We start from the raw sequence: 57671 nt of genomic DNA on the forward strand, positions 1-57671 counted from the left end.
GGAAACAGTCAAGGGCTTCTTTCGTTTAACTACCTCAGTGGCCATAGATGCGGCTGGTCCATCTGCGATGTTCCGCAACCGGCACTGTCCTCAGTCGCACAGTGCATCTTCATAGAAGTCTGCCGATCAATCTTAGTCCAAACTTGCAATTGTATCGATAGTGGCTATAGCATAACTGAGGCAAAGGTGTGTCTTGAGGAAACAACAACCTTTTTTGGCCGTAATAATAGGTTGACTTATATTAAAAGATCTAGCTGCAAGGTTAGAAAAGTGATTAGCATCACTTTTGACTTCACGATTAATTATAGGAACGCCGGTTCACCATTTTTATTTTTGATAACTTACTTACATTCAGTTGCAAATTGTAGAAACGAAGCGAAAGCCGAGATTAAGCTAAAAGTGATGCACATCACTTTTGTACGCATTGTACATCATTAGATTGTCATAAAATGCTGCTTACTTTTGAAGCAGAATCAACAATTTAAGTAATGCAGTTAGAGCAATTTAATTACGACAATAAGATTGTCAGAAATTTCGGAATCGCTACCATTATTTGGGGGATAGTTGGTATGACCATAGGATTGCTTGTGGCGACTCAACTTGTTTGGCCTCAGATGAACTTTGGATTGCAATTTACAACATTTGGCCGTGTACGCCCTGTACATACCAATGCGGTTATTTTTGCTTTCGTAGGTAATGGTATTTTTATGGGAGTATACTACTCCTTGCAGCGGGTGCTTAAAGCAAGAATGTTCAGTGATGCTTTGAGTAAGCTCCATTTTTGGGGTTGGCAATTAATTATTGTTGCCTCGGCTATTACACTTCCACTGGGTCTTACTTCAAGCCATGAGTATGCCGAAATGGAATGGCCAATTGATATCGCCATTACCCTTATTTGGGTTGTATTTGGTATCAATATGTTCGGCACTATTATCAAACGACGCGAACGCCATATGTATGTCGCAGTTTGGTTCTATATTGCCACGTTTGTTACAGTCGCTGTTTTGCACATTGTTAACTCCATTCAATTGCCCGTAGCGGGCTGGAAAAGTTACTATGTGTATAAAGGTGTACAGGATGCCCTTGTACAATGGTGGTATGGACACAATGCAGTAGCCTTTTTCTTGACGACTCCTTATCTGGGAATGATGTATTATTTTCTTCCTAAAATGGCCAACCGTCCGGTTTACTCGTATAAATTAAGTATTCTTCACTTTTGGTCTTTAATCTTTATTTATATCTGGGCAGGTCCTCACCATTTATTATATACGGCACTACCGGGTTGGGTACAGTCTTTAGGAGTCGTATTTTCAATTATGTTGATTGCTCCGAGTTGGGGTGGTATGATCAATGGTCTGCTCACCTTACGGGGTGCATGGGATAAGGTGCGGACAGAACCGATGTTAAAATTCATGGTGGTGGCACTTACCTGTTATGGGATGGCAACTTTCGAGGGGCCTATGTTATCCTTGAAACAAGTTAATGCAATTGCTCACTTTACCGATTGGATTGTAGCACACGTACACGTGGGGGCATTGGGATGGAACGGATTTATGACATTCGGAATTTTGTACTGGTTGATACCTCGTATTTATAAAACAGACCTCTACTCTAAAAAACTGGCATCAACTCACTTCTGGATTGGTACACTGGGTATTTTGTTCTATGCAATCCCAATGTACTGGGCAGCTGTAGTACAAGGTTTGATGTGGAAAGAATTTACACCAGAGGGTGTTTTGAAATATCCGAATTTCCTTGCGACGACATTAGAAATTTTGCCGATGCACATGATGCGTGCATTAGGTGGGGCTCTTTATCTGTCTGGTGTGTTCTTGATGACTTTCAACTTGATCAAAACGATGAAAAGCGGAAAGCTTCTGGCCAATGAACCAGCGGAAGCACCTGCATTATTGCCAGTTCAGGTAAACGAACAGTCGCAACACCGTCGCCTCGAACGTAAACCAATTTTATTTATGGTGCTAGCGCTAATTGCCATCCTTATCGGAGGTATGGTCGAGATGGTACCGACGTTTACGATTTCTAAGAACGTTCCCACAATTGCTAGTGTGAAACCTTACACAGCATTGGAATTGCAAGGACGGGATTTGTATGTTAGGGAAGGCTGTGTTAATTGTCATACACAGACGATCCGTCCGTTTAGGTCAGAAACAGCGCGATATGGTGAATATAGTAAAGCTGGTGAGTTTGTTTACGATACACCGTTTTTATGGGGCTCGAAGCGGACTGGACCGGATCTGCACCGGATCGGAGGGAAATATCCGAACAAATGGCACTTTGACCACTTGATGGATCCAACAATTACCTCTCCTGGAAGTATCATGCCAACTTATCCATGGCTGATCGATCAGAAATTGGACAATTCTATTCTGCAGGATAAAATGAAAGCATTGCGCAAATTGGGTATTCCATATACCGATGCTGAAATTGAACATGCTGAAAAGGATCTTACTAAGCAAGCGCAAAAAATTGCTGATGATCTGAAACAAAATCAAGTGAATGTGTTAGCTGATCGTGAGATTGTAGCCGTAATTGCATACTTGCAGCGACTTGGAACAGATATAAAAGCAGCGCCGAAGGTAGCTGATAATACTATTAACGCAAATCAATAAAGCGATGTTTAAGCAAATAACAAATCTAAACGGTAGTGAGCTTTATTTAATCGCATCACTTTGGATCTTCTTGATTTTCTTCATTTCAGTAGCAATAATGTTGTTCCGGATGAAAAAAGACTATGTTACTTATATGAAGGAATTGCCTTTGGAAGAAGACGAAACAGAAAAGGAACTGAATCATTCACCTGAAAGTCTATAATATATGAGTTTATTATTGGATACTGCACCAGCTACCGCAGAAGTTGTTCAATCTACGATAGGATTTGGTACAGATAATTTATACACAGATATCTTAATTATCGTATTGATCGTTGTGATGTTGGCTCTCCTCGCTTCGGCACTGATGGTCAATCGTGCGATGAAATCCATTATTAAGATTACCATGCCTGAATTGGCCAACGAGGAAAAACTCAAAAAGGCAGCAAACAAAGGCTGGATGAAAAGGTCATGGAACAAGATCATGGGGATCAGACCGATTTCAGAAGAGAAGGATATTGTTATAGACCATGAATATGACGGTATTCGCGAATTGGATAATCCGATTCCAATCTGGTTTAATTTCCTCTTTTACGGAACAATCTTTTTTGGTCTTGTTTACTTATTCGTTTATCAGGTCTCTGGTATAGGAATGAACCAAGATCAGGAATATGAACATGAGATGGTCATTGCTGAGAAAGAACGCCAGGCTTATCTCACTGCTTCAGCGAGTAACGTAGATGAAAGTAGCGTGGAGTTTCAACCGGAGTTGGCCGCCGACGGGAAAGCTATCTTTACCGCAAACTGCGTCGCCTGTCACGGCGGTAGTGGTGAAGGTGGTATCGGACCGAACTTGACCGATAAGTTTTGGTTACATGGTGGCGAAATTAAGGACATCTTCAAAACCATTAAATATGGTGTTCCTGATAAAGGAATGGTGCCTTGGGAACAAACTTTAAGTCCTGCTCAAATTGCACAGGTGGCCAGTTATATTGTCACATTAAGGGATACTAACCCTGCTAATCCAAAAGCGCCGCAAGGTGAAGAGGTAAGCTATGGTGGTGGGCAGGCAGCAAGTGGAGAGAAATCAGCGGAGGAAGGTAAAACAGATCAAGCTGAAACAGAAAAAAAAGCAGAGTAATAAATCGAAATAACAATGAGTACAGTAGTATTGAATAATGCCAATAATGGTGGATCTAAGTCAAAAAAGAGACAATGGATTTATGCCAAGAAACCGCAGGGAGAACTTTACAAAAAGAGACAGTGGGTTGGATATTCACTGCTACTGTTCTTATTTGTCGCTCCTTTTATCAAAATAAATGGTGAACCGTTTTTAATGTTTAACATTATTGACCGGAAATTCTCCATCTTAGGAAATCTTTTCTATCCGCAAGACCTATACATATTCGTATTTGGCATGTTGATCGTGATGGTATGTGTGGTTTTGTTTACTGTTGTCTTTGGACGGGTATGGTGTGGGTGGACTTGCCCCCAGACCATTTTTATGGAATTGATATTTAGAAGGATCGAGTATTGGATTGAAGGTGATTGGCAACAACAAAAAAAATTGGATGCAGGTCCGAATACGGATCAAAAGCAGTTTAAGAAATTTTTGAAACATAGCATTTTTCTGATCATATCCTTTTTCATCTCCAATATCTTTTTATCTTACATTATCGGTGTCGATGCCTTGTTGAAGATTATTACTGATCCGCTGGATCAACATATCGGTGGTCTCATCTCGATTACTATATTTACATTGGTTTTCTATGGCGTATTTGCCTATGTTAGAGAAATTGTATGTATAGCAATCTGCCCATACGGTCGATTGCAAGGGGTACTCTTGGACGATCAGAGTATTACCGTAGCTTATGATCATAGACGTGGAGAACCTAGAGGAAAACATCAAAAGGATGTCATGGCACCTCAGGGCGATTGTGTGGACTGCAAGCTCTGCGTCCATGTATGTCCTACAGGAATTGATATTCGAAAAGGCTTGCAATTGGAATGCGTAAGTTGTACGGCATGTATTGACGCCTGTGATGCTGTCATGGACAAAATAGGAAAGCCTAAAAAGTTAATTGGCTTTTATCCAATGGGGGAGATCGAGGGTACGCTCAAGAAAAAAAACAATACGAGAACAATAGCTTATTCTATCGTGCTGGTCGCCCTAATGACTGTCTTTTGTTTTCTATTGTTCAACCGTTCTCAGGTGGATGGAAGGTTACTCCGCGCAAAGGGCAGTACCTACCAGCTTCGTGACGATAAGACAATAAGCAACTTGTATTCTTTGGAATTGATCAATAAGTCTGGCAAAGAAATGCCTTTCAAACTCGTCTGCGATGATCCGCGTTTAAAGATTCAGCTGGTTAACCCTATCCAAAAATTGGATAAAGATGGGCATGCGACAATGAGTTTTTTTCTCATTATCGCGAATAAAGATGTGGAGACTTATAAAAGTAATGTAAAATTAGCGATCTATTCGGGTGATAAGAAAGTGGAAAGTTTAAAAACTACTTTTATAGCGCCTCCGGGTATGAATTAAAATGAAGAAAAATGAATTGGGGTACAAAAATTTTTTTAACCTTGGCGGTATTTATGTTGTGCATAGTCGGAGCGGGTGTCTATATGGTAAGCCATGACTCGGATAGTCTGGAGGAAGATGATTACTACGAACAGGGGCTGAATTATGACCAAGCGTACGATAAAAAGCAGAATGTATTGACTATGAAGGAATCTCCGACTGTCGAAATCAGGAAAGACACCTTGTACATTCATTTTGTCTCTAAAGAAAATAAAGGGAAATTGGTTTTTCGAAAGCCTTCTGATAATCGATTGGATAAAGAATTACCGTTTCAGACGACAGGTAATCTATATACCCTTCCGATCTCCACGTTCGATAAAGGAATGTGGAACCTTTATATTGATTGGAAAAGTGTGGGTAAAGATTTTCTATTTGAAGAGCATATTTTATTTTAGTATAAGGAAATGAGCTATACTTATTTTGCTTTTTTCATGGGATTGTTTGGCAGTATACATTGTGCGGTAATGTGTGGCCCATTGATTTTCGCCATAGAAGGGAGGCAGGGTTTGGGGTGGAAAGTTTTCCTAAATAAGATATTATATCAATCTGGTAGGGTACTGACCTATGGTTGTTTGGGGCTTTTACTCGGTACGATAGGGACATTTGCACAAATTCAAGGCTGGCAGCGTACCTTGAGCTGGGTTACAGGAATTATACTGATAGGAATTGCTTTATTTCAGCTAGTCGGTAAGCACAACAAAACGATCGCGAGCTGGCAGACCAAAGCTGTGCAGCCTATTGTACGGTTGTTGTCGAAGTGGTTGTATAAGCCAGGGGGAAGCTTTATAGCCGGTGTGTTGAATGGATTATTACCCTGTGGCATGGTCTATATGGCACTCATGTCTTCCATTAACGCGGATAGTCCACTCCAAAGTTTTTTCTTTATGGTATGTTTTGGTTTGGGAACTATACCGTTGTTGTTTCTCTTTTCTTTTCTTGGCAATTTTTCCCGATCCTTCAAAATTGGATTTTCAAAATGGGTACCTTTTCTATATTTCTTGTTGGGAATATGGTTTGTACTTCGTGGTGCCAATTTAGATATTCCCTATTTAAGTCCATTTATTCATGTTGAGGGCGCAATAAACTGTGTTTGACGACAACGATATGTCGGTACTAAATATTATATTTGGTCAAACCCTTAGCATACAAAATGGAGGTACTTCATCATATCTTACAAATAGTATTACAATATTACTGGATCCCTTTACTGATTCTTTACATTGGTGTAATCGGGACCATCTTGATCGAAAACCGTAATCCATCCAAAACGATTGCCTGGATTATGGTCATTGTGTTCTTGCCCGGCATTGGTTTACTCAGTTACTATTTCTTTGGACAAAAATTTAAAAAGGTCAAAAGAATGAAACGGGTATACCGTGAGCAGTCCAAAAAACTATTGGACGCTTGGCGTAAGGAGTCTGAAATTATGGAGGAACATATCGATACGTTAAATGAACGCATTGGAAGTTTGGCTATGGTGTATCGATATCTCAAAAACCAAAAAATATCTACCTTTTCCCTGAATAACGAGGTGACGCTATTTATCAATGGCGAAGAAAAATTTCCTGTACTTATCGACCGGCTTAAAGCAGCCGAGCATTCTATCCATATGGAATATTACATTTGGGAAATGGACAAAATAGGCCGTGAAATTTTACATATTTTAGAAGAGAAAGCAAAAGCTGGTGTCACTGTGCGTCTGATATTAGACAGCTTTGGTGCGCCGGATGTAATAAAATATTTGCGACGAAATAAACCTGATTTTGAATTTCAAGCCTTTCTTCCCGTTACTTTTAGTTCTTTGGCAAACAGTAACTACAGAAACCACCGTAAGATTGTGGTTATTGATGGTAAAATCGGCTTTGTCGGTGGGATCAATATTTCGGACCGATATATCAATAACGGAAAGAATGGGGTTTACTGGCGGGATACGGCGATGATGGTGATCGGCGCAGCAGTAAATACATTACAGATCCAGTTTTGGAATAGCTGGAATCAGACGGAAGCGGAGTCTTTTGAACTCGGGCGGGGTTATTTAAATCGATTTCCATTAAATCATGAAGATGCCAGTGGAGTAGGGTTTACGGCGAGTGATCCTGGATCGCCAGCACCATTCAATATGGAAGCTATTATCGCAGGTATAAATGAAGCTAAAGAGTATGTACAGTTGTGTACTCCTTATTTTATTCCAAGCGATCAATTGACCACTGCTTTAATGTTGGCGGTTTCGTCGGGTGTTCGTGTGGATTTGATGTTGCCGGCTCAGTCTGATTCGTATTTCGTACAACATGCTTCTTTTTCATTTATCAAACCGCTACTGGAAAGGGGAGTGAATGTTTACCTTTATAAAAAAGGGTTTCTCCATGCTAAAACGATCTGTATTGATGGGAAGCTGGCCTATATTGGTACGACAAACCTGGATATCAGGAGTTTTTATATCAATTTTGAGATTTCAGGAATTATCTCGGATAAAGCACTCTGTGATCGTCTGAATGCACAGTTTTTGGCTGATATTGAATTTTCAGATCTGATTACAATTCGAAGTTGGATGCAACGAAGCCGTTGGAAAAGAGGTGTCGATTCTATCTGCAGACTATTGGCTCCTTTGCTTTAATGACGTTTGAAAGGGGCTCATGGTTCCAATACCAGATATAATAAATGTTAAAAATGACCTATTGGGGTTGGTCTTTGCCTAAAATTGAATATATTTAGCTATTCATTTTTTATTCTAAGACTTTCCATGAAGCACATAAAACTATTGACTTTATCGATAGGACTATTAGGAATAGGGACGACGTATGCGCAGACCGCACCTACACTACCTATTAATACGATCGTAGAACGAGTTCAAAAATATTTTCAAGTGTACCCCGTTGAAAAGGTACATTTACATTTCGATAAGCCATATTATGCTGTAGGGGATACCCTTTGGTTTTCCACCTATTTATCTCGCAATTTGCCTGAATATGAGCCGAGTAAAATAGCCTACGTGGAGGTGCTGAATAGCCGTGATTCCCTTATCCAGACTCTTCGGATTCCATTGGATAAAGGGGTAGGAAATGGGCAGATTGTGCTTGATCCTCAATTTATGGTTCAGGACAATTATCGGTTTAGAGGCTATACGAAATGGATGGCTAATTTTGATAATGCTTACTTCTTTAATAAAGTAATTCCCATTGGTGACGTAATTAATAAGAAATTGATTACGAATATTGAATTTCAAAATAACATTGGTGGGAATAAGACGCAGGCAGTCATCCAGTTTCGCGATCGAACGGGAAAACCGATGATCAATTCAAAAATTAATTGGGAGTTTGTATCGGGCTGGGAAACGTATGACAAGGGTAAAGGTGAGACTGACGGATTGGGGAAAGTAACTATAAATCTGTCTGCTAAGGAAAAGTCGAATTTGGAAAAGGGACAATTGAAAATTAGTATTCAGGAAAATAAAAATGAAAAGCCGCTGTCTAGTTCTTTCTTACTCAAAAATGCCTTATGGGATGCCGACGTACAGTTCTTTCCTGAAGGCGGAGATCTGATCGCAGGCCTGGCTAAAAAGGTCGCATTTAAAGCAGTTGGATCGGATGGCAAAGGGCTAAAGGTTAAAGGCAATATTCTGGATTCAAAGGGCAAGTCCGTTGCTGAGATTGAGGACTTTGGAACCGGAATGGGTTATTTCTCGCTGTTACCTCTTGCTGGAGAAAAGTATCAGGCAGTGATAAAGTTTGACAATGGACAAGAACGCACATATAAATTGCCCGCCGTCGTTACTGATAAAGCAAATGTCGTTTTTGTGAAGCAGGATGCCACGAATGCTGAGTTCGCCGTGGTGACCAGTGAAGAAAATTTCTCAAAAAACCAAAGTCAATCTTATTATGTTTTGGTTCAGTCCAATGGACACCTTTGTTTTGGTGCGCAAGTGAATTTAAAATCTTCCTCAGCGTTAGTTAATATTCCGAAAGAACGTTTACCAAATGGTATTGTCCAGGTAACTTTATTGAGCCCAGAGGGAAAGCCTATCAGCGAGCGTCTGGCATTTGTTCAAAGCGAAAAGCTTTTAAATATCCAAGTCACAAGCGATAAGCAAAGTTATAAAGCCAAAGACTTCGTAAATCTTAAACTTGCGGTGGACAACAATGGACAGAAATTTCCAGGAAGCTACTCGGTATCTGTAATTGATGAGTCTAAAGTTCCCTATAATGATCAGGCGGATCTTTCTATCGTGAGTAACTTTTTACTAACTTCAGACCTGAAAGGGAATGTGGAGAATCCAAACGCCTATTTCGATGAAAAAAATCCCAATCGTGACAAAGCGCTGGATGCGTTATTAATGACACAGGGTTATCGCCGATTTGATTATCCAACGCTTATTTCGGAGAAATTACCGCAGATTAGTTTTCTCCCTGAGCAAGGTATAGAGTTGTCTGGCACCCTTCGGATGAACACAGGGCGTCCTTATCCAAATGGAGGCTTGCTTTTATCGGTGCCTTCCCGTAACATTAAAAAGGATGTGTATACGGATCAAAATGGACGATTCACATTTAAGGATCTGGTCTTTCCAGATTCATCCAAAGTAACGGTAAATGCCCGATCCAATGACAATTACAGGAGTTTGGTTATCAATATGGATCAGAGCTTTTATCCTGAGATTGATAAGAACAATGTGTATAAGAGCTATTTTATACCCAATATAGATCAGGCTTTTGCGCCTTATTTGGCCAATAGCCGAAAAGAATATCGAAAATCCATCTTACTGGATGAAGTCGAAGTGACAGCCGTAGTGAAAAAAGTAATCACAAATAAAGATTTTCCTTCTATTTCGGGATTATCGATGCCCGAGCATCGTATTGAACCCGATCGTTTGACAGGGTGCAATGTGTTGACGATGTGTCTCCAAACGGTGTTGACGGGTATTACTTATGATCCGCAGACATTGAAATATTATGTTTCCCGCGATTACAATGCGGGTGGGCGTACACCTGTACAATTCTTTCTGAATGGTATGGCTATTGATGAACCGGGGCTGAATAGTATCAATGTCGCTGATATCGAAGGTATAGAAATTTTCTTGCGCGATGAATTGGGGACAGTTTCCAGAATGTATCAGAACAATGGTGTTGTTTCCATCTATACGAAGAAAGTAGAAGCTAAGAAACCACGGATGTCGTTGAGTGAGATTGAAAGTATGTTACCTAAATCAAACGTTATCGATATGTATCCGCTGGGCTACATCAAAGAAAGAAAATTCTACGTTCCTAAATATGATACTCCAGAGAGAAAAGCTGTGAATGATTTGAGAACCACTATTTACTGGAATCCGAAAGTCTCCATAACAGAAACAGGGGAAGCTGCGATTCAATTTTATAATGCCGACGGAAATGGAAATTATAAAGTGATTGTTGAAGGAATGGACCAAACTGGGAATATTGGACGGAAGGTAATAAACTATAGCGTTCAGCCCTAACTATTTCTGTAGGCGATAAAAAAGAGCAGCTCCTTGATGGGCAAGGAGCTGCTAACTAACCAATTATAAACCTAAATTATGAAAAGTATTTTGTCGCTATTTAAAGCGTTAATCTTCTATTTGTAAAGTATATTTCAAATTTTATGCCAAACTGTATTTGTATATTTTTTGGCAGATTTTTATTGAATGCTTCTCAAAATCACTTAGTCAAATTAAAATAACAATGTCTGCACCGAGGTTCGTAGGCTTCTTTTTCACCTAAAAGTACTGTTGCTGTCTCATTGGTCAGGCGATAAGAATAATTTGCCGGAGCCCCGCATTGCATGCACACCGCGTGCACTTTTGTCACATGTTCGGCTACCGACATAAGATGGGGAATTGGCCCAAATGGTTTTCCTTGATAATCCATATCGAGTCCCGCGACAATTACTCTCATACCACTATTTGCCAATTTGACACATACCTCTGTCAAACCGTCATCAAAAAACTGTGCCTCATCGATTCCGACCACTTTAGTTGATGAACTTAAGAGTAAGATAGCGGAAGAATGATCAACTGGCGTAGAGGGTATGCTGTTACTATCGTGTGAAACGACTAATTTATCGTCGTATCGCTTGTCAACGGATGGTTTAAATATTTCAACATTCAGACGTGCATATTGCGCTCGTTTTAGTCTGCGAATCAATTCTTCTGTTTTGCCTGAAAACATGGAACCGCAGATAATTTCAATGCTACCATATTGAGAGGGGCGCAAAGCCAAATTATGTTCGAAAAAAAGCATTTGATTAATTTAATTTTGTCGTATGGTCTTCAAATAAGGCGATATTTGTATAATAACCTACTACTATATTCTGTTTTTGACGCTGCTAATATCAGAATTAAATATTAAATTTGGGTAGCAAAAAAGTGTATGTAAATCCAAATATTTATAAATCAAAGGTTTGAGTTTTCCACTTTTAAGTTAGTTGAGGGTATAGGTATGATAAACGATTAATTGGTGATTTCAAATATAATTATGGGTACTCAAGAGGAAATTTTTAATAAGATAGGTGATTTATTACAGGATTTAAATGGAAAGTATCTGACCTTGTCAGAACAAGACGGCTTGTCCGAAATGAATGAATTAGTCCTATTGGAGGCTAAGGCACAGGCTGTGGCAGCCTATATAACTCTACTCAAGACAACGACTGTCCTTCGCGAAAATCAATCGCCGCATACGTTAAATTCAGCCGCATTGGAAAGTAAGAAGATTGCATTCAACGATTATTTTACACCGCCTTCTACCATTAGAACAGCGGCGCAGCAATTTGTCGCTGAGCAGCCTGCAAAAGTAGTTCAGGAAACCGAGCAGGTTGAAGATCTCAAATCCATCAAGGACGAAAATATGGTAGAGGAGAGCGAGAGACCAGTAACTTACGAAAGAGAACCATTGAAATCGGAGGAATCTAACCCTGTTGCCGATGGATCTGTAGATTCTCGCATAACAGGATCTCGGGTAGTTGAGCCGCCTTATCAGGTCGAAAAGGGAGCAACCTCACAGATAGAAGAAGCGAATGTCTTTGTTAAAGAAGTGGTTGAAGAGCCGAAAGAAATCATTATTGAACAGCCCAAGGAAGTTTTTATTCAGGAAGAAATCAATACTGTTGTTGAGGAAGTTCCTGCTAGACCATTAACTTTAAATGAAATTATTTCTCAGCAGAAACAAGCAGGAGTGCAAAACCGAGTCTATCAGGTAAATCAATCTGGAAGTAATGATAAACTCACGGATATTAAAACAGGTATAAGCTTAAATGATAAACTTTTGTTTATTAAGGATTTGTTTAATGGCTATAGCTTGGCATATAGCGAAGCAATTGAATTATTAAATAGATTTACGAGCTATGCGGAGGCGGATGCGTTTTTACAAACAAATTATGCGATTAAAAATAAGTGGGCGGATAAACCAAATACTGTTGAAAAATTATACGATGTCCTGCGCAGAAGATATAACTAAAATATTGCAGAAGATATAATTAGAATATTAAAATAATAAAAAAACAGCTCTGAAAGTATAGGAGCTGTTTTTTTTTGGCCTATATTTCAGATTTATCAGTTTAGTTGAAATTGTAACCAATCATTTCCTTCATGACCGTATACAAAATATTTGGGCTGAAGAATTTCCGCTAATGCTTCGAGTTCCTTTAAATAATTGTATCCTGGAATCTGTGCAAACTGTTTATCGGTCATAATAAATACCTGATCGAGCTCGATAGCTTTGGACGAAGTGATAGCTGGCGTATTCAACAATTTAGGTAGCTGGATAAACGTTTGTTCACCATGACCAATGACAATGATTTTGTCGGCTTCACTTTCAGTCGTCACTGGAATACCACCTGCAATCTTTATGGCTTCATGTAGATAAGCTGAACGGTTAATTTCAAGCGGTTCGATTTGATCTACCACCAAGACTTTAGGCCTGTCAATCGCTGAGATAAACTTAAGTTTATGGATGAGGATATTCGTTTCATCTTCAATTTTTTCGATGAATTCAGCGCTTTTATCACTAGCATCAAGATCATTGCCTATGCCTTTGACATAGCTGATCATATCATCGATGTCCACGATTTGAGGCTGACCTGAAAGTAATTTGTTGTAATTTTCTACTGAAATAGCTGCTGAATTTAGGTTCAGCTGGTCCAAAATATGGGCGACAAGTTTTTCTTGATTGCTTTGCATACTACAAAAATACAAAACCTTCACGACTTCGTAGACACCAAGAGCAATGAAAGCGAACTGAAGGTTCTTTCTAACCAATAAGAACAGCCAATTTCTGAAAAAAGCCAATTTCAAAAAAAAAGGGAGAGTATTAGAGAAAGTAAATTAGCCATAGTAGGTATACACATATTTTTGTAAATTGGCATAAAATAAATGCTATAAAATATGTTTGACAAATTATTTGAGGCCCAACAAAAGGCAGAGGAGATCAAGAAAAGACTGGATTCAATTTCCGTTTCCGGTGAGGCGGAAGGTGGATTAATCCGTGTGGTGGCGACAGCAAATAAAGAGATAAAAGAGGTGATCATCGATCCTGTATTTTTATCAAACGCGGATAAGGAAGAACTGGAAGAATTACTTGTGGTTGCTTTGAATAAGGCTATTGTTCAAGCTGAGAATATCAGTCAGGCTGAAATGCAGGCAGCGAGTAAGGATATGTTGGGGGGACTGGGCGGATTATTTAATCAATAAGGTGATCATCATGAAAGCGACATATTACGGACAGTCTTGCGTGGAGTTTGATTTTGATGGGATAAAGGTACTTATGGATCCATTTGTCACCTTCAATCCACTGGCAAAAGAAATCGACGTCAATGCGATTAAACCAGATTATATCTTTTTAAGCCACGGACACCAGGATCATGTAGCCGATATGGCTACGGTTCAAAAAAATAGTAATGCTACTGTTCTAGCGATTGTTGAAACTGCAGACTGGGTCCGCAGACAGGGAGTCCCCGATGATAAAGTCATCGAGTTTAACTTGGGTGGAACTGTTCAGCTGCCATTTGGTTCGGTAAAGATGGTCTATGCTGCGCATACCAATAGTACACCTGACGGTCAATACGGAGGGTTTCCAGTAGGTTTTGTTTTCAATGTAAAAGGCAAACGAATTTATTTTGCAGGGGATACGGCTTTAACCATGGAAATGAAATTATTGGCTGAAATGAATCTCGATTGGGCCTTTTTACCGATAGGAGGCCATTACACTATGGACGTGGACGATGCAGTCAAAGCGGCTGAATTTGTGAACTGCGCCCGGGTAATCGGAATCCATTACGATTCGTTTCCGCCAATCACTATCGATAAACAACAAGCTTTGGATAAATTCCAAAATGCGGATATATCATTGTCATTACCTGAAATCGGTACGACAGTTGAGCTTTAAAGTCAAAAAAGCCGAGCTAACTCGGCTTTTTGTTTTAATTATGCAAACTTTTCAGATTTAAGGTCTTTGTATCTATGAGGATATGACAATTTTTTTAAGATCTTCCAAACTGAATAGGGGAATGTCAATGATTTTGTTTTTAAGGATTTGTTCTTTGTTTTCTTCAAAATAGAACAATTTCCATTCACCATTTTTATATTCTAAACTACTGAGGTTTTCAATCCAATCACCGGAATTCATATACGTACAGGTTCCTTTTCGCGTAATGACTTCTTTGATTTGAGGTTGATGTATGTGTCCACAAATAACAAAATCGTAGTTTTTTTCTATGGCTAACTCGGTTGCTGTATGTTCAAAATCCGATATATATTTGACTGCCTTTTTAACAGAGTTTTTAATTTTTTTTGATAGGGAGAATTTCTCCTTACCCATTTTGTCCAGACAGTAATTAATAATGTTATTGAGCTGTATAAGTTTATCATAACCCCATCCACCCAGTTTTGCCAACCATTTAGAATGATGAATGGAAGCGTCAAAAACATCCCCATGAAAGATCCACACTTTTTGGTTATTGAGGGAGAGAAGTAGTTTATTGCTCAGCTTGATATTACCTAATTTTAGGTCTGTAAACTTGCGCAACATTTCATCGTGATTGCCCGTGATGTAATGTACTTCTGTACCTGAAGAGCTCATGTCAATAATTTTTTTGATGACTTTGAGATGTTCTTGTGGAAAGTAGCTTTTTTTAAATTGCCAAATGTCTACGATATCGCCGTTCAATATCAATATTTTGGGAGATACTGACTCCAAGTAAAGTAAAAGTTCTTTTGCTCTACTGCCGTAGGTACCTAGGTGTAAATCTGAGATTACAAGTATATCAAGGCTTCTTTTCATTTGCAATAAATTATTTTATTTATCTCTGTTTAGAAAGATGACTCAACCTGAGTTGAACCACAATAATTTCATTCGATAAATCTATTATCTTCTATTACAAAAGAAAGATACATTTATTTTGTACCGATGAAATTCCCGTTATTAAATCATTAAAATATCTTGTAAAAAGGTTTAAATGGTTAATTGGAAATTAATACAAGCAACAAGTATGAGCTATTGGGGTAGTTAAGGGAGTTGGAGACTGTGGTATGCTATACTAAAAAAGGTATCCAACACAAATTGGATACCTTTTAAGTATGTTAAAGATTGTTATTCTTTTATTTGGCAGTAGCTGCCGCTCTATCAATGTGAAATTGTACCAAGTCGTCAATCGGGGAGCGTAAGATTTTACCTACTTTCATTCCATATTGTTCAGCTTTTTCAGCCAATACATTTCTGAAATTATAGCCTACTGAACCTATACAGTTGAAAGTATAGCTCTGATAATTCGGGTATTTGCTGACAAGGTTTCTGAAAAAAGCTTCAAAAGCTTCATCGACGATATTGCGCGTGTATTCGATATTCACATTATTGTCATAAACAAATTTGCTAAAACTAGCACAGAAACGATTAGGCATAGGTTTGGTATAAACCGCATCCATAATTTCGTCTTTTGTCATTTTATACGTGTTATAGAATACTTCCTTAACATCTTTGGGCATTAAATTACGAACATAATCCGCTAGTAATTTTTTACCGATATAACTACCAGAACCTTCATCACCTAAAATATAAGCACCGGAGTCGATGTTCAATGTGATTTCTTTGCCATCGTAAAGGCAGGAGTTTGTTCCTGTTCCTAGTATCGCAGCAAACCCGGCTTGAGTTCCTAATAATGCCCTTGCTGCCGCAAGAAGATCATGTCCTACTTCAACTTCAGCTGTTGTAAATACTTCTTTCAAGGCGTCAACTACGATTTGTGCTTTTTCCTTGTTGTGGACTCCGGCACCATAATAGTTTACTTCCGAGATTTTTTCAAAAGGCAAATCTTGCGGTAGTCCTTTTTTTAGGGAGTTTACAATGTATTCACTATCAACAAAATAAGGATTATACCCTTCTGTATTGAAGTAGATTTTTTTATTCGAATCGTCTAACAAACACCAGTTTGTTTTTGTTGATCCCCCGTCAGCAATGATTATCATTATTGAGTAGTTTTAATTGTGTTTATCGTTATAAAATGAGTAATCAATCATTAATCAATTCCCCGAAAATACATTTTTTAATTTTAAATATCATAATTTATCCATTGATTTTTCAAAAAATAAATTTTTGTGATTTAGCCAGTATATAAAAAAACAGGCTTAGCGATATCGCTAAGCCTGTTTTTGTACTGTGTAATAAAATTGTTTAAATAGTGTACTATTTACAATTAGTGAGGGCTGTTAATGTCCTCCTTCAGCCTCTATTTCGTCAATGTTGATTCCTTGTTTTGTTAATATTCCCTTCACAAATATTGCAAAGAAAACAACATAGCAGAATCCGACCAATGGTAGAATATACGAATTATGGATACCGATAATATCTGCTAGTTTTCCTTGGATCGGAGGAAGAACACCGCCCCCAAGAATCATCATAACAAGGAACGCTGAGCCTTGAGCGGTGTATTTACCCAAACCAACAATGGATAAACTGAAAATGGAAGACCACATAATTGAACAAGCAAGACCTCCTGATAAAAAGGCATAGATAGCGATTGTACCCGATGAGAACAAGCCAATCAACATGGCAATAATTCCGAATAATCCGAAGATAATCAATGTACGAGCAGGTTTCTCTTTACTTAGGTAAAATGCTACAATTTGAAGAATAATACAAACGACATAATAATAGAGGTGTGACATTTCAAATCCAGCGAGTGTATTAACTCCAATAATAATAGAAAAGGCGATGAGTGGAACGATAATTAACAAACCGTTTTTGGTGGTTTTAGTTAAGTTAAACGCAGTTATTGCGCCTGCCCATCGGCCGATCATCATACTACCCCAGTACATGGATACATAAGGTGTAATTTGTGATGATTGCAAATGTCCAAATTCTTTCAGGGTTAATAATTCGCCTAGGTTACTACCAATGGCTACTTCGATACCCACATAGATAAACAAGGCAAGCATACCTAAAGCCAATTGAGGGTATTTCATCGCCCCCCAACCTTCTGGATTTTTTTGGGCACTTTTATTAGAGAATAACAAACCGCCAATGACAACAACCAAAGCGCCTGCTAGCCAGAGCATACGTTGGGTTTCAAGAGGTTTGGCGATTTCTTTAATCTGTGATTTGAGTTGATCGATCTGAACGGGATCCGTTAAACTTGAAACTTGCTTGTGCAATTGCTCTACTTCTAAGGCTAGATCACTTTTATAGCTTAAAAAAACGGGGGTGAACATACCGAAGAGCAAAATGGTCATAATAATCAATGTACGTAAAGCTTTGTTTGCTTTTTCCATTGGCTCGTCGCTGATCCCAGCAGGAACTTTTTTACTGAAATTAAATAGCGCTGCAGCTAAAATAAACAGCAGGCCAACGCCTATATAAAGATAGACTACTTTATTTAACGGAAGGTTGGCAATTTCGGAGTCAGAAATAGGTTCAAAAGTTCCGAATAATGAAAATCCGATAACAAGTGGGCCTATTGTTGTACCGAAAGAGTTAATACCTCCACCGAGGTTGACGCGCGAAGCTCCGGTCTTTGGATCACCCAGTAAAACTGCAAATGGATTTGCCGCGGTCTGTTGTAATGAAAAACCGAGGGCAACGACGAAGAGACCCAACAACATGCCAACATATAGGTTCACTTCGACAGCGACGATCATGGCTGCAGCACCTAAAGCTGAGAAAAGTAAGCCATAAACGATACTCTTTTTATATCCCCATTTGCCAACCAGATCTTTTCCACCGATTGAACTGAAAATAAATAGTAGCAATGCACCGATGTAATAAGCTGTATAAAAAGCAAAGTCAATCAGCTGGGATTGAAACTGATCTAAATGAAAGTAATTTTTGCAGAACGGTATAAAAACACTGTTCCCTGCCGCAATGAACCCCCAGAAGAAAAACACAATAATTAGTGTGTAAAGCGCGGGGTAATTGGTTTTAGTTTGTTGCTGTTCCATATAAGGGATCTAAAAACTTAAATTTTGAAAGGTACGAACTTATGAAAAAAAATATAAATTCAATCTAAAAATGTTGTTAAATCGTTTTACTAGCTACAATAGTAAATATTTTTTTTGAAATATTTTGAAATAACAAAATTTGTTTTTTTCTTTGTCAAGGTTCTCAATATTTAATCCGCTTCGGATTTAAAAGAAATCATTAAGTTCTTCATCTCACTTAATCTTGGAAACTCGCTTAAGTGTAATCAGAATTCAGAATAAAGCTCAAAAAGAAAATCCAAAAATCATACACAACACATTAATGGATATTAACGAATTAAACGCTAAACTCGTATCAGAATTGCGCGAGATTGCTAAGTTGATCGGTATCGCAGATGCTGATAAATTGCGTAAACAAGAATTAATCGAAAGAATTAGTAATACTGGCGCAGAAGAGGAAGCCGCTCCAGCTTCAGCTGATAAAGTATCAAAAGTAGAGGAAGATAGTCAGGAACATGCTGAACGTACACGTAAACGTGTGCGGACCATTAAAACTGCGGAACCTGTAACGGTGAGGAAACGTGAAGTTTCTGAGCATGAAGAAACCCCCGTTGCAGCCGAGGATACAGCAGCAGCAGCAGATAAAGGTGCCCAACCTGAAAAAACCATTCAAACTCCTAAAGCAGAAAGCACTTCTTCAAGTACAGATTTCGACAATGTAATTGTTAATGAGGGGGTATTGGAAATCATGCCTGATGGTTATGGCTTCTTACGTTCTTCAGACTATAATTATTTGACATCTCCTGATGATATTTATGTATCACAATCTCAAATCAAATTATTTGGTCTGAAAACGGGTGATACTGTTCGTGGTTGTATCCGTCCTCCTAAAGAGGGGGAAAAATATTTTCCTTTGGTCAGAGTAGAGGCTATCAATGGACAAAATCCTGCAGAGGTACGTGATCGTGTACCATTTGATTATTTGACACCATTATTCCCAGATGAGCGTTTAAATTTGGATATGGGCGTTGGAAATTATTCTACGCGTATCATGGATTTATTTACGCCTATCGGTAAGGGGCAACGTGGATTAATCGTTGCGCAGCCAAAAACTGGTAAAACGAACTTGTTGAAAGAGGTGGCGAATGCTATAGCAAAAAATCATCCGGAAGTTTATCTGATCATTTTACTAATCGATGAACGCCCCGAGGAGGTTACCGATATGGCAAGAAGCGTCCGTGCTGAAGTTGTTTCTTCAACATTTGATGAACCAGCTGACCGCCATGTAAAAATTGCGAATATCGTGCTTGAAAAAGCAAAGCGTATGGTAGAGTGCGGACACGATGTTGTGATTTTACTAGACTCTATAACAAGATTAGCGCGTGCCTACAATACGGTTGCTCCTGCATCAGGTAAGATTTTGTCAGGGGGTGTGGATGCCAATGCGCTACATAAGCCAAAACGTTTCTTCGGTGCTGCTAGAAATATCGAAAACGGTGGTTCATTGACTATTTTAGCTACTGCATTGACAGATACAGGATCTAAAATGGATGAAGTTATTTTTGAGGAATTCAAAGGTACGGGTAATATGGAATTACAGCTGGATCGTAAATTGGCAAACAAACGTATCTTCCCGGCAATCGATATTACAGCATCCAGTACGCGTCGTGATGATTTGTTGACCGACAAAGAAACATTGCAACGTATTTGGGTACTTCGTAACCATTTATCTGATATGAATTCTACTGAGGCTATGGAATTTTTACAAGGACAATTGCGTGGAACTAAATCGAATGAAGAATTTTTGATCAGTATGAATGGATAATTCCATCAAATTTTGATATTTTAGCCATCATTTGATTAAAAATGATGGCTTTTTTTTATAAAGTAGATCCTGTACATGAAAAAACATATTCCTAATTTGCTGACTTGTCTAAATTTATTTAGCGGTTGTATCGCTGTATTAATGGCATTACAAGGTAATATTAAAATTGTTACCATCTGTGTGTTTGCGTCGGGGATATTTGACTTTTTTGACGGAATGGTGGCGCGTCTTCTTCATGTTAAATCGCCGATTGGGAAAGAACTTGACTCGTTGGCCGATATGGTTAGTTTTGGCTTTTTACCTGGAACAATCATGTTTACTTTGTTGTCAAAGGTATTTCCTGATGGCTCTTTATATCCTTATTTGGGATTTATTATTACAGTTTTCTCGGCTTTGCGTTTAGCCAAGTTCAATCTGGATGAGCGCCAAACCTCTGATTTCATCGGTCTCAATACACCAATGAATACATTTTATGTTCTCTCACTTCCGTATATCGCTGACACCTATCCCCAATTTGTTTTAAATCCGTTGATTTTAATCAGTAGTATTCTTTTAACAAGTTATCTGTTGGTGAGTGAAATTAGGTTGTTTTCGATGAAATTTAGTTCGATGGAATGGAAAGCAAATAAATATCGTTTTATATTTCTGATCTTGACTTTGATCTTTTTTATGATTGGTCAATTTATGGCTCTTCCCATTATTCTCATTTTGTATTTCATCTTATCTGCATTGCATTTCAATAAAAAAAACGATCTGTCTTAGATCGTTTTTTCATATTGTTCCAATTCAAAAAGGAGTTCCTTCATCTCGATATCGATGATACAGAAAGTGGCCCGCAGTATCTCTAAAGATTCCTTGTTTTTTGCGTGGCTCTCCAATTCTTCAAATTTTTCTTTTAGATGAAAAGCACCTATATAGTCCATTGTCGGTTTGATATGATGGGCGGCATCCCCTATTTTCTGCAGGTTACCTTCAGCTAGTGCCTGACGGAGCTTATCGAGATCGACAGGTGTTTGAATAAGGTACATTGATACAAATTGTTTAATTAATTCTTGATTGTCGAACATGTTTAGGCTGATCAGTTCAATGTCGAGATGGTTCATCGTTGCTTGTTTTCTTTACAGGTAAATCGTCTTTGCATTTATCCAATAAATATACATTATTTTTTTTGTAAACAGGGTGAACGTAGTCTGGGGCTATTTCCACCAACGGTTCGAGCGTGAACCTACGTTGGGCAATGTAGGGGTGTGGAATCTGAAGGGATGGTAGGTCGATGATTTCTTGGTTGAAGTAGAGTAGGTCGATGTCAATAACTCTTTCACCCCACTTTTCTTTACGCACGCGTCCCAATTCCTGTTCGATATGCTGTGTTAGTTTTAAGCATGCTAAGGGCGGTAATTTGGACGCTACCAAGATAACCTGATTTAAAAAAGCTGGTTGGTCTTTCACTCCCCAAGAAGCAGTTTCATAAATTGACGACGCTTCAATTATCTCTCCAGCATGTTTCTCGATCTGCTTTCTCGCTAAATTAAGCTGCTGAAAGCGATCCCCTAGATTGGTGCCCAATAGGATATATATTTTATTCATACTGCTAAAATAAGCTTTTGAGGGATTTAATGATGAAGTTTGCCTTTTAATTCCATCTGATTATGCAAATTTTTGTTAGCAAGTCAGCTCACTTTGCTAAGAAAATATGATATAGATGAAATAAAAGACTGTGTGAATAAAAAATATTGCATTACCTTTAATGGAAAATAGCGCGTTCGATTAGAAGAATTGTTCTTAATCGGATATAATTATAAAATATGAAATCATTTTTTAAGTATGTACTGGCAACAATTACAGGGATTGTGATCTCTTTTGTTGTGTTGTTTATTGTTTTGATGGGAATTATTGGAGCGATTATCAGCTCGGCATCCTCTGATCAGGAGATTGTAGTGAAGAGTAACTCGGTTTTATACCTTTCTTTTGATTATGATATTACCGAAAGAAGTGAAGCCAATCCGCTTGGAAGTCTCAATCTTCCCGGTTATTCGACCAAAAATATTGGACTAGATGATATTTTGGCAAGGATCAAATATGCGGCTACAGATGGAAACATTAAGGGTATTTATTTAGATGCGAGTCATATCGGCGTGGGTTTTGCGAGTTTAAAGGAAATAAGAGACGAGCTTTTAGCCTTTAAGAAAACAGGGAAATTTGTAGTTGCGTACAATACCGGGTATGATCAAAAGGCTTATTATGTAGCAAGTACGGCTGACAAAGTGTATGTTAACCCACAGGGGTCGATCGATTTTAGAGGTTTGGCAAGTTCTACGATGTTTTATAAAGACTTGCTGGACAAGGTTGGTGTAGAGATGCAAATTGTTAAGGTAGGCACCTTTAAAAGTGCTGTTGAACCTTACTTTTTGAATAAAATGAGTGACCCCAACCGTTTGCAGGTAACCTCTTATTTGGGTAGTATATATACTACTTTTATTGATGAAATAGCGGCAAGCAGAAAAATTTCTTCAGATTCATTACGGGCAATAGCAAATGACTATCGGGTTCGGGATGCGGAAGATGCAGTAAGATATAAGCTTGCAGACGCTAAGCTGTATAAAGATGAGCTTTTGTCGGACTTAAGAAAGCGTTTGAAGATTTCGGAAAAAGATGATATATCTTTCGTTTCTTTATTGGATTATAATAAGAAAACGAAAGAAGATACCAGCGGTTCTGAAATTGCAGTACTCTATGCTGCTGGAGAAATTGTGGACGGTGAGGGAGCCGCGGCCGGCGAAATCGGAGGTGACAAATTTTCCCGGGAACTTCGGAAACTAAGAGAAGACGATGCTGTTAAGGCGGTTGTTTTGCGTGTCAATTCACCGGGAGGGTCTGCTTTAGCTTCAGATATTATTTGGCGAGAAGTTATTTTGACCAAGAAAGTAAAGCCTGTTATCGTATCGATGGGCGATTTGGCTGCTTCAGGAGGATATTACATCTCGGCAGCTGCGGACTCAATATTTGCTGAACCCACCACAATTACTGGGTCTATCGGCGTATTTGGTGTGATTCCAAATTTTCAGAATCTGATGAACAATAAAATCGGAGTACATTACGATGGCGTAAAAACAGGCAGGTTTGCCGATTTGATGACTTCTTTTGATCGGCCGCTGACAGCAGAGGAAAGAAGTATCATCCAGAGGCAAGTTGATAAAGTTTATGGAACTTTTACAAAGGTTGTCGCTGATGGACGTAAATTGTCTGTGGCAGATGTTGATAGTATTGGTCAGGGAAGAGTTTGGACTGGAGCCCAGGGGGTGACGAATAAATTGGTAGACCGTTTGGGGAATCTGGATGCCGCTATTCAGGCTGCTGCTAAAAAGGCAAAATTGAGTACCTATAAAGTGTCCCAATATCCGGAAAAAGATGATCCTTTTACTTCAATATTAAATAATTCGAAAGAAAGAATCCAAATTTGGATAGCAAAAGAACAAATGGGTGAATACTACCGTTATTTTGACGTGATGAAGAAAGCTACTGCACAGACAGGTGTGCAGGCTAGAATTCCTTATACGGTCGAAATTCATTAATTGCGGTTCAGACTGGATGAGCGAGGTTACGTTTGTCCAAAGTTTTTAGTGAGGTACAACAATACAGGCGATACTTACTTTGGGGCACGGAAAATTCCATTCGAGGTAAGAATTGCCCTTAATAAATAATAATTCTAATGAAAGCAAATGCTTTTTTTTATATTTAGCTGGTCGTTTGACAAAATGACTAATCTAAAATCAATAAAGTTACATAATGAAAACAGTAGACGATTTAAATTTTGCAGGTAAAAAGGCCTTGGTACGTGTTGATTTCAACGTACCGTTGGATGAAAATTTCAATATTACGGATGATAATCGTATCCAGGGTGCTGCTCCAACAATAAAGAAGATTTTGAATGATGGTGGAAGCGTGATATTGATGTCCCATTTAGGAAGGCCAAAAGACGGTCCTACTGATAAGTATTCATTAAAACATATTGTTGCGCATCTTTCTCAGGTTTTAGGTACTGATGTTCAGTTTGCCAATGATTGTATCGGTACAGAGGCTGTAGAAAAAGCTGCGGCTTTACAGGCTGGTCAGGTGTTGTTGCTCGAAAACCTTCGTTTCTATAGAGAAGAAGAAAAAGGAGATGTTGGATTTGCGGAAAAGTTGTCAAAATTAGGTGATGTCTATGTAAATGATGCTTTCGGTACGGCACATAGAGCGCATGCTTCGACAGCAATTGTTGCCCAATTTTTTCCCGCAGCTAAGTATAGTGGTTATCTGATGGCAGCCGAGGTTGGAAATGCAGAGAAAGTATTGAATAACCCTGTTAGACCTTTTACTGCAATTATGGGAGGAGCGAAAGTTTCAGATAAAATTCAATTGATCGAGGCGCTGTTGGATAAAGTTGATAATCTTCTTATAGGAGGAGGTATGGCCTATACATTTATTAAAGCCAGAGGTGGAGAAATCGGTAAGTCATTGGTTGAGATGGACAAACTTGATTTAGCGAATGAGCTTGTTCAAAAGGCGAAAGAAAAAGGTGTAAACTTAGTTATTCCTACTGATGCGCAGATAGCAGATGCATTCTCGAATGATGCCAATGTATATGATGGACCAAATGATCAAATTCCTGCAGATTTGCAAGGCTTGGATATTGGTCAGGATTCTGCAGCAAACTTTGCGTCGATCATCAAAAATTCTAAAACAGTTCTTTGGAATGGTCCAATGGGTGTGTTTGAATTTGATACTTTCGCAAAAGGTACTAAAGCGGTGGCTGATGCAGTTGTGGAAGCAACGAAGAACGGAGCTTTTTCTTTGATAGGTGGTGGTGATTCTGCTGCTGCTGTAAGTAAATTCGGTATGACTGAAGATGTAAGTTATGTCAGTACAGGCGGTGGTGCTCTTTTGGAATACATGGAAGGAAAGGTGCTTCCTGGCGTAAAGGCACTCGAAGATTAATATAAATTGAATTTTTTGGAAAAGGGACAGCATTGGGTTGTCCCTTTTTTATTTTATGGATCGCGCTATCGCTCGTGCTGAACTATGGATGTAATGTCAGATTATATCAATTATCCGTTAATTATCTGTACAGTACTCGTGAGTTTTTATTGTAATTGCTAAATTTATCAGACAAGGTTATATATGCAGATATCGATGGATGCAAATAAGAATAGAGAAAAAATAAGTTCCGGTTTTTTTTCAGTGCTGACGTATAATGTCGCGGGATTACCCGGGATTATTTCGTCGGCAATTACAGGTAGAAGCAGGAGTATTGCCGAAATTGGAAGGAAGATCAATCCTTTTGATATCGTGAATGTGCAGGAAGATTTTAACTACAATAGAAGTTTGTATTTAGGCGGTAATTTACATCCATATCGTACAAAAACAAAGGGCCGTGTTCCCTTTGGTGATGGTTTAAATACCCTGTCTCATTTCCCAATGACTGATGTTATCCGTATTCCATGGAAAAAACGTACGGGGGCAGATTTTTTAACACCCAAGGGCTTTACTTTTGTTCAAGTGGAGATTGTGCCTGATGTCTGGCTGGATGTCTACAATGTCCATGCAAATGCACAAAATAGCAGAAAAGCTTCAAGTGCACGTCGCGATAATCTGAATCAGTTGCGCGATTATATCCGTGAACATTCGGGCGATAGGTCAATTCTTGTGATGGGCGATTTTAATGCACATTATAGTTTTTGTGATGATAATCTGCATGATTTTATGGATTCAACGGCTTTGGTTGATAGCTGGGTTGAACTGGAAAATGGGGGCTTAGTGCCAGAGGCTCGCCACGAGTTTAAACCCCAGCATATGTTGTCGATATGTAATCAGAGCGAATCCATTGATAAGATTCTTTACAGGAGTAGCAGTGACCTCAGTCTTGCTGCCCGGGACTATAATATAGAAAACAATCTATTCACAAATGTCAAGGGGCTGCCGTTGTCGGATCATTATGCGTTGGCACTCAATTTTAATTGGGCGATCCACCCTTAGTAGCTGTAACTTAGACTGAATGTTGGAACTATACGTTGCGTTGTCGTGTTGTCATTGATATAGGTTCCCTTAATGATGAATTCGAAATCCGGAAGCGGATATCTGAAGGCGTTAAAGTCAAGTGAAACGTATGCGCCGAAGCTTTTTGGTGAAACGTCAGTGTGTTTGTGAATATTTTGATAGTCGGCGAACATTCCGCCTTTTACGCGCTTAATATAAGCCAGTGACCCTAATCCAAGGTCGGGATAAGCTATTGGAAAACGGTAGTTGACCAATACGGTATTTTTTACTTTTTCATATTTGTAATAGCTAAATCCGCTCACTAAAGGGATATCGTTGATATATTGATAAATTCCCGATCCTGTTTGGGCACTCAATCGGATCTGAAAACCGTGATTGCTCCTAAACCCTGGAAGATAAAATATTGTTCGTGCCGATAGGATATCACCTTTTGCGTGGTTTTCAAAGGGCGTATGTCGATAGGTGACACTCATATTTTGCCCCCATCTTGGGTAAAGATCCATTCTGGCCATTCGGGCGTTGCGATTGAGATAAAGCTGGTATGTCAATGGAAAGGCGGTTTCATCATTAAAATTTTTGACATCGGTACGGCTCAGATCATAACGTTTAAGATAGGCGGTAGCCAGGTTGAAACCGGTGGAATAGATGTAGTCTCTTCTGTAAAAGGAAATGGGGATAGCGATTTGTGAGGATATATAATGCTCCCTCCAGTCAAAGCGGATGCTGCTATCCGGTTTGTTAGGGATGCTTGCCGCGGCGATCTGCCCCCTGTTTTCGTAACGCAAGGAAAATTTTGGAAAGTATTTATTGTAAGTAAGTTCGGCGGAATATATTCCTTTTCGAATATCCGTATCGTATTCGTATCCTAATGCAATTTGTGTGGTGTTTAAGATGTTGTTTGACAACCAGAACACGCCAGGTTTAAAGTTGTCAAAACTCTCAAAATTACTGCTGCTTAAGGAAAGACTATGAAAATTGAAGGTTCGTCCGAGACCATTATAGGGGACGATTTGGCTATACTGACTGGTATCTACTGAGATTGAAGCGATGTTTTTGACACTGTCTTTGGTCAATGCAGTAGCGTAGTAGTGTGAAAAATAATCCGTTTCGGGAGCAATAGCAAATGAGGTGTCAATAGATGTTTGACCGATTTTATAACCATCAAATTGGTAATCATTGAAGAATAATTGTTTAGTTTCTTTATCGTAAAATGGGTTAAATGCGCCAAACTGTGCCTTCGTCAGAAGTTCCTTGTTGCCGGTTAAAAGGTCTATTGTGTAGATGTTGTCGATACCATTAAATTTTGCTTTTGCCATAATTTTCGTACTCGAAAGGTATTGTGGTCGCTCAAATTGCTGACTCCCCCAAGCTGTTAGGTTAGTAATTTTATCACTTTTTAGATCAATTTCGCATATAGCAGTTCCTGTTTGTGACAATCGTATAGCAATAACTTTGTCGCCTTGGGCGTTGAAAGCAGGATGTTGGAGCTGTTCAGCATCACTTATTTTGATCCGTTTGACGACAGTGTTGTTTTTAAGGCTTATTAGCGTTAGATAACTATCGTTGGATAAATCTACTTCGACGCAAGCGATGACCTCCTCTAATGGGCTAAAAACAGGTGAATAATATCTAGATTGCTTGGTAATCTGTTTAATTTTTCCTGTTTGGAGGTTCATGATATTAATGATGCTATATGTTCGCTTATTGAAACGGGGGTCTTTGTGAAGCTCATCCCACATGATGTAGTGACTATTTACATCGAAATGTGCCGTTAGTTGGATGCCCGTTTTAACCAGCATATTTTCTGCTTTTGTTGACGTATCAAAAGTATATATAGCGTTTGTCTTTTGTGGATTTTCCCGGATAAAATAGATCGTCCCATTCTTGTATTTCGGCAATAAATTGCTGTTATAATATCGGTTGTTTTTTTTGTCTATTTCTGTGTATTTTTTGTAGTGATAATTGGCTGTTTTTGTCTTCCATATTGTGTCCAAATTTGCAATAGTTTTACGGTATAGATAGGCGCTATTCCCACCGATTTTTTTCTTTAAGACACGATTGATATTATAAGGGAACAGTGGTTTTCGATTTAGTTCTGAAAAGAGATCCGCTTCATAATTTGGCGGCAATTCTGATTTTAACGTCGAGGTCATCAGATAGCCTATTGTGTAGTAACTGGGAACGATATCTTTATAGGATCCCAATAAATATTTATTAAAACTATAGTTACGATTTGTTTGAAAGTTGGCTTTTATCGGCATTTCAAAAGCGGGTAATCTTCCCCTTCCTCCTTCAGAATATAGGGTCTCCGTCAGGGTGGCATCGCCTTCGAAGTACCACGAAGGAACAGTCAGTCCATAGTAAGCAAGAGCGAGCTGCTCAAAAAATGGTGCGCGTAATTTTCCTGTCAATTTGTCAAACTGATTGACATGCCTAGACTCGTGAAGGATCAAATTGGGTAACCAAGTTTGGTTGTCGGGCTCTGCTCCAGCGGTGCTATATAACTCAGATTTACGCGGCGATAACTGGACAAAACCATTTGTTTGGAGGTTGGTGTTGTGAATAATGAAGGGAATCTTTCTAGGTTTAATTTTATAGTTTCTTGAAGTTGCACGGAGTGATCGGCTAAGTTGATCCGCTAGGGTGGGGGCTTTGTCCTTCATTTCCGCTGGGAAAATAAGTTGAAAATTTGCTGTCTCAATCTTCAGCCATTTTTGGCTTGAAGGTGCTTGGCTATCTTCAAAAAACTGAGCAAAAGATTTTTTTGAAGATATGGTTAATGTGATTGCTGTTAATAGACTGATAATTATATGTTTATGATTCATTATTTTTCATATATGAGGGTTTTGCTATTTTTTTTAGTTTTATTTTTCCTTTATATGTCAACTTTAAGTTTCTATATTTAGTATTTAACTATTGAATATTAGATGTTTGTATATTTCTAATTTCTTTTTTTTATTATATTTTTTTATTTAAAAGAAGCTTGAAAAGTGTTTGGGATGTTACTTGAATGTTCCTTTACTTAACAGGTTAAAGCACACGACGAATATACTTAAATAATTGGCGATTCAATGATTTTGCACTAAAAATTTGATCGCTTTTTTTAATCGGTTTCTCTGACTTTATTGCTTTGGCACTTGCACTGGATTTGTGCGTGAACGGGTGCTGAATTCATTTTTTTTGTTGTGAAAAGTCACGTAGTAAGTTTTAAATAGATAGGTCATATCTTTTCCTTTTCACATTGTACCTATTAGAGGTGATCATGTAATTAGATTAGCCTTTTTCTACATAATGACATAATGTCTTGTTTTTGTGTTGAGAGGTGGATTGCAATTACGATGTGCATGCGAAATACCTTGCTCAATAACTGCATTTTATTATTTATTTTTTTATGCAGAATTTGCTTTAAAAAAGCGATTTTTGTAACATATAAATTTTGTGTAGATGTAGGATTTTTTTAATGGATTAGGAGATATGGAAGAACTGGAAATGCAGGTGAATCAAATAGAGCAATTGATAGCAAGTGGAGATGTTGTTGGTCTGGAAGAATTTTTGAATGAATTGAATATTTCTGAAGTAGAGGAGCTGATTGATGAACTGCCCGAACATGGTTCGCTATTTATAGAGTCATTAAATTTGAACCGTGCAGTAAACGTTTTTCGTATCCTGGATTTTCCTACGCAGAACAGGATTTTTAAAAAGCTTTCTAAAGCAAAAATAAGCGCCCTAATTAACGAGTTACCACCGGATGATCGTACCTCATTTTTTTCCGAAATGAAGGATGATATCAAGCATTTAATTTTATTGTTACCGCCCAAAGATCGCGTTGAGGCATTGGCGCTGCTAGGGTACCCGGAGGATAGTGTTGGACGCTTAATGACCCCTGATTATATCACCGTAAAAGAGCATTGGAGTATTGAGCGGATATTGGGTCATATCAGGCGTTATGGAAGGGATTCTGAGACGATAGATGTATTGTATGTGATTGATGGTGCGGGTAAGCTAATTGATGATATACGCATCAAAGATGTATTGATGGCGGAGCCCGATACAGTGGTTGGGGAATTGATCGATCATCGCTTAATATCGTTAAATGCTTATGACCCGCAGGAGGAAGCAATCAACATCTTCCGGATGAATAATCGGGTGGCCTTGCCTGTTGTTGATGAACATGGCGTGATGTTGGGGATTGTTACCGTTGATGATATTCTTTGGGTTGCCAACGAGGAGTATACTGAAGACATGCAGCGTATCGGGGGAACCGAGGCATTGGATGAGCCCTATCTGGATGTATCGATTAAGAACTTGGTGAAGAAGAGAGCCGGTTGGCTTATTGTGCTTTTTCTTGGGCAACTTTTGACAGCGACAGTGATTGAACATTTTGAAGAGCAAATGGCGAGTGCGATTATGTTATTCGCGCTGATGCCTGTTATTATTTCCAGCGGTGGGAATAGTGGTTCACAGGCGTCGACATTGATTATTCAGGCTATGGCTTTGGGGGAAGTTACGCTAGGCGACTGGTGGCGGGTGATGCGCAGGGAGATCATATCGGGCTTGCTCTTGGGACTTATTTTGGGTACATTAGGTTTTGTAAGAATCATGGCTTGGCAGTCTTTTGCACATAGCTATGGGGAGTATTGGGTACTGGTTGCGTTGGTTATTTCTTTATCCTTAGTCGGTGTTGTACTATGGGGGTCGCTAATGGGATCTATGTTGCCTTTTGTGATGAAGCGGCTAGGAGCTGATCCTGCGAGTTCGTCGGCACCCTTTGTGTCGACTTTGGTCGATGTCACCGGCTTGTTGATTTATTTTAGCGTGGCTACGCTTATTTTGAAAGATGTATTGCTTTAAGTGGGATCGAATTTGCATTATTAGTGATGGATATGTTCATATTCTTCGCTAACAAAAGAACAGTAAAGTTCGTTTCGAAGCTGAGAAAGGGGTTTTTTAAAGTGGAGTGGGAAAATAAAAATAAATTATTCTAATTGGAATTTAGGAAGTTGTAAAAAATGTGCTCAAAAAATTTGTAGTATTCTAATAATCTTCCGATACTTGCATCACGGAAACGCAATAGGGTCTCCGGAAAAATTGAAAAATACTCCTGAATAGCTCAGCAGGTTAGAGCATCTGACTGTTAATCAGAGGGTCGCTGGTTCGAGCCCAGCTTCAGGAGCAATATTTAAACCGGCTTTATGCCGGTTTTTTTGTTTACCATGCTTATAAAAAGACTATGAGTTTAGTAATTATTGGTACGGTGGCTTTCGACACAATAGAGACGCCGTTCGGTAAAACTGACAAAATTCTAGGTGGTGCCGGCACATTCGCAAGTCTGGCGGCATCCTATCTGTGTGATCAAATCAAGTTGGTCAGCGTTGTTGGAGAAGATTTTGGAAACGACCATTTTGATCTTATCAAGAACCGTGGTATAGATGTAACGGGCGTGCAGGTGATAAATGGCGGGCAAACTTTTTATTGGTCGGGCAGATATCATAATGACATGAATAGCCGCGATACTTTAGCTACGGACTTAAATGTATTGGCTGAATTTGACCCCATTATTCCAGAGAGCTACCAGGATTGTGAATATCTTCTCTTAGGTAACCTTACCCCTCAAATACAATTGACAACCTTGGCGCGCTTAAAACACAAGCCGAAGTTAGTTGTACTCGATACAATGAATTACTGGATGAATGTTGCGATGGATGACTTAAGAAAGGTTCTTCTGAAGGTGGATGTATTAGCTATAAATGATTCAGAAGCCAGACAACTATCTGGCGAATATTCTCTTGTTAAGGCTGCAAAAGTTATTTTAAAAATGGGGCCGCGCTATTTAATTATTAAAAAGGGTGAGCACGGTGCACTTCTTTTCGGTGAGAATCAGATTTTTTCTGCTCCGGCACTTCCCCTGGCAGATGTTTTCGATCCAACCGGTGCAGGTGATTCCTTTGCAGGAGGTCTTATTGGATATCTAGCGAAAGTAAAAAGTATAAACTTTACAAATATGAAGAATGCGTTGATTTTCGGTTCTGCGCTAGCTTCATTTTGTGTAGAGAAATTTGGAACAGATCGCTTGGTTAGCCTCACTCAAGAGGACATACAAAAGCGATTGAACGCGTTTGTAGCCCTGTCTCAGTTTAATTTATAATCACTTATCTTTCAGTTTTCCGATAATTTGGAATTTTAAAAATACAGCGTCTGAATGAGGAGCGTCTTGAAGCTCCTCAGTTAGATCTTGTCCAGCCCAATGCTCGTAATGCATGCCATTTTTCCACAGTCTACTTTCGCCGACATCATAAATGTATCCACGATAGGCAACCCAGATCTGCGGTTTGTCGCAGCCGTTCCTTAAAGCCAATTGACTTTTGCTATATTCTAATAATTCCTCTGCCATTAGTAATGTTAAGATGGCGAAGATATAAAAACTAGGCTACTTTATACGCCGATAGCGATCTTTTCATTAATTTTCTGGCTACATGTATTCTTGTCTTTACTGTTCCGATGGGGATATTGAGGTGTTCAGATATCTCATGATATTTAAAACCTTCAAAGTACAATGTAAAGGGGATATAATACTCTTCGGAAAGACTTGATAATGCTTCGTGGATGTCTTGCAGTACAAATTTACTTTCTCCCTGATTGGAGGAAGCAGACAAGAGGAGGTTTGCATTAGAAATATCCTGATCTTTCGTGATGAAGGAATTTGTTTTTACAATGCGTCTATAATTATTAATAAACGTGTTTTTCATGATGGTATAGAGCCATCCTTTTAAATTTGTTCCTTCTCTGAAATTTTTAAAATAGGTTACAGCTTTCAGAATTGTATCCTGAACGAGATCGTTTGCATCTTCGTAATCACTGGTAAAATTTCTGGCGTAGAGTTTTAATGAGTCAGATTGCTCAATCACCATGGTGTCAAATTCATTCTTAGTCATAGCTTAATGAATTATAACTGTTCTTTTTACAAAACAGTAAGTTTATAAAATGAGGTTCATTAAGTATGAGGCAAATAATGCGCCAAAAATGATAAAATATGATTTGTTAATGTAATTTTAAGGTTATTTTAAGGCCAATAAAAATGTCTTATGGCTAACTTTAAGTAAATAAAATTAGCTAAAAGTGATTCTATGGTGCTTTAAAGCGTTTTTCTAACCCGCTTTTATTTGTGGAAAGTCAAAACGGATTAGTTAGCGGTTTTTATAATAAATTTACCTCACGCTCTAACGTAACGCCGAATTTATCGGCTACGTCGCTTATTATATGTTCCGACAGCTTATAAATTTCCTGTCCACTAGCGTTTTGTCTATTTATTAGTACAAGTGCTTGATTTTTCCATACACCCGCTTGTCCATATGTTTTTCCTTTCCAACCGCATTGCTCTATTAACCATCCTGCAGCTAATTTTGTTTCATTATTGGGCATGGGATAGTGCGGAATAGTTGGGTATTCTTTTTGGAGCGTAGCAAAGAATGATTCAGTGACTATGGGATTTTTAAAAAAACTTCCTGCATTTCCGACTGTACTCGGGTCGGGAAGCTTTTCCACGCGTATTTTGGAGACAACGGTTGCAACGTCGGCGATACTTGGATTGGTTATATTTTCTTTATCAAGCTCCACTTCTATTGCGCCATAACTTGTATTGATATGAGGGATTAGGCTGAGTTTATAGGTTACTTGAGTGATAATGAACCGGCCCTTATGTGCTGTTTTAAAGATACTATCCCTGTAGGAAAAGCAGCAATCTTCTTTCTGGAATCGTATAAAGCTACCTGTACGTGTATCAAAAGCCTGGCATTCGTGGAAGATATACATTAATTCTGCCCCATATGCACCTATATTTTGAACAGGAGAGGCGCCTACAGTTCCAGGAATCAGCGCCATGTTTTCGACCCCAGCGTAATTATGCTCAATGCAATACCAGACGAAGTCGTTCCAGATTTCTCCCGCTTGCGCTGTTACATAGACATCGTTGCCATCAATTTTTGACTGTATGCCTTTGCTTGTCATGCGGATGATATATCCCTCGAAAGCTTTGGTGAACAAAACATTGCTTCCAGCTCCCAAAACAAAAAAATTGTCTTTAAAAATGTTGTTTTTAAAAATTTCGGTCAATGTTTCATTATCATTCACTTCAATGAGAAAATTTGCCTTTTCCTCTATTCCAAACGTATTGAAAGGTTTCAAAGAAATATTCGATTGAACGTTTAATTCCATATTGACTTTAATTTTCAGAAATTCAAAAAAATCAGCTATCTTTAGCATGATAATCGGTAAAGATAGTATAAACCGTTTATTTAACGATAAAAAATATAAGTTTAATGGGTAATGCAGATGTAAAAAGAATCAAAATTCTAGAGGCTGCGACAAGGCGCTTTGCACACTTCGGAATGGCTAAGACAACGATGTCGGAAATAGCTAAAGATCTCAATTTTTCAAAAGCATTACTGTATTACTATTTTCCAGACAAAAATAGCTTATATTCTGCTGTCTTCGAATATGTAATTGATAAAATGATCGAGGATCTGGAGGATGTCATAGGGAGGGGAGGCGACTTCGAGGAAATCATGATGTACTCCATTGATATGCGTGTCAAAATTATCAATCAATATTATAATTTGTTTGAATATACCATGAAGATGGTGAAAGAACTTCCCGATGAATTGGAGCAGGTGTTTAAAGAGTCTTATCTTCGGGAAGTTGAAATTATTGAGAAGATTCTGAAGATCGGCATCGATGCTGGAGAAATACAGGTTGAAGATATTAATGAAACGGCGAGAATTCTTTTATACTCGCTGTTCGGTATGCGTATGGGCATACTGAAGGATATGAAAAACATGTTATTTCCCACAAAAGAGGAATTCGATCATATCCTCAGTTTGCAAAAGAAAATGATGAAAATCTTCTTAAATGGCCTACGATTTCAGGTTAAGTAAGTGTTGATTGAAGAATGTGTCCGATAATCTGTTTGGCATGGATTCGTGAATTTTCAATAAACCATAGGTGAGTGTTTAAGCCGCCACAAACCACACCTGCTAGATAGATTCCCGCTACATTTGTTTCCATCGTGTCTTCATTATGACTTGGAATACAAGGCGCTTCTAGTGGAATATCAATCCCGATCTTTTTCAAAAAATCAAAATTGGGTCGATAACCCGTTAATGCCAGCACAAAGTCATTTTCGAGTTCGATAGTACCCTTTGGGGTTTGTATGTGCGCGGAAGTCGGTGTTACTTCGGTCAAGCAGCTATTATAATAGACATTAATTTCCCCCGCAGCAATTCGATTTTCAATATCAGGTTTTACCCAGTATTTTACCCGATGGCTAATTGCGCTACCACGGATAACCAAAGAAACTTGAGCTCCTTTTCGAAAAGTTTCCAGCGCAGCATCAATAGATGAATTACTAGCCCCCACAACAATTACTTTTTGACTGCTATAATAATGCGGGTCATCGTAATAATGCCTGACTTTGGGAAGTTCTTCGCCCGGAATATTGAGCAACATCGGAATGTCGTAAAAGCCGGTTGCAATAATGATTTTTTTGCTCAAATACATCCTTTTGCTGCTGGTAACCAAAAATCCGGATCCTTCCTGCTTGATATCAAGTACTTCTTCGAAGAGGTGTGTATCTAGGGCGAACTTTTGCTGTATACGTCTGTAATACTCCAAAGCCTCCATCCGTTTGGGCTTAGGATTAGTTGTTACAAAAGGAATATCTCCAATTTCTAATCTTTCGGAGGAAGAGAAAAAAGTCATATTCTGGGGATAATTATAAAGAGAATTAACCAAACAGCCTTTTTCAAGGATAAGATAATTTAAATTTGATTCTTTCGCTTCTAGGGCACAAGCTAAGCCAATTGGCCCGCCGCCAACTATAATCAGGTCGTACTGTTTCATGCTATCACTCATGATGTAAATGTCGATAATTTTATAGAATAAATCAGCTTAAAACCTTTTGCAGATCATTTTCTGACATTGTTGTGCTTTTGGTGTGGAGATCCTGAACTATTTTATGTAGATCTTGAGCAATTTTACTTAAAAATTCTAACTGTTCGGTCAGGAGCTGTCCATCTACTGAACTGGTGTCTGCATGGGCAAATCGATCGTTTGGAATCTCGATGATCAAAGGAACGAATTCCTTGGTACTATCTTCGGAATGTAGGAGCTGAATGGATTGTTCAAGTGAGCTTAAGATTTTTCGGATTGCCCGAACATGGTCCTTATTGATATAATTATTGTCCATTTCGTCAAGATGGTTCATTAAAGTCACCGAGAAAGAAGCCAAAATATGGTTGAATATGACGAATTTATTGACTTCCTTCGTATATTTTTGACGTTTTTTTGGTTCCGTCAGCATCCGTTGGAATGTAGAACCCATATTGGCTGTTTCTACATAGACAGCCTTGCGGGTCAATTTATAATCGGTGACAGAAGGTGCTTGGCCTGCAATTTCTTTCAACGCCTGAACGATGTAATTGTAGTTGGCGATCAGTAGCTTACGCATGGATTCCTTGACTTGCATGCTTTCCCAATTAGGGAAAATAACATAACTGGATAGGAACGCGATCATACCGCCTATAAAAGTATCCAATATTCGTTCTTTTGTGACATCCAAGGTATTGGCACTGACGAAGCTCAGCATAATCAATACATATGGTGTCATAAAAAGTACGGCAATAACATAATTGACTCGGAACAAGCTATATGCAGTTAGAAAAAAGAATACCAACAGTACGAATAGCACAGTGGGGTCATGAATGGTTAAGAGGATAAGAGCTCCTATGAGCCCACCTATTGTTGTTCCGATAAGCCGTTGAATATTTCGTTCTTTTGTGAGTCCAAAGCCAGGTTTTAAGATCACCATAATCGTGAGCAGGATCCAGTATACATTGTTGGTGATATTGGTTACTTCAAACACATAATAAGTGATCGACATGACAATTGCCATCCGGCAGGCATGTCGAAATATAGTCGATTTTAAAGTAAGGTTTTCACGAAACTTTTTTAAATCGATTGCGGAGCTCTGAACAAAGCGTTTTGCATCATCAATTTCTTTTCGTTTGACATCATCGGGCTGTAGATGTGAATAGCCATATATATTTCTGATTCGGCGGACAAGATCGCGCAAATTGATTAATACTTTGCGTAAAGCGAACGTGCTGTACTGCTGGTTTCTATCCAGCTGATCGATTTTAGCATGAAGACGGCTGAGATCAGCGTCGAAATCATATAAGGGTTTAGGCTGAGTATTTGTATTGAGCTGATACGCTAAATTATCAAGCTCATTGGTGTATTTTAAGATTACATTTTTGAAATCTTCTAATATTCCAGTGGGGCCAAAGCGCTCACTGATGGCGTTATAATCATAATGCGCTGCCATACTTTGCTCAAAGAGGTCAACGATATCGTTGAAAACGAGTGTTAGGTAGCGTCCCACTTTCGTGGTATCTTTAATCGATCGTTTACTCTGAAACAGTACATCCCGTAAGTTTTCCTGATGCTGATTGACTTCAACTTGTTTGTCAATGAGCTTCAGGTAATTTTTGTCGTTATCGATTTTGGCATCGTAAAAATTAGCTTTCAGCCGGATGTAATCTGCGACATAACGGATAGTTTCGGATAGTTCCTGTTCAGCCAACCGGTAAGGACGAACCTGGGTGATGGAAAGACTGATGGCGATATACCATAATCCTCCTAATGTATAAAAGCCTAAATAGTTGAAGGCTTCGGCGATGGGGTAGTGAATCTGTACATGAATCAACATCATCAGAATACACATGAGACCGACATTGGCAGCTCTGCTATTGAATACCGCAAACATGGCGAATATAAAGCAAGCCATGCCGATGAATACTGCTAGTAGATATACATTTTGATTAACTAAATTGGTCAGAATAAAAGTTAACGTAGTCAAAATTGCTCCCGCAATCATCCCTTTCCTTCTGTGGCTGGGGGCTCCCGGTGTATCGGAAAGGCCCACTAGAAGGGCACCCAAGGAAACGATTGTTCCATTGGTAAACTGTCCGAAAGTAGCAAATATAAGGACAGGCACGATACATCCGATAGTGATTCGGAGTCCATCAGCAAAATATTGGCTGTAGAAAAAACTTTTTATTTCTTGTGTCTGTTTCATAATGTATAGTACAAACTTAGATAAATTGCGTTTCATATTAAAAACAATTGTTCTTCGATATTACTCCATGGGCGCTGTAAATCGCTATTTCATTTATAGCCCTCTTTCGTATGAAGAAGCTTAATTTTTAATATTGATGGTGAACTCAGGATGGCAATATTAGTAGTGTTTGTTATTATGTTTATAATAATATAATTGTTTTTTTGATCAATTTATATTTTTTTATTTGTTTAAATATAATATTATTATATTTGGAGGCATAGGGTAATTTCAGAGATATTACAGAATTTCAAGAGTCACCTAAACTCTCTTGACCACTTTCAAAGATTTAAATATGAAGCAAAGTAAAAATGAAGCCGTCTTTCAGGACGAGGTATTGACACGCTTTGAGCTTTTCAAAAGTTTGTTTTTAACATTGCCGTTTCAACGTGTTAAAGATACCGGAACTTTATTGCCATTTTTTGCAAAGCAATGTGAAAAGGGTGTCGATCAACATTTAACTCCTGATGAGATCATAAAGAGTTTCTTCGATCAGCATGAGGAATTTTCTTCGGAAGAGCAACGTATCGATTTGTTGTTTCGATTTGTTCAATATATAGAGCGTCAGGTCGTCTTATTTGACGCGATCGAAGATTCTTCATTTCAGATGGTCGGCCGTGGCGATGATGAAAACGTTTTGGGAGCATTGATTAAGAATGCCGAAGGCAGTGATGATATGCGCCGTAAGATCGTTTCTAAATTGAAGGATTTTTCTGTACGTCTCGTGTTGACTGCACATCCTACCCAGTTTTATCCCGGGCCAGTATTAGGTATTATAAACGACCTAATTGATGCAATCAAAACCAATGATATCCATAGTATTCACTTGTTGCTGCAGCAATTGGGTAAGACCCCATTCATCAATAAAAATAAACCTACTCCAGTAGATGAGGCTGCCAGTTTAGCGTGGTTTTTGGAAAATGTGTTTTATAAAGTCGCTTCGGAGATTCAGTCGTTTATTGATGATGAACTGAATGTAGAGACAGAAGAAGTGAAACAATTGATCGAATTGGGCTTTTGGCCGGGAGGAGACCGAGATGGTAATCCAAACGTAAGTGTTGAGAGCACCAAGAAAGTTGCAGCCCTATTACGTACTATTTTATTTAGATGTTATTACAGGGATTTTCGTATCGTTAGGCGGCGAATTACCTTTCGTGGGGTTGAAGAATACATGGAAAATCTGCAAACATTGTTCTACGAAAATAGCTTTAATCCAGTTGATCATCCTGTGGACGAAACCGACAATATTATCGCTAATCTAAAAGCAATCAAAAATGTTTTAGAGGAATACCACAATGGTCTTTTCGTTGAGATTGTTGATGATTTACTCCGCAAAGTGATGACTTTTGGTTGTTTTTTCACTACATTGGATATCCGACAAGATAGTCGCATATTGCGTGAGGCTACCAATTATCTGATCCAGCACAACCAAGAGAAGACCGGGATGCCATTGGATTACCTAACACTGAGCGAAAGCGATAAGCAAAAGGCATTAAAATTCAAAGAACTTGACTTGACGGTAGGAGAGGATGCTGATGCGTTGACGAAGGATACTTCCGGAGTGATAAAATTATTGAAAGATATCCAGCGTTCGGGTTCTGAGCGAGCAGCACAACGCTTTATCATTAGTAATTGCCAACAGGCCAGTGACATCTTGGGACTCCGTCAACTATTTTTATGGTCAGGATGGAAAAAAGAGGCTTTGACGATAGATTTTGTGCCTTTGTTCGAGACTGTTGATGACTTGACTAGGGCCGCAGATGTAATGAAAACCTTGTACAGTAATAAGGAGTATAAAGCACATTTAAAACGAAGAGGAAATAAGCAGACGATCATGTTGGGCTATTCCGATAGCACGAAAGACGGTGGGTATCTGATGGCGAATTGGTCGATTTATCGTGCTAAAATCGAACTTACGGCGATATCACGCGAGTATGAAGTAGATCTGGTATTTTTTGACGGTCGTGGTGGCCCGCCAGCCCGGGGTGGAGGAAAAACACAACGTTTTTATGCATCTATGGGAAAAGAAATCGCAAATGATCATATTCAGTTGACGATTCAGGGACAAACAATCAGTAGTCAGTACGGTTCTTTAGATACAGCGCGATTTAATATTGAGCAATTGTTGCATGCCGGAATTATTTCTGACTTGAAACAACGTGTGGGCGACACATTAACGAAACATCAACAAGAAATCATTGACAAACTGGCTGAGCTAAGTCACCATAAATTTATGGATCTACGTACGAATGAATTATTTTTGCCGTATTTGGAAACCATGTCGCCATTAAAAGCGTTATCATCGATCAATATTTCAAGTAGACCTGTTAAACGTAATTCAGGCCGTGAGTTGCGGTTGGAAGATCTGCGCGCAATTAGTTTTGTGACCTCTTGGAGCCAACTGAAACAAAATATCCCTGGATTTTATGGGGTGGGAACTGCACTGCAATGGGCGGAAAAAAATAACCTTTGGAAGGATGTGCAGCAACTGTATGTTTCTTCGGGATTTTTTCAGACATTGATCGATAACTGTATGATGTCGATGACAAAATCCAATTTTGACATTACCGCTTACATGAAAGACGATCCGATTTATGGTGATTTTTGGAAATCACTGTACGCCGAATATCAGATCACCAAAGAATACCTGTTGAAACTTAGTGGAACGTCAAAACTGATGGAGAATTATCCAGTGGATCGTGAGTCTATTTTAGCGCGGGAAGGAATTGTGCTGCCCTTATTGGTTATACAGCATTTTGCTATTCGTGCATTGAATTCGGATCAGCTGACGGATGCACAACGTGAAGATTATTCGAAATTAATAGCGCGTACAATCTTTGGCGTTGTGAATGCGGGAAGAAATGTTGCGTAATTTTTCTTTCTTTTCGAGGATAGGGTTTCGGAGAACATATATTTTATCTACTTTTGTATAGTTAACAAAATTGATATGAAGATTAATAAGTTATTTATTGTTGCGGCTTGTGCGGGTACATTATTTGCATCTTGTGGACAAACAGCTGAAGATAGACAGCGTCAATATGCAAATGCATCCTTAGCAGATGGTGATGCATTTGCAATGATTAAATTCGTTGGCGAAAATGGAAACTGCTTGGTAAATCTTGCCGATGTAGCAGCAAAACAATCTACTTCAGCTGAGGTGAAAAATGTAGCTGCTAAGATTAAAGAAGCATACGTAGCCGTGTTACCAGAATTGGACAATCTAGCAAAGGAATTGCATGTTGGCGACGCACAACGCGGGGTGCCTGCATTTCAGATTCCAGCGTCAATAGGCTCAGACAGTATATCCGCATTCAACGATAAAGCATTTTTAGCACTTGTGGTTGAAAAACAAGGAGAGATCAATACAAGATTATCGCATGAGGAGCACAATACGAATAAAGATGTGATTCATGTTTCGGAAGAATCTTTGAAAAAATTGACAGAAATCTATACCTTAGCCGGTGGTAAAGTTGAAGAACATCACCACTAAGCAGTAGGCTAAAGAAATGAAGAAAGGAGTATTCATGTAAATGAATACTCTTTTTTTATGGCTAAGTCTGATCAAACTCCCTGCAATAATCGTTTGTTATTTGTTAAATTAATGATAACTTAACATTCGTATAACATAGTTTTTAATTACTGTGTTTATTTTAGCATAATTTAATGAAATTATATATAAAGTGAGATACGCCGCAATAGATATAGGCTCCAATGCAGTTCGTCTTTTGATAGCTGACATTATAGGACAAAAAGACCAATATAATTTTAAGAAAACTACACTGCTACGTGTTCCACTTCGTTTGGGGGATGATGCTTTTATTCATCAGGAAATATCACCACGGAAAGCAGAAAGTTTGGTGAAAACAATGAAAGCATTTCGCGAACTGATGGACATATATCATGTGGAAGATTATATAGCCTGCGCCACTTCCGCTATGCGTGATGCGAGGAATGGAGCTGACATTGTTGCTGAGGTAAAGAAAAACGGTATAAACATCGATATTATAGAAGGTGCGAAAGAAGCCGAGATTATTTACAATAGCCATTGGGATAATAAGATGGAAAAGGATAAAGTTTACCTTTACATTGATGTAGGCGGTGGTAGTACAGAATTGTCGTTGTTTGCGAATGGCATTTTGGTCAACTCGCGGTCTTTTAATTTAGGAACAATACGAATTCTGGACAATCAGGACAAGGCCGAAACCTGGGATGAATTGAAAGAATGGGTGCGAAGTAATACACATATGTATAAGCAGGTGATTGGCATTGGTACGGGCGGTAATATTAATAAGCTTGCGCGCCTATCCAATGAAAAATTGGATAGGCCATTATCCTATGCCAAATTAAAAGCTGTATATGAACATTTATCGTCATTTTCTCTAAAAGAGCGTATAATTTTATTGGGTTTAAACGAAGATCGTGCAGACGTAATTATTCCTGCGAGTGAAATTTTCCTGACGATTATGAAGCATGGTCGTCTTAAACAAATCATCGTACCAAGAGTTGGGCTTGTTGACGGTGTAATTAGAACGTTGATCAATAGGAATTTAGTAAGATAATGCTTTAAAAAGGTGTTTTCGACTTGTAAAAGACCGAAAATTCTTTATTTTTGTGGTACCAAAGGTGATCATAAGCCCAGGTGGCGAAATTGGTAGACGCACCATCTTGAGGGGGTGGCGCTCGTATGGGCGTGGCAGTTCGAATCTGCTCCTGGGCACTTTAGCAGACAACTCTTTAAATTGAGTTTGTCTGCTTTTTTTATGCGTAAAAATCCGTTACTTCTTCGATAATTTCAATATTCAGCTGTTCTAACAACATCACAATACTTTATCCTATATGCAAAATTAAGAGGTTGTTATTTTGACAAAAATTTAATAATGTTTGGATATATGTTGGATTTGTATAAAATAAACGTTATCTTAGGTTATTAAATTTAATTTTTCTGATAATAAATACATATCGTTTATTTTTACCGATAGTAGAACTAGCCCATTAAAACGCGATTATGCTTACTAGAAATCTTTTGCTTCTTATCAGCACACTTGTATGGCTTAGCTGTACCAAAGATCCAATCGAGCCAAAAGTGGAACCACCTGTGGTGGTACCTACAGATACCACGAAAAATGAACCTACTTTTCCAAAGGATAAGTACGAAATTCGGAAAGTACAGTTACAGATGAGTGAACTTTTTGCCGATGACAACATTGATGAGCAGGTTTACTTAGGTGGTATATGGCACCTCAAGGATACGATAGAAGGTCCCCGTTTGGAAAGCCTGGAATCTAAGGCAAAAAAAGTAAAATTCCATTTTTTATCTCATAACGACGCATCTGTCGATTTGGGATTTTTTGAACCTAGTTATAATAATGTCCTTAACTATGCAAATAAGTTCGAAAAATCGAAACAGGTGAGCAGCATAATATTCAGTTCCAGTACGTTTGAAGATTATGCCCAAATACAAGGATATCTCGGTAACTCAAAAGATGTCAAAAAAATATTGTCGCTGGTTAAGAGGGGTGACTCAACGACAATTAACAAAACAAATAGTACACTGCGGGTAAGCAATGTCAATAAACTCACACTATTTATCGATTATACGGAATATCATGATGCTTATCCAGACTCTGAAGTGGCTGTTTTTACCAAGGCCGGTTATTCTCCTTACGTACTCTCCTCAGTAACTTACGGTACGCATACGATTCTGATGGGAGAAACGGATTCAACACGGGTAAGCTTAAATACAGCCATAGATAAAATATTGGATAACAAAACACTGGATGAATTAGATATTAAGGTACTTGATTGCAGTAGGCTACTGCTCTATTACCGTGGTGGCGGAAAGAGCAGCTTTATTCAATATCCAGCAGGAGCAAAAGCCATCAAAACAGCGCTTAGTGATATGCTTCTCTATAAAAAGCAAACGGAAAATAGTTTTAATAATCCTCTTACCTATGACTTTATGAGTCTTCAGGATTATAGCACGTTGCGGTATTACAATATATTTGACATAAGGGTTAAAAAACAAAAGTAAACGAGACAAAAGGGAAAGGAAATAAGTAGCGATACTATTTTATTCCATTTCACTCAGATTTTTCAAGCGTTGTAATGCATTCGGCCAAACCTCATTAAAGTAGTCGATGAAGTCGTTGTTCGTATCTACTTCTACTTTCAATTCCGTGTTTCCTTCAATAGGGGTAAAGAAATAATTTTCCAGTGCGCCGGCCCAATCCTCGACAGCGGGACCCGATAATATTTCTTGACCCTTATTCAAGATTCCCAAATGCCTGATCGATACAAATGCATTGGGAATATATTCTGCAATCTCAGCGATCATCCCTTCTTTCTCACCATGTTCATTGATTCCGATGAAATTAATTTTTTGGCCCTGCTCCCAAATACCTTCGAAATCAGAGCTTGGATTGAATGCGCTTGTCCACTGTTTATAGGTTTCTTTATCGAGCATTGTTTTAAAAACACGTGAGACAGGAGCATTAATCTTAATTTGATAAGTCAGTTTCTTCATTTTCTATTTTTTAGGAAAGTTTGGATCTGCTTTTATTTCAGCGATCTGTTTGGTATGACGTGCACAGTGTCCGGCAATAAACATCAAAGCTTGGTAACCATCAATGGGACCAGTCGGAGAATCGCTGACATGATTCCTGAGATCTTCTACATCAGCCTTTTTAATATAATCAAGCACGGGTTGGCGAGCTGCATTGAAATCAGTGAGTGCAGTTCTTACATTTTTATAAATCCCTTCTGGCTGAAGTTCCTTAGGCGCTTGATATTTTTGGCTCCGGTCAGTGAGGGCATTCTTGAGATTTTCATCTGTCAATTTGATTTCATTCCTTCTTTCAGGTTGGGGATCTTGATTTAGGCCCTTCTTCGCCATGTCAAATATCATCCGTTCCGAGCGGATAATATGCTCAAGACATTGGCTGATAGACCATTTGTCGGATGCAGGTTTAAACTGAAGTTGGGCTTCGCTTAGTCCAGCAACTTGTCTTTCAAGTTCTGCACTTGTCTGGTTAAAGTATTGCAGTAGCGAGTCGGTTCCGACGTACTCATCTTTTAAAGTCTGTCTTTCTTGTAAAAAAGCAACGCTTTGATGGTTCGGGATGACCAATGAGGGGAGTTCAGATCGTGAGGGCGCTGAGAAAGCAGTTGCTACACTGGCAATTGCTATCACGTTCATAATTAGATTCATAAGTTAACAAGTTTTAAGATTAAAAATAAATGTCACTACTTCTTTACAATTATAATGCATTTTTGTTTTTTATAACTTGCCATAGGATAAGAAAAAGCCATTATGACGACATTTCTATCCATAACAATGATTTGTCGGTCGTAGTGTTACAAGTTAGTGTGAAAAGGAACTATTCGATAATAAGTGTTGGTTGTACATTTATAAATAAAAAGCCTATCTTTAGCATAATAACAGACCTACAATTTAATAAATCTATGTTTAATAATATTTATAGGCACCTTTTTAGACGATCAACATTGAAGCGCTACATTTTATTGTGTGTGGTGTCATTAACCAGCACAGTTGCTTTAGCACAACAGACATCGGTATCTAGTCCGGATGGCGCTTTGACCGTTAAACTGAATCTCAAAAATGGCAATCTCTTTTATGAAGTTGAATTGGGTGGAAAGACTATGTTGGAAGCTTCACCGCTTGGACTCCAAAGCAGTACGATTAATTTAATTGATAGTCTGCGTCCAATAGCGGAAAAGAGGTCAGAAATCTCCAGTAATTATAACGAATTAAAAATAAAGCGTAGTCAGGTCACGTATCAGGCAAATGAGCTGCTTTACCGCTTAGAGAATCCTTCAAAGCAGCAGATAGAGGTTACTTTTAGAGTAAGCAATAACAATATTGCGTTCAGATACTATGTGCCTCAGATGGGGGAGCCGGCCAACTTTGCCTTGATAAAAGAAGAGAGTGGATTTAAATTTCCGATATTTACAACGACATTTTTGACAGCTCAGGCTCCTCCGATGATCGGTTGGATGAAGACAAAACCAAGTTATGAAGAGGAGTATGAAGCAGATCAGCATCTGGGATTTCCTTCAAAATATGGTGTGGGCTTCACTTTCCCAGCACTCTTTCATGTCGGAGATCGCGGATGGGTACTTGTCTCAGAAACTGGCGTATCAAGTGCGTATTGTGGATCTAAATTAAGTGAGGGAACGAAGGATGGCCTTTACAAGATAGCTTTTCCAGAAGATGGGGAAAATAATGGGATTGGACGGGCGGCTCCCACGATTTCATTACCTGGTTATACACCTTGGCGAACACTAACTGTTGGAAGTAATTTAAAACCTATTGTCGAAACCACCATTCCCTTCGATGTCGTCGAACCTCAGTATAAGCCTTCGAAGCAATACGAATTCGGACGGGCGACATGGAGCTGGTTGGAATGGCAAGATGGTAGTATTAATTTTGAAGACCAAAAGAAGTTTATAGACCTTTCATCTGCAATGGGTTACGAATTTGTTTTAATAGACAACTGGTGGGATACAAAGATTGGTCAGGCCAAAATTAAACAACTGGTTGCTTATGGAAAAGAACGCGGAGTCGGTATTTGCTTGTGGTACAACTCAAATGGATATTGGAACGATGCGCCACAAACACCTAAAAATAAAATGAATACATCCATCGCGCGTAAGGCGGAGATGCAATGGATGCAGCAAGTGGGGATTAAAGGCATTAAAGTCGACTTTTTTGGGGGTGATAAACAGGAAACACTTAAGCTATACGAGGATATTCTTTCGGATGCTAATGATTATGGATTAACCGTTATATTTCACGGATGTACTTTACCTAGAGGGTGGGAGCGAATGTACCCGAATTTTGCGGGTAGCGAAGCTGTATTGGCTTCTGAAAACTTAATTTTCACACAGCATGCAAATGATATGGAAGCTTTTAATGCGACATTGCACCCTTTTATCCGCAACTCGGTTGCCGCCATGGACTTTGGTCCGGTTTTGTTAAACAAACGCCATAACCGCGAAAATAATGGTGGTACTATCCGCAAGACAACGGAAACTTTCCAAATAGCAACCGCTGTTTTATTTCAAAATCCGGTTCAAAATTTTGGTTTGACACCGAATAACTTACAGGATATGCCAATCCATGTAATTGATTTTATGAAGCAGGTTCCAACACTCTGGGATGAGACAACTTTTATCGATGGTTATCCAGGTAAATATGTTGTACTTGCCCGCAGGAAGGCGGATACGTGGTATGTAGCTGCTATCAACGCAGCGGGTAAGGAAAAAACTATTTCGGTAACATTACCTATGTTTAGCACAGATACGGTACAGCTGATCGAAGACAATACAGCGCGTGCATCTGAACAAAAACAAATCCGACTTTCTAAGGCTAAAACAATAAAATTGACATTACAGCCTGAAGGTGCTGCTGTTTTAATAGGGAAATAGCCACAAGCACGTCTCTGGTAATTAAAGGAAGCTTTGAGGAAGCTTCCTTTAATCAGGCAGAAGGGTTCGGACTTCTAAGATCTTGTGACTTGTTGAAGCCCTCCCGGCCTTAATTTTCAGTTCTATTTTCGTCTTATCTATAGCATCTTGAGGAAGAGGTATTCGTATTGTCTTAATAATTGTCTTCTCATCCTTGTCTTCCAATGTACTTATGGTTTTACCATTGATCATAACTTCAGTTACCCGAGGCGAGCTATCTGCCAGCAATTTGATTGCTACCAGTTTAGTCTCGGGTGTTATTTTCATCGTATAACTAAACCAGCTTTTTGTATCTCGCCATCGCGTATCGCCGAATGCTCCCGCATTGCTACCTTCCTCGCGAAAAAAGTGATCTGATTCTGGTTGCTGTTCACCAGCCACTACTTTATCGACCGTTTTAGCATTAAGGGCCAAACTTTCTATCTCGTCTCTACTCATTTTATCCTGTAATTCCTGTAATTCTTTCGCTGTAGCTTGAGGCCAATAGATCATATAACGAGAATCATGAATACCAAAAAAAGGTTCGAGTTCCATTTGAAGACTTTCTTTTCCGATATAGAGATCCGAGAGTGTAAAATGCAAAGGTTTGGATGCTATAGGTTTTATAAGAGCTGGAATATTATTAGGCTCAGCCTTAAGGATTGGAAGATCACGTAAAGGGATTTGTTTTCCTGATGCGATGTGTCCCATTCGGCTATCATCTGCCTGCAGTCCGGTGAGGTTTTCCTGTCCTGTGCGAGCTCCCAAAACAATAGGTCCATATAAAATACTGTAATAGTTACTCTTATCGGGTAATTGTTCAGTATGTATCTCCATAGGCAGTTCTACGCTAACAATATCACCTTTTCGCCATGTTCGTTTGATTTCGATATGCTCATTCGTCAACTGGAAATTTTCGTAGCGCTTACCATTGACAGACACCTTTGGATTAGTGTTTAACCAGCCCGGTTTACGAATAAACAGGCTGAATGAAGTCGGCTTTTTGGGATTGATTCGTATGTTTGTGTTTGCTTCTGTTGGAAATTTTGTTTCTTGAATAACTTCCATATTTTGCTCCTTCCATTCTAGGCGTGAAGGAATGTAGAGATTGACATATAAATCATTGTTACGATGGGCATAGATCATTTCACCATATTTGGCGTGATTTTCCATACCTGACCCAACACAGCACCACATACTTGTCTGTGTCTGTGAATAAACGCGATAATGTCCCGGACGGATCTGTGTGAAATACACTAATCCACCATGTTCTGGGTGTTGTGTCGATAGAATATGATTGTAAAGAGCGCGTTCATAAAAGTCGAGATATTTGCCCTGCGGATCAGTTTGGTATAGCATTTTTGTGAGGCGTAACATATTGTATGTATTACAGGTTTCGGGGCCCTCGATGCTGTGGATCATCTTTGAAAAATCATCTGTCGGATTAAAATGTTCACTCACACTATTTCCACCAATGGAAATGGAGCGCTGTTCAACAACGTTGTCCCAAAAATACCTAACGGCTTCCGCCCATTTTTCGTCATGGGAAAGGTCAGCTATACGTTTGAAACCCAGAACCTTTGGAATCTGTGTATTCGCATGAAGTCCTGTTAAATGGTCTTCACGCTGCAAAAGAGGATCGAGAATGGATTTATGGCTGAATTTGCGGGCAAGTTCGAGATAAGCGCTATTTTGGGTAATAGCAGCGACATCTGCGAAGGTTTCATTTAGGCCGCCGTGTTCACTCCTTAGCATATCCTGTATTTGGGCTTCTGAAAGCTGACTAACCAGCTTAAGTGCCCAATCGGTCATTTTAATAAGCATCCTTTTAGCAGATTCATTTCCGGTCAAAACATAGGCATCCCGTAGACCCGCATAGGTTTTGTGTATATTGTATAGCGGCACCCATTTCCCATTCAGGTTGAAGCTACCAGCATTGATCTTGCCTTGTTGAACTTCCGCCCAAATAACTTGACCACCAGGTACACCACCAATATACCCATTTCCGTTTGCATCCTGACATCGTTTCAAGTTGTCGAGCATATAATTAAGGCGTTCCTTGATACGACGATCTCCTGTAGAAGCATACATATATGCTAGAGCGGATAAATAGTGCCCGCCAATATGTCCATCTAATCCCGTATTTTCCCAATTGGTATAAGATTCTTTTTTGAGTGGTAAACTGGCTTCACGCAAAAAGGGAGCTAGTAGTCGATCTGGATCCATTTCCAATAAATAATTGATGTCCAGATCTTCTGCATGTTTAAAAAAGCCAGGCAATAACCTTACCTCCCTTAAATCAAAATAATTTAATCGGGGTGTTGTTTGGGCGTAAAGCGCCAAACTAAATAAACTTGCAAGAACGATGTGGAAAAATTTGTTTTTTAAAATCATATCGAATGAAATTATCGTGTGTTTTTAACAAGATCTGATGAGCTTGTCTGGTTAGCAATTATTTAAGAGGAACGGTAAATCAAAGATATTAAATGTGTTACTTATTTTAAATGTTTTTTTTACATTTATACTCCTTTGTTCTAAAATAGGAGATAATTTTTGCGAATAAGGTGATATTGATGAGGCGTAATTTCGAAGCTGAATGGAGTGTGGGTGTTTTAACTTTGTGTAAGACCATATGAAAAATAAAGTTGATCCGTTAGTTTTTTAGCTATACTTGTATATGAATAAAGTTAAAAGTATTGTAGTTTTTTGTGCTTCCAGTTTAGGTAATTCGGCAATTTATGAAGTACAGGCTGCCCATGTTGGTCAGGTTTTGGCTAAATCTGGTATTCGTTTAGTTTATGGTGGTGGACGGGTTGGCTTAATGGGTGCTGTTGCGAACGGAGCTCTCGCTCAGGGAGGTGAGGTAATCGGAGTTATTCCTGACTTTTTAAATTCGAAGGAAAGAGAGCATACGGGAGTAACAAAACTGATTACTGTAGATACCATGCACGACCGTAAACGGATTATGAATGATTATGCGGAAGGGGTTATTGCTCTGCCAGGAGGTTTTGGTACGTTAGAAGAGCTTTTTGAAATGATAACATGGGGGCAGTTGGGTTTACATAAAAAGCCCGTTGGTTTGTTAAATATTAATGGATTTTATAATCATTTAATTCAATTTGTGGATCACATGGTAGAAGAGGGGCTTGTTAAATCGGAAAATAGAGCGATGCTATTGGTTGCTGATACGATTGAGGAGCTGATTGAAAAGATGCAACAGTATGAGGCACCAATGGTTCCTAAGTGGATTGAGAGAGATGAAGTTTAGACAACAATCGTTATTAAAATAGATCGTTTTTTTCAATAGCCTATTAGAAAAAAGCAGATTAGATTAAATCATTTGGTAATTATATGCTGAACAGCTCCTTGTAAATAATTGTTGGGGCGCATCGATTCTATTCTTGATAAAATGCCCGATCATTTGATTCGGGCATTTTTAGTTCAAAGACCTTAAAACCAATCTTTAAAACTCGTATAAAGGCGCTTTGCTTAATCCAGCACAGTAAGTATGCTGTTGTGTTCCCACATTCAGAACGGGCGTTCTTTACGTATAAAACATCCGAAAAATGTGGCCTAAATGAATTTTGTTTCAGATAGCCCTATAGAAATTATGACCAGATTAAAGAGCTTTAATGCCCATTAATAAGTTGAATAGCTATTAATTCAGATCATTTTTTTATAAATGGCAAGTTTTGAACAACATTTTCAACGAAATGAACAACAATTGATCGACCGATTGGGTGTATCTTTGTTATGGCTAGATGTTAGAGTCGTTTGGTCAGCAAAAATACAGCGCTGATCTTCGATTCGGGGGAATCCCCTATATTTTAACCGGCTTTGGGATTCCCCTAATTTACTCGTGAAAAGGAGATATTCTTCTCCCTACACAAAAGGCCCGATCGTATGATCGGGCCTCTTTTAATTTGTATGGCAATATATTTACAAGTGATTTGCCCGTGCAGTGATTTCTGCTATATCTAACACTTCAATCGCTGATTCTTTTTCTTTGATCTTTACGCCATCTTTTAACATAGTCATACAGAAAGGACATGCTGCAGCAAGAACATCAGGCTGCGCATCAATGACTTCTTCAATGCGTTCTATATTAATGTCTTTTACCCCTGGTTCTGGTTCTTTAAACATCTGACCGCCTCCTGCTCCACAACAGAGCCCGTTGCTCTTACAGCGCTTTAGTTCAATCAACTGGGCATCCAGGCTTTCCAATACCTTTCTTGGTGCTTCATACACTTCATTTGCACGGCCAAGGTAGCACGGGTCATGGTAGGTTATTTTTTTTCCTTTGAATACATTGTTGTCAGCTGGTTTCAATTTTCCTTCATCGATCAGACTTTGGATCAATTGTGTATGGTGAATGACCTCATAGTTTCCACCTAGCGACGGATATTCATTCTTCAATGTATTGAAACAGTGGGGACAGGCAGTAACTATTTTCTTAATTTCATAACCATTTAGTACTTCGATGTTCATCATGGCCTGCATTTGAAATAGAAATTCGTTTCCACTTCTTTTAGCCGGATCTCCGGTACACGTTTCTTCTGTACCTAAGATGGCATATTTTAAACCAACATGTGCTAATATTTTGCAGATATCGCGTGTAATTTTTTGTGCACGTTCATCAAAACTGCCAGCACAGCCAACCCAAAATAGTATATCTGGAGTTTCTCCTTTAGCCAACAGTTCTGCTACTGTCGGAACTTTTAATTCATTGTCCATCATAAAACTATTTTTGTTGAGTCCAATTAGCGCGGTCCAGTTGTGCATATTTCCATGGTGCGCCGTTGTTCTCAATATTTCCAAACATATTATTAATACTCGAAGGAGCTTGTGATTCTTCCATAATAGCAAAGCGACGAAGTTCAATAATAATTTCAAGGGGATTAATATTGACGGGGCACTGTTCTACACAAGCATTGCAGCTCGTACAGGCCCATAATTCTTCTCGGCTGATATACGTATCAATTAAAGATTTCCCGTCATCTTGAAAGCTCCCGTTTGTTTTGATATTGGTGCCGACTTCACTTAGTCGATCCCGTGTGTCCATCATTATTTTTCGTGGCGATAGCAGCTTTCCTGTCATATTTGCGGGGCAAGAAGATGTACAACGCCCACATTCAGTACAGGTATACGCATCCAATAAATTCTTCCAGGTCAAATCCTGTACATCTTTGGCCCCAAAACGTGCATTTGCATCTGTGGAAGGCGGAGTGAAACTAGGATCAAGCATGGCTTTTACCTCATTGGTGACAGCAGGCATATTAGATAGCTTACCTTTGGCATTTAGATTCGAAAAATAAGTGTTTGGAAAAGCCAGAATAATATGAAGATGTTTAGAATAGGGTAGGTAATTCAAGAAGGCAAGTACGCCAAGAATATGAAACCACCAGCAAAACCGTTCTATTAAAAATAATATATCTGTCGAAGCTGGAAGGTAGGGAAGGAGATAATGGCTTATTGGAAATGAACCTACAGAGGTAAAATGTGCATAGCCATACAGCTGCAATTTAAGATCGGAAGCGTTCATGAGTAAAAAAGCCGACATTAAAAGAATCTCTGTGATTAAAATAATATTTGCATCCGTCTTGGGCCAATTTTTCAATTCCAGGCTATTTAAACGAGCTACTTTAGCGCTATTTCTCCTGATTAAGAAAATGACACAGGATAGCAGCACGCCGAGTGCGAGCCATTCAAATGCTCCGATTAAAAAATTATAAAAGCTTCCTAAAAATGAAAAGATCCGATGTGTGCCGAATAGCCCGTCTATGATAATTTCCAACATTTCAATGTTGATGATAACAAAGCCGAGGTATACGAATAAATGCAAGACTGCAGGAAAAATTCGCTTGAACATTTTTTTTTGTCCAAAGGCGACAAGGAGCATCATCTTCCAACGCTCTGCAGGTTTACCCGAACGATCCGCTGGGCGGCCCAGCTTGATGTTCCGATAAATCTGTTGTGCATTTTTGCTAAAAAGGAATAATGCTACAGCGAAACAAACTGCAAATATTAGTTGACCTATCATATGTTTGAATCTTGGTTATAAACAAATATACTATATTATTTTGTTATGCTAACATAGTAAAAATAAATCAAAAATGGATATATAGCAATATTTTATTGAAATTTTAAATGAGGATTATGGGTGCTAATGAAAAACGTCCAAAAATGATTATTCTCTTTGGACGTTTTCTTTATTTATAGCCGATTAGTCTATAGCTGGACATCAGCGAAGGTCTGCTCTAAAATTTTGCGCACGGTTTTTTCAATCCGTTGTTTCCCTGCTTCGGTATTGATATCGATACCAAAAAAAGCACTGCCTGTCGATTTCGCTTGTAGGCTCATATAGTTAATGGAACTCAACAGAATAGCAAATGTTGCCCGGAGGTCGTTTTCCGAATTTTCAAACTTAGAGTCTATGTGTTTAAACAATTCTTCACCAAGCATTTCTCTTCTTTCGGCAATGTTTTTTAACGCTTTGGTCTTTTCGCCTAATCCCCAATGAATGACTTTTTGTTTCGTTTTATCCTTTAAAAAGGTGTTAAACTGAGATTTAAGTAATTCTTCTAGCGAGGAGATAGTGATGGAGCGCGGATTCGAGATCATTTGCTCTAAGACTCCCTTATCTCCGATTTGCCAAAAGTCTTTTTGTGCCATGTAAGCTTCCACGAGTTGATCAAGACCACCAAAATAATTCCATATTAGTGCTTTGTTCAGCCCACATTCCAAAGCAATATTAGGCCCGTTCAATGCGTGATATCCTTTTTTCTGAATTACCTTTCCGACAGCTGCAATCATTCGAGCCTTGGTGCGTTCCTTGTCACGAATAGGACCGGAAGTCACCTTTCTTTCTTTTTTAGGATTATCCTCAATTACTTTCTTTTTCATGCGAATAAAATCAAATTAACGAAGAAGCATTCTTGGGCACCTCTTATTCGTCTGTTAAAGAACAAATTTGGGACCACGAAGTTTTCATTAGGGTAGATATGTTTGTTTTTCTGGAACAATATCCAAAATTTAGCTGGTAATTGCAAGAAAATCAAGTATGAGATTTTTAGTTTATCATATTCTTTAGGCTCAAGGGAAAGCTATGTTGGAGGAATTGTACGATCTATTACAATAAAATTGGGTTTGATTTATTGAAATGGAGGTTACATAAAAAAAAGGATCATCCATACAGATGATCCTTTTTTTATGTATCAAGTTATATACTAACTTATTTTCTTGCTGGAGCAGCAGCAGGAGCTGCCGTTGCTGAAATACCTAATTTAGTCTTTACAGCAGCAGTTAAATCTTCTCCACCTTGGAAGTAAGGTATATTTGTACTTGAAATATCAAATACATAAGCCATACCTTTTTCTTTAGAAACAGCATTTACAGCTTCGCCAACTTTTCTATGGATTGGAGCAATTAATTCTTCTTCTTTTTTATTTAGGTCTTCTTGAGCAGCTTGTTGAGCTGTCTGAATACGAGCTTGAATATCTTGCAATTCTTGACCTATTTTGTTGATTTCTGGATCAACTGTTTCTTTATTTGCTTCACTTCTGTTACGCAATTTATCGTTTGCATCTTTTTGTTTTGTTTGATAGATGGTAACCATATCTTGAATTTCTTTGGTTTTACCATCACTCAATGTTTTCAATTGCCCTTCAGCCGCTTTAAATTCAGATGTAGATTGAATAATTTCTGCAAAGTTGATATGACCAATCTTTTGTTGCGCATTTGCAAATTGAGTTGAGAAAAATACTGCCACTAAAGCAACCGCACCCTTTAATAAATTTTTCATGCTTTTCATTTTAATCTAATGAGCCATCACTATGGCAATCTTTTAGTTTTTTAATTAATTACTATTAATATTATTTGTGTTCACAATGATAATAAACTCCAGCTTAGTTTGCAAGACTAGGATTAGGTTTATACCCTAATTTTGTAATGACATCATTACTTTTATTCAATTTTGGATTAGCATAAAGAAAAGTTGACTCATTACCTTTATCCATAATAAAATCTACACCCTGTGCAGTAGCGACTTCTTGGATAGCTTTTGCTACACGATCTTGAATAGGCTTCATTAATTGTGCCCTTCTTTTAAAGAGGTCGCCTTCAAATCCAAACTTTTGTTTTTGATAGTCTTTTACTTCTTTTTCTCTTGTTACGATTTCATCCTCACGGCGGCGGCGCATGTCTTCATTAAGTAAAACTTGATCTTTTTGATACGCCTGATAGAGCTTTTCGATTTCCGCATACTTCTGATCAACTTCTTCTTGCCATTGTTTAGACAGATCATCCAGCTGCTTTTGCGCGGTTGTATATTCAGGAATATGTTTTAAGATATATTCTGAATCAGCATATGCAATTTGTTGGGCAAATGTCGCTGTAGCACTAACGACTACAAAAGCTATAACTAACAATAATTTTTTCATATTTCCTGTAAGTTTTTATAGACTATACGTTTAATTGTTTAACACTAATTTACCTTATGACTTTTGATAATTCCAAAAGTTTAATTCGATAAAATCGTTCTACATAAATTTAACGCTCAAAAATAAGAAAAAAGAAGCAATCTAATAGATATTTGTCAGGTTTAACACTATTTAACTTGTTGGCCAATCGACCGATCATTGTTCTCCCAATGTTGGCATGGTTTTCTTTTCAGTGCTAACGCAAGGCATGATTTTGAGGAAAACGTTTTAAAGCAAAAAAGCTATCTACAATTTCTTGCGATAGCTTTTTTAAACTTTATGTCCCAATAGCTTGGAATCAACAAGGACTAGAAACCGCCCATATTTTGCATGATACTAAATGTAAAGTTTTGTTTCCATGTACTGCTCGGCAAACCAGGAATAGGATCGAATGCATGTCCATAGTCTATTCCCAACATACCAAAGATAGGTAAGAAGATTCGAGCACCTACACCCGCAGAGCGGCGTACTTTAAATGGATTATATTCGGTGAACTTGTTCCACGTATTTGCGGCTTCAGCAAATGCCAAGACGTAGACAGTCGCTTGGTCATTTAACATAACTGGATGACGTAACTCCATTTGATATTTTGTATAAATTGGACTACCTGAATTTCGTGCTACATTCACATTTTGTGTCCCTTCAGGAATGATTACGCCATTTGCATAACCACGTAATGCAACAATTTCCGACCCTTGTAAGTAATCAAACCCTTGCATACCGTCGCCACCCACTTTGAAACGCTCGAAAGTTGATATTTCAGTTTTGCTCGAATATTTACCCAAGAAACCAAATTGCGCTTGTGCTTTGAAAACAAGTTTACCAACAATTTTTGCATACCACTGCGAATCAAATTTCCATTTGTGATATTCAGTCCAACGGTAGCGTTCTTGTGCGGAACCATTTTTATAGTCAATGTTATTGAACAATGAATATGGAGGGGTCAATTGCACCGAAAATTTGATGTTCGAGCCCGAAGTAGGATAGATAGGAGCATCGATTGAGTTGCGGCTGAATTCTTGTGTCAAGTTGATATTATAGGCTGTACCATTATCAAACAGGAAGTAATTTCCATAGTTTTGTAGCTTATAGCGCTGGAAT

46 protein-coding genes and 2 tRNA genes (1 of these 48 running past the window's edge) are annotated in these 57671 nt (G+C 38.6%); 26 read left to right on the plus strand and 22 right to left on the minus strand.

Annotation, left to right across the window (positions count from 1 at the left end; all coding sequences use genetic code 11):
* The first annotated feature begins 488 nt into the window (after window positions 1–488).
* The 7 genes from ccoN (at window position 489) to B3139_RS08000 (ending at window position 10657) form a co-directional block, all read left to right on the plus strand.
* A complete protein-coding gene (ccoN, locus tag B3139_RS07970; protein WP_293881667.1) occupies window positions 489–2630 on the plus strand; it encodes a cytochrome-c oxidase, cbb3-type subunit I in 2142 nt (713 codons plus the stop codon).
* Window positions 2631–2835: 205 nt separating this feature from the next.
* Window positions 2836–3750 carry a cbb3-type cytochrome c oxidase N-terminal domain-containing protein gene (locus B3139_RS07975; RefSeq protein ID WP_209582235.1) on the plus strand — a complete coding sequence of 305 codons (915 nt, stop codon included), beginning with the start codon at window positions 2836–2838 and terminating at the stop codon, window positions 3748–3750.
* 15 nt (window positions 3751–3765) lie between these two features.
* Window positions 3766–5154: a cytochrome c oxidase accessory protein CcoG gene (ccoG, locus tag B3139_RS07980; RefSeq protein ID WP_293881671.1), complete on the plus strand. Its 1389-nt coding sequence runs from the start codon at window positions 3766–3768 to the stop codon at window positions 5152–5154.
* A gap of 11 nt (window positions 5155–5165) precedes the next feature.
* A complete protein-coding gene (locus B3139_RS07985) occupies window positions 5166–5588 on the plus strand; it encodes a FixH family protein (RefSeq protein ID WP_293881673.1) in 423 nt (140 codons plus the stop codon).
* 9 nt (window positions 5589–5597) lie between these two features.
* Complete coding sequence (locus B3139_RS07990; protein WP_209582251.1) at window positions 5598–6287, plus strand: sulfite exporter TauE/SafE family protein; 690 nt, start codon at window positions 5598–5600, stop codon at window positions 6285–6287.
* 56 nt (window positions 6288–6343) lie between these two features.
* The gene (gene cls, locus B3139_RS07995; RefSeq protein WP_293881676.1) at window positions 6344–7807 is read left to right on the plus strand and encodes a cardiolipin synthase; all 1464 of its coding nucleotides are present in this window, start codon (window positions 6344–6346) and stop codon (window positions 7805–7807) included.
* Window positions 7808–7933: 126 nt separating this feature from the next.
* A complete protein-coding gene (locus B3139_RS08000; protein ID WP_293881678.1) occupies window positions 7934–10657 on the plus strand; it encodes a carboxypeptidase-like regulatory domain-containing protein in 2724 nt (907 codons plus the stop codon).
* Between the two features lie 199 nt (window positions 10658–10856).
* Here B3139_RS08000 and B3139_RS08005 read toward each other — a convergent pair whose 3' ends face one another.
* A complete protein-coding gene (locus B3139_RS08005; RefSeq protein ID WP_293881680.1) occupies window positions 10857–11438 on the minus strand; it encodes a thymidine kinase in 582 nt (193 codons plus the stop codon).
* 234 nt (window positions 11439–11672) lie between these two features.
* Between B3139_RS08005 and B3139_RS08010 the strand changes: the two genes are divergently transcribed.
* Window positions 11673–12650 carry a hypothetical protein gene (locus tag B3139_RS08010; protein WP_293881682.1) on the plus strand — a complete coding sequence of 326 codons (978 nt, stop codon included), beginning with the start codon at window positions 11673–11675 and terminating at the stop codon, window positions 12648–12650.
* A gap of 95 nt (window positions 12651–12745) precedes the next feature.
* On the opposite strand, the gene B3139_RS08015 is transcribed toward B3139_RS08010, so the two are convergent.
* Window positions 12746–13372, minus strand: coding sequence for a hypothetical protein (locus tag B3139_RS08015; protein ID WP_293881684.1), 627 nt, complete (start codon window positions 13370–13372; stop codon window positions 12746–12748).
* A 204-nt stretch (window positions 13373–13576) separates the two neighbouring features.
* Here B3139_RS08015 and B3139_RS08020 point away from each other — a divergent pair, with 204 nt between their 5' ends.
* Window positions 13577–13882, plus strand: a complete 306-nt coding sequence (locus B3139_RS08020; protein WP_209582269.1) for a YbaB/EbfC family nucleoid-associated protein — start codon at window positions 13577–13579, stop codon at window positions 13880–13882.
* Between the two features lie 10 nt (window positions 13883–13892).
* The gene (locus B3139_RS08025) at window positions 13893–14576 is read left to right on the plus strand and encodes a metal-dependent hydrolase (protein ID WP_293881687.1); all 684 of its coding nucleotides are present in this window, start codon (window positions 13893–13895) and stop codon (window positions 14574–14576) included.
* Between the two features lie 72 nt (window positions 14577–14648).
* On the opposite strand, the gene B3139_RS08030 is transcribed toward B3139_RS08025, so the two are convergent.
* The 3 genes from B3139_RS08030 to B3139_RS08040 all read right to left on the minus strand — a co-directional run bounded on the left by B3139_RS08030 (window position 14649) and on the right by B3139_RS08040 (window position 18619).
* Entirely contained in the window at window positions 14649–15470 is an 822-nt protein-coding gene (locus B3139_RS08030) for a UDP-2,3-diacylglucosamine diphosphatase (protein WP_209582274.1), read from the minus strand.
* Window positions 15471–15787: 317 nt separating this feature from the next.
* The gene (locus B3139_RS08035; RefSeq protein ID WP_209582276.1) at window positions 15788–16651 is read right to left on the minus strand and encodes an N-acetylglucosamine kinase; all 864 of its coding nucleotides are present in this window, start codon (window positions 16649–16651) and stop codon (window positions 15788–15790) included.
* Window positions 16652–16891: 240 nt separating this feature from the next.
* On the minus strand, window positions 16892–18619 hold the full coding sequence (locus B3139_RS08040) for an MFS transporter (protein ID WP_293881691.1): 1728 nt from the start codon (window positions 18617–18619) through the stop codon (window positions 16892–16894).
* A gap of 301 nt (window positions 18620–18920) precedes the next feature.
* Here B3139_RS08040 and rho point away from each other — a divergent pair, with 301 nt between their 5' ends.
* Window positions 18921–20423, plus strand: coding sequence for a transcription termination factor Rho (gene rho, locus B3139_RS08045; RefSeq protein ID WP_293881693.1), 1503 nt, complete (start codon window positions 18921–18923; stop codon window positions 20421–20423).
* Window positions 20424–20498: 75 nt separating this feature from the next.
* A complete protein-coding gene (gene pssA, locus B3139_RS08050) occupies window positions 20499–21185 on the plus strand; it encodes a CDP-diacylglycerol--serine O-phosphatidyltransferase (RefSeq protein WP_293881695.1) in 687 nt (228 codons plus the stop codon).
* Here pssA and B3139_RS08055 read toward each other — a convergent pair.
* Both B3139_RS08055 and folK read right to left on the minus strand, forming a co-directional pair.
* Window positions 21182–21526, minus strand: a complete 345-nt coding sequence (locus tag B3139_RS08055) for an Hpt domain-containing protein (protein ID WP_209582289.1) — start codon at window positions 21524–21526, stop codon at window positions 21182–21184. The two genes, pssA and B3139_RS08055, sit on opposite strands and share 4 nt — an antisense overlap.
* Window positions 21507–22010 carry a 2-amino-4-hydroxy-6-hydroxymethyldihydropteridine diphosphokinase gene (gene folK, locus B3139_RS08060; RefSeq protein WP_293881698.1) on the minus strand — a complete coding sequence of 168 codons (504 nt, stop codon included), beginning with the start codon at window positions 22008–22010 and terminating at the stop codon, window positions 21507–21509. Before folK ends, B3139_RS08055 begins: the two co-directional genes overlap by 20 nt.
* Window positions 22011–22228: 218 nt before the next feature.
* On the opposite strand from folK, the gene sppA reads away from it, so the two are divergent.
* From sppA to B3139_RS08075, 3 genes are all read left to right on the plus strand, one after another.
* Window positions 22229–23995: a signal peptide peptidase SppA gene (gene sppA, locus B3139_RS08065; RefSeq protein WP_293881700.1), complete on the plus strand. Its 1767-nt coding sequence runs from the start codon at window positions 22229–22231 to the stop codon at window positions 23993–23995.
* 214 nt (window positions 23996–24209) lie between these two features.
* Window positions 24210–25400: a phosphoglycerate kinase gene (locus B3139_RS08070; protein WP_293881702.1), complete on the plus strand. Its 1191-nt coding sequence runs from the start codon at window positions 24210–24212 to the stop codon at window positions 25398–25400.
* Window positions 25401–25583: 183 nt separating this feature from the next.
* Window positions 25584–26438 carry an endonuclease/exonuclease/phosphatase family protein gene (locus B3139_RS08075; protein ID WP_293881704.1) on the plus strand — a complete coding sequence of 285 codons (855 nt, stop codon included), beginning with the start codon at window positions 25584–25586 and terminating at the stop codon, window positions 26436–26438.
* Here B3139_RS08075 and B3139_RS08080 read toward each other — a convergent pair.
* The gene (locus B3139_RS08080) at window positions 26435–29284 is read right to left on the minus strand and encodes a hypothetical protein (protein ID WP_293881706.1); all 2850 of its coding nucleotides are present in this window, start codon (window positions 29282–29284) and stop codon (window positions 26435–26437) included. The two genes, B3139_RS08075 and B3139_RS08080, sit on opposite strands and share 4 nt — an antisense overlap.
* Before the next feature lie 649 nt (window positions 29285–29933).
* On the opposite strand from B3139_RS08080, the gene mgtE reads away from it, so the two are divergent.
* The 3 genes from mgtE to B3139_RS08095 all read left to right on the plus strand — a co-directional run bounded on the left by mgtE (window position 29934) and on the right by B3139_RS08095 (window position 32604).
* Window positions 29934–31310: a magnesium transporter gene (gene mgtE, locus B3139_RS08085; protein WP_293881708.1), complete on the plus strand. Its 1377-nt coding sequence runs from the start codon at window positions 29934–29936 to the stop codon at window positions 31308–31310.
* A gap of 248 nt (window positions 31311–31558) precedes the next feature.
* Window positions 31559–31632: transfer RNA gene (locus B3139_RS08090), tRNA-Asn, on the plus strand.
* Between the two features lie 57 nt (window positions 31633–31689).
* On the plus strand, window positions 31690–32604 hold the full coding sequence (locus tag B3139_RS08095) for a PfkB family carbohydrate kinase (RefSeq protein WP_293881710.1): 915 nt from the start codon (window positions 31690–31692) through the stop codon (window positions 32602–32604).
* Here B3139_RS08095 and B3139_RS08100 read toward each other — a convergent pair whose 3' ends face one another.
* From B3139_RS08100 to murB, 3 genes are all read right to left on the minus strand, one after another.
* Window positions 32605–32850 (minus strand): cytochrome b5 domain-containing protein, encoded by a 246-nt coding sequence (locus B3139_RS08100; protein ID WP_209576049.1) that lies wholly within the window; start codon window positions 32848–32850, stop codon window positions 32605–32607. It lies immediately after the preceding gene.
* 31 nt (window positions 32851–32881) lie between these two features.
* Complete coding sequence (locus B3139_RS08105) at window positions 32882–33391, minus strand: RNA polymerase sigma factor (protein WP_293881714.1); 510 nt, start codon at window positions 33389–33391, stop codon at window positions 32882–32884.
* Between the two features lie 262 nt (window positions 33392–33653).
* Window positions 33654–34670: a UDP-N-acetylmuramate dehydrogenase gene (gene murB, locus B3139_RS08110; RefSeq protein WP_293881716.1), complete on the minus strand. Its 1017-nt coding sequence runs from the start codon at window positions 34668–34670 to the stop codon at window positions 33654–33656.
* Window positions 34671–34774: 104 nt separating this feature from the next.
* Between murB and B3139_RS08115 the strand changes: the two genes are divergently transcribed.
* The gene (locus B3139_RS08115; protein ID WP_209576044.1) at window positions 34775–35389 is read left to right on the plus strand and encodes a TetR/AcrR family transcriptional regulator; all 615 of its coding nucleotides are present in this window, start codon (window positions 34775–34777) and stop codon (window positions 35387–35389) included.
* Here the strand turns inward: B3139_RS08115 and B3139_RS08120 are convergent.
* Window positions 35382–36353 carry a YpdA family putative bacillithiol disulfide reductase gene (locus B3139_RS08120; protein WP_293881719.1) on the minus strand — a complete coding sequence of 324 codons (972 nt, stop codon included), beginning with the start codon at window positions 36351–36353 and terminating at the stop codon, window positions 35382–35384. The genes B3139_RS08115 and B3139_RS08120 overlap by 8 nt on opposite strands.
* 43 nt (window positions 36354–36396) lie before the next feature.
* Window positions 36397–38589 (minus strand): FUSC family protein, encoded by a 2193-nt coding sequence (locus B3139_RS08125; protein ID WP_293881720.1) that lies wholly within the window; start codon window positions 38587–38589, stop codon window positions 36397–36399.
* A gap of 334 nt (window positions 38590–38923) precedes the next feature.
* Between B3139_RS08125 and B3139_RS08130 the strand changes: the two genes are divergently transcribed.
* From B3139_RS08130 to B3139_RS08150, 5 genes are all read left to right on the plus strand, one after another.
* The gene (locus B3139_RS08130; RefSeq protein WP_293881722.1) at window positions 38924–41500 is read left to right on the plus strand and encodes a phosphoenolpyruvate carboxylase; all 2577 of its coding nucleotides are present in this window, start codon (window positions 38924–38926) and stop codon (window positions 41498–41500) included.
* A gap of 75 nt (window positions 41501–41575) precedes the next feature.
* The gene (locus B3139_RS08135) at window positions 41576–42118 is read left to right on the plus strand and encodes a hypothetical protein (RefSeq protein WP_293881724.1); all 543 of its coding nucleotides are present in this window, start codon (window positions 41576–41578) and stop codon (window positions 42116–42118) included.
* A gap of 190 nt (window positions 42119–42308) precedes the next feature.
* Complete coding sequence (locus tag B3139_RS08140; protein WP_293881726.1) at window positions 42309–43187, plus strand: exopolyphosphatase; 879 nt, start codon at window positions 42309–42311, stop codon at window positions 43185–43187.
* 74 nt (window positions 43188–43261) lie between these two features.
* A tRNA-Leu gene (locus tag B3139_RS08145) sits at window positions 43262–43345 on the plus strand.
* Window positions 43346–43633: 288 nt separating this feature from the next.
* A complete protein-coding gene (locus B3139_RS08150) occupies window positions 43634–44659 on the plus strand; it encodes a hypothetical protein (protein ID WP_293881728.1) in 1026 nt (341 codons plus the stop codon).
* A gap of 39 nt (window positions 44660–44698) precedes the next feature.
* Here B3139_RS08150 and B3139_RS08155 read toward each other — a convergent pair whose 3' ends face one another.
* Together B3139_RS08155 and B3139_RS08160 are read right to left on the minus strand one after the other, a co-directional pair.
* Window positions 44699–45151, minus strand: coding sequence for an SRPBCC family protein (locus B3139_RS08155; RefSeq protein WP_293881730.1), 453 nt, complete (start codon window positions 45149–45151; stop codon window positions 44699–44701).
* A gap of 3 nt (window positions 45152–45154) precedes the next feature.
* Entirely contained in the window at window positions 45155–45835 is a 681-nt protein-coding gene (locus B3139_RS08160; protein ID WP_293881732.1) for a DinB family protein, read from the minus strand.
* A gap of 323 nt (window positions 45836–46158) precedes the next feature.
* Between B3139_RS08160 and B3139_RS08165 the strand changes: the two genes are divergently transcribed.
* Window positions 46159–48075 (plus strand): glycoside hydrolase family 97 protein, encoded by a 1917-nt coding sequence (locus B3139_RS08165; protein WP_293881734.1) that lies wholly within the window; start codon window positions 46159–46161, stop codon window positions 48073–48075.
* Window positions 48076–48123: 48 nt separating this feature from the next.
* Here the strand turns inward: B3139_RS08165 and B3139_RS08170 are convergent, their stop codons facing one another.
* Window positions 48124–50487, minus strand: a complete 2364-nt coding sequence (locus B3139_RS08170) for a glycoside hydrolase family 127 protein (protein ID WP_293881736.1) — start codon at window positions 50485–50487, stop codon at window positions 48124–48126.
* Window positions 50488–50770: 283 nt separating this feature from the next.
* Between B3139_RS08170 and B3139_RS08175 the strand changes: the two genes are divergently transcribed.
* A complete protein-coding gene (locus B3139_RS08175) occupies window positions 50771–51361 on the plus strand; it encodes a TIGR00730 family Rossman fold protein (protein WP_293881738.1) in 591 nt (196 codons plus the stop codon).
* Between the two features lie 671 nt (window positions 51362–52032).
* Here the strand turns inward: B3139_RS08175 and B3139_RS08180 are convergent.
* From B3139_RS08180 to bamA, 6 genes are all read right to left on the minus strand, one after another.
* On the minus strand, window positions 52033–52827 hold the full coding sequence (locus tag B3139_RS08180; RefSeq protein WP_209576094.1) for a (Fe-S)-binding protein: 795 nt from the start codon (window positions 52825–52827) through the stop codon (window positions 52033–52035).
* A 7-nt stretch (window positions 52828–52834) separates the two neighbouring features.
* On the minus strand, window positions 52835–54133 hold the full coding sequence (locus B3139_RS08185; RefSeq protein ID WP_293881740.1) for a (Fe-S)-binding protein: 1299 nt from the start codon (window positions 54131–54133) through the stop codon (window positions 52835–52837).
* 188 nt (window positions 54134–54321) lie between these two features.
* Window positions 54322–54996 (minus strand): TetR/AcrR family transcriptional regulator, encoded by a 675-nt coding sequence (locus B3139_RS08190; protein ID WP_293881742.1) that lies wholly within the window; start codon window positions 54994–54996, stop codon window positions 54322–54324.
* 328 nt (window positions 54997–55324) lie between these two features.
* Window positions 55325–55894 (minus strand): OmpH family outer membrane protein, encoded by a 570-nt coding sequence (locus B3139_RS08195; protein WP_209576020.1) that lies wholly within the window; start codon window positions 55892–55894, stop codon window positions 55325–55327.
* Window positions 55895–55997: 103 nt separating this feature from the next.
* Window positions 55998–56531, minus strand: a complete 534-nt coding sequence (locus B3139_RS08200) for an OmpH family outer membrane protein (RefSeq protein ID WP_209576018.1) — start codon at window positions 56529–56531, stop codon at window positions 55998–56000.
* Window positions 56532–56878: 347 nt separating this feature from the next.
* Window positions 56879–57671, minus strand: partial view of an outer membrane protein assembly factor BamA gene (bamA, locus tag B3139_RS08205; protein ID WP_209576016.1) — the end only. It continues 1772 nt past the right edge of the window; 793 of the gene's 2565 nt are visible here — the last part of the coding sequence; its start codon lies off the right edge, out of view — the gene reads right to left on this strand; its stop codon occupies window positions 56879–56881.

It is taken from the genome of Sphingobacterium sp. UBA1498 (assembly GCF_002325125.1).
In the GTDB taxonomy this organism is placed as follows: domain Bacteria; phylum Bacteroidota; class Bacteroidia; order Sphingobacteriales; family Sphingobacteriaceae; genus Sphingobacterium.

Coding starts and splice junctions, on each gene's coding strand:
- sppA (WP_293881700.1), top strand. CDS start 22,229: ATGAAATCATTTTTTAAGTATGTACTGGCAACAATTACAGGGATTGTG.
- B3139_RS08020 (WP_209582269.1), top strand. CDS start 13,577: ATGTTTGACAAATTATTTGAGGCCCAACAAAAGGCAGAGGAGATCAAG.
- B3139_RS08160 (WP_293881732.1), bottom strand. CDS start 45,835: ATGAATCTAATTATGAACGTGATAGCAATTGCCAGTGTAGCAACTGCT.
- B3139_RS08115 (WP_209576044.1), top strand. CDS start 34,775: ATGGGTAATGCAGATGTAAAAAGAATCAAAATTCTAGAGGCTGCGACA.
- rho (WP_293881693.1), top strand. CDS start 18,921: ATGGATATTAACGAATTAAACGCTAAACTCGTATCAGAATTGCGCGAG.
- B3139_RS08040 (WP_293881691.1), bottom strand. CDS start 18,619: ATGGAACAGCAACAAACTAAAACCAATTACCCCGCGCTTTACACACTA.
- B3139_RS08150 (WP_293881728.1), top strand. CDS start 43,634: ATGCTTACTAGAAATCTTTTGCTTCTTATCAGCACACTTGTATGGCTT.
- B3139_RS08185 (WP_293881740.1), bottom strand. CDS start 54,133: ATGATAGGTCAACTAATATTTGCAGTTTGTTTCGCTGTAGCATTATTC.
- B3139_RS08130 (WP_293881722.1), top strand. CDS start 38,924: ATGAAGCAAAGTAAAAATGAAGCCGTCTTTCAGGACGAGGTATTGACA.
- B3139_RS08125 (WP_293881720.1), bottom strand. CDS start 38,589: ATGAAACAGACACAAGAAATAAAAAGTTTTTTCTACAGCCAATATTTT.
- B3139_RS08170 (WP_293881736.1), bottom strand. CDS start 50,487: ATGATTTTAAAAAACAAATTTTTCCACATCGTTCTTGCAAGTTTATTT.
- B3139_RS08075 (WP_293881704.1), top strand. CDS start 25,584: ATGCAGATATCGATGGATGCAAATAAGAATAGAGAAAAAATAAGTTCC.
- pssA (WP_293881695.1), top strand. CDS start 20,499: ATGAAAAAACATATTCCTAATTTGCTGACTTGTCTAAATTTATTTAGC.
- B3139_RS08055 (WP_209582289.1), bottom strand. CDS start 21,526: ATGAACCATCTCGACATTGAACTGATCAGCCTAAACATGTTCGACAAT.
- B3139_RS08135 (WP_293881724.1), top strand. CDS start 41,576: ATGAAGATTAATAAGTTATTTATTGTTGCGGCTTGTGCGGGTACATTA.
- B3139_RS08015 (WP_293881684.1), bottom strand. CDS start 13,372: ATGCAAAGCAATCAAGAAAAACTTGTCGCCCATATTTTGGACCAGCTG.
- B3139_RS08010 (WP_293881682.1), top strand. CDS start 11,673: ATGGGTACTCAAGAGGAAATTTTTAATAAGATAGGTGATTTATTACAG.
- B3139_RS08190 (WP_293881742.1), bottom strand. CDS start 54,996: ATGAAAAAGAAAGTAATTGAGGATAATCCTAAAAAAGAAAGAAAGGTG.
- B3139_RS07990 (WP_209582251.1), top strand. CDS start 5,598: ATGAGCTATACTTATTTTGCTTTTTTCATGGGATTGTTTGGCAGTATA.
- murB (WP_293881716.1), bottom strand. CDS start 34,670: ATGGAATTAAACGTTCAATCGAATATTTCTTTGAAACCTTTCAATACG.
- B3139_RS08105 (WP_293881714.1), bottom strand. CDS start 33,391: ATGACTAAGAATGAATTTGACACCATGGTGATTGAGCAATCTGACTCA.
- B3139_RS08195 (WP_209576020.1), bottom strand. CDS start 55,894: ATGAAAAATTTATTAAAGGGTGCGGTTGCTTTAGTGGCAGTATTTTTC.
- B3139_RS08120 (WP_293881719.1), bottom strand. CDS start 36,353: ATGAAACAGTACGACCTGATTATAGTTGGCGGCGGGCCAATTGGCTTA.
- B3139_RS08035 (WP_209582276.1), bottom strand. CDS start 16,651: ATGATAATCATTGCTGACGGGGGATCAACAAAAACAAACTGGTGTTTG.
- mgtE (WP_293881708.1), top strand. CDS start 29,934: ATGGAAGAACTGGAAATGCAGGTGAATCAAATAGAGCAATTGATAGCA.
- ccoG (WP_293881671.1), top strand. CDS start 3,766: ATGAGTACAGTAGTATTGAATAATGCCAATAATGGTGGATCTAAGTCA.
- B3139_RS07985 (WP_293881673.1), top strand. CDS start 5,166: ATGAATTGGGGTACAAAAATTTTTTTAACCTTGGCGGTATTTATGTTG.
- B3139_RS08180 (WP_209576094.1), bottom strand. CDS start 52,827: ATGGACAATGAATTAAAAGTTCCGACAGTAGCAGAACTGTTGGCTAAA.
- B3139_RS08005 (WP_293881680.1), bottom strand. CDS start 11,438: ATGCTTTTTTTCGAACATAATTTGGCTTTGCGCCCCTCTCAATATGGT.
- B3139_RS08155 (WP_293881730.1), bottom strand. CDS start 45,151: ATGAAGAAACTGACTTATCAAATTAAGATTAATGCTCCTGTCTCACGT.
- B3139_RS08095 (WP_293881710.1), top strand. CDS start 31,690: ATGAGTTTAGTAATTATTGGTACGGTGGCTTTCGACACAATAGAGACG.
- ccoN (WP_293881667.1), top strand. CDS start 489: ATGCAGTTAGAGCAATTTAATTACGACAATAAGATTGTCAGAAATTTC.
- folK (WP_293881698.1), bottom strand. CDS start 22,010: ATGAATAAAATATATATCCTATTGGGCACCAATCTAGGGGATCGCTTT.
- B3139_RS08030 (WP_209582274.1), bottom strand. CDS start 15,470: ATGAAAAGAAGCCTTGATATACTTGTAATCTCAGATTTACACCTAGGT.
- B3139_RS08080 (WP_293881706.1), bottom strand. CDS start 29,284: ATGAATCATAAACATATAATTATCAGTCTATTAACAGCAATCACATTA.
- B3139_RS08175 (WP_293881738.1), top strand. CDS start 50,771: ATGAATAAAGTTAAAAGTATTGTAGTTTTTTGTGCTTCCAGTTTAGGT.
- B3139_RS08000 (WP_293881678.1), top strand. CDS start 7,934: ATGAAGCACATAAAACTATTGACTTTATCGATAGGACTATTAGGAATA.
- B3139_RS07975 (WP_209582235.1), top strand. CDS start 2,836: ATGAGTTTATTATTGGATACTGCACCAGCTACCGCAGAAGTTGTTCAA.
- cls (WP_293881676.1), top strand. CDS start 6,344: ATGGAGGTACTTCATCATATCTTACAAATAGTATTACAATATTACTGG.
- B3139_RS08070 (WP_293881702.1), top strand. CDS start 24,210: ATGAAAACAGTAGACGATTTAAATTTTGCAGGTAAAAAGGCCTTGGTA.
- B3139_RS08200 (WP_209576018.1), bottom strand. CDS start 56,531: ATGAAAAAATTATTGTTAGTTATAGCTTTTGTAGTCGTTAGTGCTACA.
- B3139_RS08025 (WP_293881687.1), top strand. CDS start 13,893: ATGAAAGCGACATATTACGGACAGTCTTGCGTGGAGTTTGATTTTGAT.
- B3139_RS08100 (WP_209576049.1), bottom strand. CDS start 32,850: ATGGCAGAGGAATTATTAGAATATAGCAAAAGTCAATTGGCTTTAAGG.